Here is a 55123-nt window from a genome sequence, read left to right on the forward strand (position 1 = left end):
CCGGACGGGATCGCCGGGGTCTTGGCGAGGATTTCCGAGACCGGGTAGCGGGATTCCCGCCGTACCGCCATGAAGATCCGCGGCATGACCGGGAAATGGAACGCCATGTGGCACTCGTCGCCTCCCGACGGGAAGTCGCCGAAGTAGTCGACGACGTCCTCCGGCCACTGGTTCGCCTCGGCGAGCAGCACCGTGTCGGGATACAGGACGTCGATCTCGGTCCGGACCCGCTTCAGGAACTCATGGGTGGCGGGGAGGTTCTCGCAGTTCGTGCCCTCGACCTGGTAGAGGTACGGCACGGCGTCGAGGCGGAACCCGTCGATGCCCAGATCGAGCCAGAAGCGGAGTGCCGCCAGGATCTCCTCCTGGACCCGTGGGTTCTCGTAGTTGAGGTCCGGCTGGTGGGAGAAGAAGCGGTGCCAGTAGTACTGCTTGCGGACCGGGTCGAAGGTCCAGTTGGAGGCCTCGGTGTCGACGAAGATGATCCGGGCGTCCGGGAACTGCTTGTCGTCGTCGGCCCAGACGTAGTAGTCGCCGTAGGGTCCTTCGGGGTTGGCGCGCGACTCCTGGAACCACGGGTGCTGGTCGCTGGTGTGGTTCATGACGAAGTCGATGATCATGCGCATGCCGCGATGGTGGGCGGCGTCCACGAACTCGACGAAGTCGGCGAGGTCACCGAACTCCGGCAGTACGGCGGTGTAGTCGGACACGTCGTACCCGCCGTCCCGCAGCGGGGACTTGAAGAACGGGGGCAGCCACAGGCAGTCGACGCCCAGCCATTGCAGGTAGTCCAGCCGCGCGGTCAGACCCTTGAGGTCGCCGACACCGTCGCCGTCACTGTCCTGGAAGGAGCGGACCAGGACCTCGTAGAAGACGGCGCGTTTGAACCATTCCGGATCGCGGTCCTTGGCCGGGGTGTCCTCGAACGTGTCCGGGACGGGCTCGTTGACCATCATGCGGGTGACCCTCCGATCCGCGGTGAGGGACCGACGGCGAGCACATGCGCACCGCCCGGCCCCAGGCGCACAAAGTTGGTCCCGCCCCAGTTGTAGGTCTCGCCGGTGAGCTCGTCGCGCACCGGCACGCGTCCGTCCCGGTCCAGGCCGAGTCGCGGCATGTCCAACGAGACCGTGGCCTCCTGGGTGTGGTGGGGGTCGAGGTTCGCCACCACCACGACCGTGTCGTCGCCCGTGCGCTTGCTGTACACGATCAGGGCGTCGTTGTCGGCCTGGTGGAAGTGGAGGTTTCTGAGCTCGTGCAGGGCCTTGTGGCGCCGCCTGATCCGGTTCAGCTCCGTGACCAGCGGTGCGATCGTCGCGCCCGCATGCTCGGCGGATTCCCAGTCTCGCGGCCGCACTTGGTACTTCTCGGAGTCCAGATACTCCTCGCTGCCCTCCTTGGCCGGAAGGTTTTCGCACAGCTCGTATCCGGCGTACATCCCCCACGCAGGTGAGAGGGTCGCGGCGAGCACGGCCCGCACTTCGAAGGCAGGCCGGCCGCCCTGCTGGAGGTAGCCGGGCAGGATGTCGGGGGTGTTGACGAAGAAGTTGGGGCGCATGAACGCGGCTGTCTCACCGGAGAGTTCGGTGAGGTACTCGGTCAGCTCCTCCTTGGTGTTGCGCCAGGTGAAATAGGTGTACGACTGCTGGAAGCCGACCGTGGCGAGCCGGCGCATGATCGCGGGCCGGGTGAACGCCTCCGCCAGGAAGATCACGTCGGGGTCGGTGCGGTTGACGTCCGCGATGACCCGCTCCCAGAAGATCACCGGCTTGGTGTGCGGGTTGTCGACGCGGAAGATCCGTACGCCATGGTCCATCCAGAAACGCAGCAGCCGTACGGTCTCGGCGATCAGCCCCGGCATGTCCTCGTCGAAGGCGATCGGGTAGATGTCCTGGTACTTCTTCGGCGGGTTCTCGGCGTACGCGATCGAGCCGTCGAGCCGGTGGTGGAACCACTCGGGGTGCTTCTGCACCCACGGGTGGTCGGGGGAGCACTGGAGCGCGAAGTCGAGGGCGACTTCGAGGCCCAGGTCCGCCGCCCGGCGTACGAACGCGTCGAAGTCGTCGATCGTGCCCAGGTCCGGGTGGACCGCGTCGTGGCCGCCCTCGGGGGAGCCGATCGCCCAGGGCACACCGACGTCCAGACGGCTGGCCGAAAGGCTGTTGTTGGGGCCCTTGCGGAACGTCGTGCCGATGGGGTGGATCGGGGGCAGATAGACGACGTCGAAGCCCATCTCCGCGATGGCGGGCAGGCGTTCGGCGGCCGTGCGGAAGGTGCCGTGCGGCCGCTCGGGCGTGCCCTCGGAGCGCGGGAAGAACTCGTACCAGGCGCCGTACAGCGCCCGTTCCCGTTCCACGAGGAGCGGCAACGGCAGGGAGCGGGTGACCCGTTCACGCAGCGGGTGCTCCGCGAGAACGGCCTCCACCTCCGGGGTCAGGGCGCCCGCGAGACGGGCGGCCGGTGGCCGGGACTCGTCGCGCAGGCCGCTCGCGGCGGCCACCAGCGTGTCCTGGCCCGCCACCTCCGGAACGCCGGCGGCGGCCCGCTCGTACAGCGCGGCGCCCTCCTCCAGGATCAGACCGAGGTCGATACCGGCCGGGACCTTGATCTCGGCGGAGCGGCGCCACGCGGTCAGGGGGTCGCTCCATGCCTCCACCAGGTACGTCCAGTGGCCCACTTCTTCCGGAGTGACGTCAGCGCCCCATCGGTCGCTGCCGGGGGCGAGTTCGCGCATCGGGGTCCACGGGCCGGTGCGGCCGCCGGGGTCACGCAGGACGACATGGGCGGCGACGGCGTCCTGGCCCTCGCCGAAGACGGTGGCGGTGACCTGGAAGGTCTCCCCGCGTACCGCCTTCGCCGGGCGCCTGCCGCACTCGACGACCGGGCCGACATCCACGATCGGGATGCGGCCGGTGTCCGGGTTTGCGGTGTCCAAGTGTGCGTCCATGCGTTTCGCCTCCGCCGTCCTCGAGCCCAACCTGCGGTTCAGATTCGCGTCGCAACGTCCCGACGCGCGGGGGGACTCAGGGACACCTGCCTATCGTGCGGCCCGGTCCGCGGCCCCGGGCCGCTTGTGCCCTGGCGACCGGCGGGGTGGCGCGCAGATAGTGCTCGGCGGCGTCGGCGGCCTCCCGCGCGCAGCGCTTCCCCATCAGGACGCACAGGGTGTACCCCGTGTTCTCGAAGTTGCCCCGCACTACGTGATCGGCGGGGGCCGCGAGCAGCAGGCGTTCCCAGGCTCGGAAGCGCTCCAGATGCCTGGCGACCTCGGCTTTGGCAGGCAGCAGCATCACGCTGGTCACCTTCCCACTCTCTCGACCGCGCACGGCTCGCCTGGATGGCGAGTGAAGACCGTGCACGCAGGGGAACCGATCCGTTACGGAGATCGGAGCCCTCACCCATGGTGCCCGTACCGACACCGAGCGTCTTGTTGGGTCTTCAACCACGTTTGGTGGCGCTCTCGTGTTGCACGAATGGAGTAGCGCCGTCACGCTTGCACTGACTCAGAAGCGATCAGCGCTCACGCTTCGTGTTCGGGGCTCGGCCCATTGGGGCGAGGAGAAGCAGGAGCTTCGCCGGTGAGGAGCCAACGACGATGAAAGCTGCAGTGCCCTGCTACTACCACCTCGACGTCGAGGTCAGCCCGGTACGGGTCGGACAGGTCAGGCGCATTCTGGCCGCGCACCTCCGGTACTGGAACCTGGAGATTCTCGTCGAGTCCGTCTGTCACTGCGCCGAAGCGCTGCTCCATACGATCGAGGAGCACGCTGCGGACAAGAACACGACCATCGAGATGTGGTGGAACGGTCAACACCTCATCACCGCCATCTCGGACAACAACCAGGACATCCGCCCGCACAACGCGCCGCAGGGCTGCCTCGCGCAGATCGCCGCGCTGAGTGACGGCTGGGGCTGCTGCGCCACAGGCGCCGGCGGCAAGATCATCTGGTTCTCGTGGCGGGCCCGCGCCGCCGAACGTGCCCCGCTGGTCCCGGCCACGCCCATGCCCAGCCTGCGGGAGGCGCGCCGGATGCCCCGCCCGCTGCCGCTGCCGCTGCCGGAGCCGGCGGTTGCCGGATCCCGTGACGGCATCCTGTCTGTGATCGGCGCGGGGTGAGCTCGTGACGACATCGCGTCCGTGATCACCGCGGGGTGAGCTCGTGACGACACCAGGGCCGTGATCGCCATACGGTGATCACGTGCGTACCTGGACCGGGCGCCCCTCTCCACTGGGCGCGGCATTCGACGGCGAAGGGGCCAACTTCGCCCCGTTCTCCGAAGTCGCCGAACGCGTCGATCTCGTTCTGATCGACGCGTTCGGCGACTCTCGTACGGTCACGCTCACCGAGGTCGACGGCTTCGTGTGGCACTGCTGTCTCCACGAACTGGGCCGCACCCAGCGGGGCAACAACAACGCCTACTGCCAGGACAACGAAGTCTCCTGGACCGACTGGCAGTTGAGCGACGAACAGCGCGAGCTCGCGGAGTTCACCCGGCGTGCCATCGCGCTGCATGCCGCCCACCCCGTCCTGCGCCGTCGCCGCTTCTTCCTCGGCGGCACCCCGACGCCCGAACACCAGCCACGGCCCGACCTGATGTGGCTGCTGCCGGACGCCGCCTACGGCGAGCGGTGGACGGCGCGGATCGACACCGCGGATCCCCGGGGCCTCCCCGGCGAGTCGGAACGCAAGGCCGACACCGACGTCCGTGTCGAGGCACGCAGCCTCGTCCTGCTGTCCCGGCCCCATCGGCCCGCCGCGCAACGGTGAGTTCGCGCGCCCCGCCGGGCGGCGCGGTGCGTGCCACAATGGCGCCGTGGATCGGGGGATCCTCGAACGCGACCACGAGCTCGCTCAACTGGCTGCCGCCGCGCGGGAAGCGGTCGACGGCGCCGGATCCGTGGTGCTCGTCCTGGGAGAGGCCGGTATCGGCAAGTCCAGCCTGGTGAAGGCGCTGCCGAAGGTGCTGCCTGCCGGGGCGCGCGTGCTGCTGGGGGAGTGCGACGACCTGGCGACACGACGGCCGCTCGGGCCCTTTCGCGACCTCGTCGGCAGCGTCGGACCGGAACTGGCACGGGCGCTCACCGAGGGTGGTGACCGCCATCGGGTGTACGACGCCCTGCGGGCCGAGCTGAGAAGGCCGCCGCACCCTGTGGTACTCGTCGTCGAGGACGTGCACTGGGCGGACGAGGCATCGCTCGACGCCCTGCGCTTTCTCGTCCGCAGGGTGGAGCGGCTCCCGGCCGTGCTGGTCCTGACGTACCGGGACGACGAGTTGGGCCGCGAGCATCCGCTGCGCCATCTGCTCGGCCAGGTGTCCCGTGCGGAGCGCGTCCACCGCCTGCCGCTGTCGCGGCTCTCCCCGGAGGCCGTACGCCGGCTGAGCGCGGCCAGCCGACTCGATCCGGCGCAGGTGTACGAGGTGACGTCGGGCAATCCGTTCTTCGTCGCCGAAGTGGTGGCGGCCGGGGGCACCGGTGGTGTGCCGCCGACGGTCGTGGACGCCGTACTGGCGCGTCTGCGAGGGCTCGACGACGGCACCCGTGATGCGTTGGAGCAGCTGGCCGTGGTGCCGTCCGCGGTGGAACGCCCGCTGGTCAACGCGCTGTTGAGGCAAGGGATGGCCGCGTTGACGGCCGCCGAGCAGCGCGGACTGCTGGTCGTCACCCCCGAACGGGCCGGTTTCCGGCACGAGTTGATCCGCCGCGCCATCGCCGACTCGCTGCCCGCCGCCCGGCGGATCGAACTGAACCGGGACGTGCTCGCCGCGCTCGTCGCGACGCCTGGGGCGGACGCCTCCCGGATCGTCCATCACGCGGCCGAGGCGGGCGACCATGCGGCGATCGCGCGCTACGGCCCGGACGCCGCCCGCGACGCCTCTCGCGCGGGCGCCCACCGCGAAGCCGCCGCCCACCTGCGGCTCGTGCTACGGGAGCGGCAGCGCCTTGAGCCGACCGCGCTGGCCGACCTCCTTGAGCGGTACGCGGTGGAGAGCTACACCATCGCGGACTCCGGGGCGGCCGTCGACGCCGAGCGGGAGGCGGTCGCGCTGCGCCGGTCCCTCGGGGACGCGCGGGCGCTCGGCGCCGATCTGCGCTGGCTGTCCCGCATCCACTGGTGGGCCGGTGACGCCGAGGAGGCACGGAAAGCCGCGCGCGAGGCCATCGCCGTACTGGAGAAGGCGGGCGACGACCGGCTGCTCGCGCTCGCCCTGAGCAACACCTCCCAGCTGCACATGCTCTCCGACCGCAACGCGCAGGCGATCACCCTCGGCGAGCGCGCCATCGGCCTGGCCCGCCGGGCGGGCGACATGGAGATCCTCGCCCACGCCCTGAACAACGTCGGCTCCGCCCGCTGGCGGTCCGGGGACCCGCTGGGCCGGGCCCAGGTGGAGGAGAGCCTCAAGGTCGCCCTGGGGGCGGGCGAGGTCGAGCACGCCTGCCGGGCCTACGCCAACATCATCTGGGCCCTGCTCGAAAACCTCGAGTACGCCGAGGCCGACCGCTTCCTGGCACCCGCCATGGAACTGGCGGACCGGGCGGAGCACCTCGGCTTCCTCAGCTACCTCAACGTCGAGATGGCGCTGCGCCAACTGGCCGCCGGGGCCTGGGACGACGCCGAGAAGTACGCCGAGCTCGGCGCGCACGACTTCGTGCCCGCGTGCTGCCCCGCGCTGACCGTGCTGGCCCGGGTCCGGGTGCGCCGCGGCAGCGGCGGCGGGGACGAACTGCTCGCACAAGCCTGGGAGATCGCGGAGCGCAGCAGCGAACTCCAGCGCACCGGGCCGGTCGCGGCCGCCCGGGCCGAGGCGGCCTGGCTGCGAGGTGATCACTCCGCGGTGGCCGCGGCCGCGGGGCCGGTGTTCGCCGAGGCCGTCCGGCTGGCCGCCGTGCCGCACCGGGCGGAGCTCGGCTACTGGCTCGGCAAGGCCGGACATCCGGTTTTGGCGCCGGACGGTTCGCCGCACCCGTACGCCCTCCAGACCGCGGGGCACTGGCGCGAGGCGGCACAGGTCTGGCAGGCGGCCGGGTGTCCGTACGAGCATGCCGCCGCCCTCGCCGAGAGCCCGCACCCCGACGACAAGCTCACCGCGCTCACCGCTCTGGACACGCTCGGCGCGGAGCCGCTCGCCCGCCTGGTCCGCGGGGAGCTGCGCGCGCTCGGGATACGCCGGATCCCGCGGGGCCCGCTCGCGGCGACACGGGAGAATCCCGCCGGCCTCACCGAGCGTCAGCTGCAGGTCATGCGGCTGCTCGCGGAGGGGCTCACCAACCCCGAGATCGCCGACAAGCTGGTGGTGTCGGTGCGCACGGTCGACAACCACGTCGCCGCCGTACTGGACAAGCTCGGCGTCCGCAGCCGACGCCAGGCCGCCGCCCGGGCCGTGGAACTGGGCATGCTGCCCGCCGGTGAAAGCTAGGTAGCCGCCGGGAGCGAGCTGGGTGGCGGGCACGGATGTCTGCGTACCGGGAACCGGACTAGAACGGGCACATCGGACCCATCAGAGGGAGACTGGAGCAGGGGACCCGGACAGGGGACCCCGGAACCGGTCCCCGGACACGGGGGATGCACACACATGCCCATCACACCGGCACAGGCGGCACGCCAGGAACTGGCGGGATTCAAGGGCCAGTTGATCGGCCCGGACGACTCCCGGTACGACGAGGCCCGTACCGTGTACAACGCGATGATCGACCGGCGGCCCGCCCTGGTGGCGCGCTGCACCGGCACCGAGGACGTCTCCCAGGTCGTCGGCTTCGCCCGTGACCACGGCCTCCCGCTCGCGGTGCGCGGCGGCGGCCATCACGGAGCGGGCCTGGGGACCTGCGACGACGGCGTCGTTCTCGACCTCTCCCCGCTGAAGGACATCGAGGTCGACCCGAAGGCCCGCACGGTGCGCGTCGGCGGAGGCTGCGTCTGGGGCGAGGTCGACCGGGCCACCAACGTGCACGGTCTGGCCACACCCAGCGGCATCATCTCCACGACGGGCGTCGGAGGGATCACGCTCGGTGGCGGCCTGGGCCACCTCAGCCGCAAGTGCGGGCTGACCATCGACAATCTCCTGGAGGCCGACCTCGTTCTGGCGAGCGGCGAGCACGTGCGCGCGAGCGCCGACGAGAACTCCGACCTGTACTGGGCGATCCGCGGGGGCGGCGGCAACTTCGGAGTCGTCACCTCGTTCCTCTTCCGGCTGCACGAGGTGAGCACGGTCGTCGCGGGCCCCACCTTCTGGCCCGTCGAGCTCGGCGCCGAAGTCCTCACCGCCTACCGCGACTTCATCCCCCACGCGCCCCGCGAGCTGGGCGCCTTCTTCCTGTTCGGCTCCGTCCCGCCAGGGCCGCCGTTCCCGGAGGAGATCCATCTGCGCAAGGTCTGCGGCATCGTGTGGTGCCGCGTCGGGGACGACACGGACGCGGCGGCCAGGGAGATGGCGCCTCTCCTCGACGCCGTGCCCGCGCCACTGCTGCACGGTCCCGCGCCGATGCCGCACCCCGCGATCCAGTCCGCGTTCGACGGGATCTACCCGCCCGGCGAACAGTGGTACTGGCGCGCGGACTTCGTCAACGAGATCCCCGGCGACGCCGTCGAGCAGCACGCCAAGTTCGGTGCCGAACTGCCGACCTGGAAGTCGACGATGCACCTGTACCCCATCGACGGCGCCGTCCACGACCACGCCCCGACGGACACCGCGTGGAGCTACCGCGACGCCCGCTGGGCCTCCGTCTTCGCGGGTGTGGACGCCGACCCGGCCAACGCCGATCTCATCAAGCGGTGGAGCGTCGACTACTCCGACGCACTGCACCCGTTCTCCGCGGGCGGGGCCTACGTCAACATGATGATGGACGAGGGCCAGGAGCGCGTACGGGCCAGCTATCGCGACAACTACGCGCGCCTGGCCCGTATCAAGGCCGACCGCGACCCGGGCAACCTGTTCCGCCTCAACCAGAACATCGAACCGGCGCTACAGGTCTGATCACGGTCCGATGGCGGTCCTGATCGCGCTTCTGATCACGGCTTGAGGGCCACGCCCCCGTGGACGTCCGTGGGTTCGGGCGAGGTACCGGGCTCCGGGCGCCACAGCGGGCAGGACACGATGCCGGGTTCGACCAGTTGGAGGCCCTCGTAGTAAGCGGTGATCTGGGCAGGGCTGCGCAGCACGTAAGGGATCGCGCCCGTGTCGTCGTAGCCCTGCTGGGCCTCCTTGAGCGCGGCGTCGGTGTCCATGCTGTCGTAGTGCACGAAGTAGCTGCCGGAGGGGAGGGCGGCCTGGAGGCGGCTGACGATCGACTTGGCCTCCTCGTAGTCCTGGATGTGACCGAGGATGCCCATGAGCATCAGGGCGACGGGCCGGTCGAAGTCCAGGATGCGGCTCGCCGCCTCGATGATCTTCTCGGGCTCGTGCAGGTCCGCGTCGATGTAGTCGGTGACGCCCTCGGGAGTGCTGGTCAGCAGCGCCTGGGCGTGGCGTAGCACCAGGGGGTCGTTGTCGACGTAGACGATGCGCGACTCGGGTGCCACGCGCTGGGCGACCTGGTGGGTGTTGTCGTACGTGGGCAGGCCGGTGCCGATGTCGAGGAACTGGCGGATGCCGAGTTCGCCGGCCACGAAGGTCACGGTGCGGATCAGATAGCCACGGGAGGCGCGGGCCATGGTCTCGATGTTCGGGGCGACTTCGCGGTAGGCGTCGCCCGCCTCCCGGTCGACCTCGTAGTTGTCCTTCCCGCCCATCCAGTAGTTCCAGATGCGAGCCGAGTGCGGCACCGTGGTGTCGATCTTGGACAACGCCTCTTGGTCGGGGGTCGGCCGGTCGTCTGCCATGGGATGTCTCCTGCCGTACGTGCCGCGGTCTGTCACTAACCTATCGACAACTTCTGTGGGTGGAGCCTGAGTTGAGGTGAGAGGAGGCGGGCCCACGGATCGGATGGCCCAGTTCTCCGGCGTCGAAGGTCACGAGGGGGACGTGCTGGGCCAGGGTGCGCAGCGCCCGCTCGTACGCACCGACCGCCTCGGTGTCGTCCGTCTCGCCCGTCACGTGCACGAGGGCGCCGTCGCGTTCGGCGACCGCCTCGGCGAAGTCGGGCGCCTGGATCCAGGTCACCCGGGAGCGCCCGCGGCGCGGTGGCCCGTAGACGAGCTCGTGGAGGACGCTGCCGTCGACGGCCAATCGCCCCGGTGCGGCGAGGAGTTCGCGGTAGGGACGGATCGGGTCCACGTGGTGAAGCTGCCCGGGTGAGCGCCGAATCATGAATCCGTGGTGGGTCAGCTCGGAGATCAGGCCGCTCCGGCTGATGCCGTCGGGGCCCTCGACGACCAGCGTCCGGCACTGTGCGAGCGCGTGGTGGAGGAACATCCCCGCACCTCGGGGCGAGGGCGACCAGTGCGCATACCGCTCCCTCCGGGACGACCGACTCCTGCAGTGTGAGCGGACAACCCGCACGGCGGGAGTGGGCGTGCGGGTTGTCCGGTTGTGCGGGCGTAGTGGTGGGGCCTCAGGCGATCAGGAAGTCGGCCTGCCCGGACTTGGCGCCCTCGAGGAACGAGACGATCTCGTCCCGGGAGTAGACCAGTGCGGGCCCCTCGGGATCCCTGGACTGACGGAAGGCGACGCTTCCGTCGGGCAGTCGCTTGGCCTCGACACAGCTGCGGACGACGGTCCCCGCTCACCCGTCGCGCGCGGGTGGCGTACGGGCCATGGTCGCCGAGCACCTCACCGACCTGCGGCTGCCGCCCGAGCACCTCGACATCGCGGTCCTCGCGACGGGCGAGCTGTTCGCCAACGCGGTCAAGCACGGCAGCCCCGACCCCGGTGACCCGATCACGGTCACCGTCGAGTGCACCGGGTGCGCCCTGCGCGTGACGGTCGCCGACCACTCGCCCGCCCTGCCGCGGTTGCGTACGGCGGACGGAGCCGAGGAGTCGGGACGCGGACTGGCCATCGTCGCCGCGCTGACCGACGACTGGGGCAGCGCACCGGCCGACCCGGGCACCACGGGCAAGCGGGTGTGGTTCACGCTTTCGGTTCAGGGGATGCCGTGAAGGGATCTTCAAGGCACCACTCGGTCGGCGGCGAGGCACGGCCCGAGGCCCCGGCCGCGCGGCGGGTGATCCCGGCGCTCGCGGCCGCGCTCGCCGGGGAGCTGGTGCGCAGAGCGGACGAGGAGCGGCGCCTGATGCGGCAGGCGCACGGGAACCCCACCCCGCAGTGGCGAGGCGCGATCGCCGAGTGCCGCGGAGCCAACGCGGAAGCCCTCGGGGCGATCGTGCGCCGGCACGGCTGGCCGACCGCCGAGCTCGTCGGGGCACCCGCCTCGACGGCCGCCCTGATGATCCTTCTGCACGCCTCGGACCTCGGCTTCCAGCTCACCTGCCGCGACCTGATCGCCCAGGCCGCGGCGGACGGGCGCTGCCCCGCCCTCCACCACGCCTATATCGCCGACCACTGCGCCGTCGAGCAGGGGCGGCCGCAGTTCTACGGCACCCGCGTCAATCCCGTGACCCTCCGCCCGTACCCGATCCGCTGTCCCCGCACTCTCGACGAACGCCGCCGCGACGTCGGCCTGGGCCCGCTCGACGAGCAGATGCGGGCACTGCGCGACGGCCTGTGAGGCGTGGCGGAACGTGATGTGCAGCACGCGCGGAAATGCCGTCGCGACCCCCGGGGAAAGGTTCTGGCTGGGCACGGCTTGATCGCCGATCAAGCAAAGGGAAATCCCTGGCCACGGTGCGTTCCGCTCATTTGACACTTCGTTGAGGGCACAGATAGGAAACAGCTCTCTGAGGTGGAGAGGTGGACTGTGCGCGAGCCGAACGTGGTCGGGGACTGGCAGGAGTACGACGAGCATGCCGGCCTGCGTGTCCGCGTCCAGGGTGTGGAAAAGGCGGAGCCGCCGCGCGGGCGCGACGACGCCGCCGAGGGACTCACCTACTTCAGATTTCGGGTGACCGTCGAAAACCGCTCGAGTGACAGCTTCGGTATCCATCTCGAAGACGGCCACATCGATATCCGCATCGGTGCCGACGGCGAGAGCGCGTTCCTCGACTGGCGGAACTCACAGTTCATCGAGGGCTACGACGTCTACCCCCTGCGCCGGGCCACAGCCGTCCTGTACGCCGCGGGCTCCGACGCCTGTCTGCCCCGGGTGGACATCCAGATCCAGCTGAAGGTCGACGACGAGTGGACCGAGCGGTATCTCTGGGCGGGCGGCGTCGACCTGGACGAGGCATCCGTCGACGCGGGCACCCGTGGCGGCACGGCCAGGGACAGCCTCGCCTGCCAGGTGAGCAACTTCCTCAGGAAGGAAACGGGGTCCTGAGCCGCGCCGGGGCCGCTGTGCTGATCCTCCGCAGGGCGTCGGTCGAGGCGTTGGGTGCGGTCGTCGCGGTCGTTCGCTAGCGTTCGCCGGCCGGGTTTCCCTCGACCCACTGGATGAGGAGATGGCGCACATACGGGTTGCCCTCCTGTGCGGCATGCGCCAGGCGCTCCGCACTCGCGCGCGCCGCCCGCCAGCCCGCCGGGGTGTCCTCGGCGTACGCCTGGTCGGCGGCGGCGAGCGCGTCGGCCGCAAGGCCCCGGAGGTCCTCGGACAGATCGTCGTCCGCCGCGGCCCGGTACGCCTCAAGGCGCAGGGCCGCCATGTCCCTGGAGGAAGCGGCGGGCAGTCCCAAGGGCTGGGCGTAGCCGCTGACGGCGATGACCACGCAGAAGGTCGCCACGTCCCGGCGGCTCTCCCGCTGGCCCTTCGCGATCGCGGGCCCGAGCCACGAAGGGGCCCGCCAGTGCGAGATCGACGTAGCCGCGACGAGGGCAACGACCAGGAGCGCGACAGGAATCCAGCCACCCAGGAAATAGCCGATCGGCCCGAGCACGAGGAGGCAGACTCCGCTGCTCATCCATATGCGACGGCGACCGGCTCTCAGGTGTAGAGGATCCATGCGGTTCAGTGTCGCAGGGGCGCGGAGGGCGCGATGAGGCGGCGGGCGATTCGCGGGGTCACCCTGCTTCTCGCGCCGCCACCGTATGGCCGGATCGCGACCGTTTGCGGCCCACCCCGCCGTAGGCGTCGACGGAGGTGCCCGATGAACGGCCGGGTTCCGGACGCCACTCCGTGACCTGGACGATGCCGGGCTCCGCCAGCTCGAGACCGTCGAAGAAGCCACCGATCTCCTCGACGCTGCGCACGTAATACGGCACGGCCCCGCTGGAGTTGTAGGCATCCGACGCCGCGACCACGCTCTCGCTGGTGGCGGTGCCGTCGCTGATGACGAGGTGGCTGCCCGGCGCGAGCGCGTCCAGGAGCCGGGACACCAGGGCACGCGCCTGGTCGTATTCGGCGACATGGCCGAGCGTGTGGAGGATCATCAGCGCGACCGGCCGGGAGAAGTCGAGCGTGTCCTCGGCGGCCTTGAGGATGGCGTCGGGGTCATACAGGTTTGCGTCGAGATGCGCGGTCTCGCCCTCGGGCGTGCTCGTGAGTAGGGCGCGGGCGTGCGCGAGCACCAGGGGGTCGTTGTCGACGTACACGATCCGGGCGTCCGGTGCCAGGCGCTGGGCGACCTCGTAGTTGTCCTTGTCGCCGACGAAGGAGTTCCAAAAGCGCGCGGAGTGGGGCTTGCTGGTGTCGATCCGGGCACGTATCTCGGCGGCGGCAACGAGTTGGGCGTCGGGGTCCGACACGAGAGCGCCTCCTGCGCAGCGTTGTTCGACGGGCGAACATCAACTTGGACGAGGCCGCTCAGGTCATGCCCGGCTCGGTCACCTCAACTCCCTGTCGAGGTAGGAGGTTTGGCCACACGCCAAGCGTCGGATACCGACGGTGAATGGCCGGAGATCGCCCTGGCTGCTGTCGGCGGGCGTACATACGATGCGCTCACTCCCGGTCTTCACAGTTCCTTCATAGTCATCTCACAGGCCGGGCTGTGCGCAGGCGATTGTCATGCGCATGATCCAACGATCCATGCTTGATCCAACGCACTGGTCTGCGACGGCCCTCGCGTACGCGGGAGCCGCACCCCCCATTTCACGGCGGCGCGCCTCCCGTGCCGCCGGAACACCAACGCAACAGATTGGAGCACCATGGCTGGTGGGCTGCTTCTGGGTGGCGCGATCGCCGCCCTGTTCGCCTCAGCGTTCCCGGCGCAGGACCCGTCCTCCGGGTTCGTCGACCCGCCCCCGGACAAGATCATCATCAAGGTCGCCACGGTGAACGGCTCCGGCTGTCCCCAGGGGACAGCCGCGGTCGCCGTCTCACCGGACAACACGGCCTTCACGGTGACCTACAGCGACTACCTCGCCCAGGTCGGAGGCAACTCCGACCCCACCGCGTTCCGCAAGAACTGCCAGCTCAACCTGATCGTCCACGTCCCCCAGGGCTTCACCTACGCCATCGCCAGCGCGGACTACCGCGGCTTCGCCGCACTCCAGTCGGGGGCGAGCAGCACGGAGAAGGCCTCGTACTACTTCCAGGGCTCCCCGAACACGGCCGCCATCACCCACCCCTTCCGCGGCCCCTACAACGACAACTGGCAGGCCACGGACAGCACGGACTGGGCCCAACTGGTCTGGGCCCCCTGCGGCGTCGAACGCAACTTCAACATCAACACCGAACTGCGCGTCAGTGCCGGCACCTCCGCTCCCGGCAGCACGAGCTTCATGACCATGGACTCGACGGACGGTGACATCAGTACCGTCTACCACCTGGCCTGGAAGGAGTGCCCCAGCTCCTGACCCGCACCGCGGGAGCTGAGCTCGCCCTGACCGGCTCTGCCGCACCGGAGCCGGTCGGGGACGGGGCCATACGGAAGGGAACGGCGCTACGGAAGCAGCTTGTCGAGTGCGGCGGGCCCCTCTTCGGCCAGCTTGCGCTCGGCCCAGGCCAGGCTCCGGGGAGTGATGTCACGACCCGTGACGAGCACCAGATCCTCGGCGGTCACCGCGCCGCCGGCGCCGGTGTGCAGCAGGGCGTCGGGGGTTGTCGTGTCATCGGACGGAGAGGGTGAATCGGGCTGACTTATTGGCATGGTCTCTCCTTGCTCCAGACGCACGTCCGTGGACGGACCTCGTACCGTCCACGCTACGGGCATTCCCCACAGCCCGCGCGACGCATACGCCACAGACTTGCAGCTCAGCGATGCGCCGCTCGGCGAAGGGCCCCGTTCGGGCGCACAGAAATGTCGGCCTTCGGCCACGGAGGCGATGGTGGAGGCACTCGCAACCGTGCGAATGATGGGAGCTTGCTATGCGTATCCGCCTGATGGTCGCCGCCGGACTGGCGAGCGTGGCCGTTGTGGCCGGCGCGGGGGTCGCCGCCGCCGCGGACCCCGAACCGATCGGCGTCGCCGAGAACAGTCCCGGCGTCCTGTCCGGCAATGTCATCCAGATCCCCGTCGACGTCGGTCTCAACCTCTGCGGCAATTCCATCGACCTGGTGGGCCTGCTGAACCCGGCCGTCGGCAACATGTGCGTGAGCGATTGACCGGTCGGCGATTCGCTCGTCGTACCCGGTGAGCGGTTCGTCCGAGGGCACGGCTGATCCGGGCCGTGAGGTCCGGATCAGCCGTCTCCGGCTCGAGAACGCCACCACGAGAACGTCCAGGTCGGCCCGCGCGGGCCGACCTGGACGCCATGATCAGACGAGTCGGACGAGAAGGATCTCGACTCAGACGAGGTCGAACCGGTCGAGGTTCGACACCTTGACCCACGCCGCGACGAAGTCGTTCACGAACTTCTCCTTCGCGTCATCGCTCGCGTAGACCTCCGCGAGCGCGCGCAGCTCGGAGTTCGAGCCGAAGACGAGGTCGGCACGGGTGCCGGTCCACTTGACCTTGCCCGTGGCGTCGTCGCGACCCTCGAACGTGTTCTGGTCCTCGGACGTCGCCGACCACGTCGTGCCCAGGTCGAGCAGGTTGGCGAAGAAGTCGTTGGTCAGCGACCCGGGGGTCGTGGTGAGGACGCCGAGCGACGACTGCTGGTAGTTCGCGCCCAGGACGCGGAGGCCACCGACGAGGACCGTCAGCTCGGGGGCGCTCAGGTTCAGCAGGTTCGCCTTGTCGAGCAGCAGGTACTCGGCCGGCAGCCGGTTGCCCTTCCCGAGGTAGTTGCGGAACCCGTCGGCGGTCGGCTCGAGCGCGGCGAACGACTCCACGTCGGTCTGCTCCTGCGAGGCGTCCACGCGGCCCGGCGTGAAGGGGACCTCGACGGCGAAACCGGCGTCCTTGGCGGCCTGCTCGACGGCGGCAGCACCGGCGAGCACGATCAGGTCGGCGAGCGAGACCTGCTTGCCGCCGGTCTGGGCGGCGTTGAAGGACTCCTGGATGCCCTCCAGGGTGCGCAGCACCGTGGCCAGCCGGTCGGGCTCGTTGACCTCCCAGCCGCTCTGCGGCTGGAGGCGGATGCGCGCACCGTTGGCGCCGCCGCGCTTGTCGCTGCCGCGGAAGGACGAGGCCGACGCCCACGCGACGGACACCAGCTGGGACACCGACAGGTCCGAGGCGAGGACCTGGCTCTTGAGAGAGGCGATGTCCTCGGCCGAGATGAGCTCGTGCGTCACCGCGGGGAGCGGGTCCTGCCACAGCAGCGTCTCGGACGGGACCTCGGGGCCGAGGTAGCGCACGACCGGGCCCATGTCGCGGTGGGTCAGCTTGAACCACGCGCGGGCGAAGGCGTCGGCGAACTGGTCGGGGTTCTCGAAGAAGCGGCGCGAGATCTGCTCGTAGGCCGGGTCGAACCGGAGCGAGAGGTCGGTCGTCAGCATCGTCGGGGCCTTGCTCTTCGACGCGTCGTGGGCGTCGGGGATGGTGCCCGCACCGGCACCGTCCTTCGCCACCCACTGGTGTGCGCCGGCGGGGCTCGACGTCAGCTCCCACTCGTAACCGAACAGGTTCTGGAAGAAGCCGTTGCTCCACTGGGTCGGCGTGCTGGTCCACGTGACCTCGAGGCCACTGGTGATCGCGTCGCCACCCTTGCCGGTGCCGTAGGTGCTCTTCCAGCCGAGGCCCTGCTGCTCGATCGAAGCGGCCTCGGGCTCGGCGCCGACGTGGTCCGCCGGGCCCGCGCCGTGGGTCTTGCCGAAGGTGTGGCCGCCCGCGATGAGGGCGACGGTCTCCTCGTCGTTCATCGCCATCCGGCGGAACGTCTCACGGATGTCGCGGGCCGCGGCGAGCGGGTCCGGGTTGCCGTTCGGGCCCTCCGGGTTGACGTAGATGAGGCCCATCTGGACCGCGCCGAGAGGGTTCTCCAGCTCACGGTCGCCGGTGTAGCGCTCGTCGTCGAGCCAGACCTTCTCGGGACCCCAGTAGACGTCCTCGTCGGGCTCCCAGACGTCCGGGCGCCCGCCGCCGAAGCCGAAGGTCTCGAAGCCCATCGACTCCAGGGCGACGTTGCCGGCGAGGATCATGAGGTCGGCCCAGGAGAGGCTCTGGCCGTACTTCTTCTTGACCGGCCACAGCAGACGGCGGGCCTTGTCGAGGTTGCCGTTGTCCGGCCAGCTGTTGAGGGGGGCGAAGCGCTGCTGACCGGCGCCGCCACCGCCGCGGCCGTCGCTGATGCGGTAGGTGCCCGCGCTGTGCCAGGCCATCCGGATCATGAACGGGCCGTAGTGGCCGAAGTCGGCGGGCCACCAGTCCTGCGAGGTCGTGAGCACCTCGGCGATGTCCTGCTTGACGGCCGGGAGGTCGAGGGTCTTGAACGCCGCGGCGTAGTCGAAGTCCTCACCGAGGGGGTTGGCCACGGCGGGGTTCTTGGCGAGGATCTTCAGGTTCAGCCGCTCCGGCCACCACTGGCGGTTTCCGCCGCCCTGCGTCGGGTGCGCGGCGCGCCCGTGCGCGACGGGGCAGCCACCTCCGCCCTCCGCTTTCGCGTCTACGACGTTTGCATCTTGGTTGTCAGACATGGGAATCCTTCCGGACGGGGCGGATCATGGTGCTCAGGAACTGCGGGCGGTGGCGGTGGAACAGTCGGGGCTGTCGGTGCTCAAGAACTGCGGGCGGTGGAACGGTCGGGGCACAGGCCCCGGTGGAGGACCTCGGCCTCGTCGGTCGAGAAGCCGTGGTCGTCGGACACGGTCGGGCAGGGGGCCGGTTCGATACGGCGTACGAGTCCCGTCGCGGTGGCCGCGTGGATGGCCTCACGCACGACTCGAGGAGCGCGACGCGGGTGGCCGTCACCCACAGGCCGGCACCGCGCAGCGTCTCGGCGGTGGTCCCGTCACGTCTCTGTCTCCTGCCGTACTGGAGTCTTCTTGTCTCTTGGCTATCGCCAGAACTGATCCTACGATGGACAGAGTCCAAGTCAAGAAGCGCGCCAAGCCCGCATCCAATCGGAACCCGGACATCCACCGGTAAACTCCGGGTATCCCACCGAACGTGAATAGGTGAACCGATATGAGTGACCTGCTGGAGCGACTGCGAGGGCGCGGCTGGCGCATGACCTCCCAGCGGCGTGTCGTTGCGGAGGTCCTCGACGGCGAGCACGTGCATCTCACAGCCGACGAGGTGCACGCCCGCGCGGCACAGCGGCTGCCCGAGATCTCCCGGGCGACCGTCTACAACGCCCTGGGCGAGCTGGTCTCCCTCGGTGAGGTCATAGAGGTCTCCACCGACGGCCGCGCCAAGCGCTACGACCCCAACGCACACCACCCGCACCAGCACCTGGTGTGCTCCAACTGCGGCACCATCCGGGATGTCCACCCGACCGGCAATCCGCTGGCCGACCTCCCGGCGGAGGAGCGGTTCGGCTTCGCGGTGTCCGAGGCCGAGGTCACCTACCGCGGGCTGTGCCCATCCTGCGCCTAGGCTCATCTCCGCTTCGCCAGCCCGCCAGGTTGTCCCACGATGTCGCACCCGCACAGCCTGACGGCCGCGTGCTGCCCGGGACAGGATCCGGGCGGCGCGTCATGTCACGACAGGGCAAACGTTGCCTGACGCGGCGCTAGGCGCGGTCACAGGGGTGCGGGGGGCCGCAGGGGCAACTGGTGTTTTCTGGACGGCGAGTTGACGGCCGACGTCCATTCATTGGTCTGTACATGACCATCGGTAGGGGTCAGACTGTGCGCCGAACGCGCCACCGCACCCCCCACCGAGGAGTCCACTCTCATGCGCATCCCCGCCTGGCAACGTTGTCATGCGCTCCTGGCCGGTCTCGTCACGCTCGCCACGGCCGCGGTCCTGTCCGTCTCCGCCACCGCGCCCGCCGCGGCCGCCGACACCTGGAACGAGGTGGGCTCCGACCGCGCCGATCCGCTCACCGAGAGCCAGGGCCTGACCTCGGTCGAGGTCCCGGCCGGAAGTCCGAACCGCTACACCGGGATCGGCACGATCCCCTCCGGCGTCAGCGGCCGCGGCTGGAACCACGTCGGCGACCCGGACGCCTCCTACGACGGCTATTACATCGAGCCATACCAGAGCGACTCGGGCAGCTCCAAGATGTTCCGCGTACAGGCGCCGGGCGGCGGCTGGTCGGAGTACGTCCACGCGCTGAGCGCCGGAGAAGCGCTGAACAACTCCTTCGTCACGATCACTCCGGGCCGTACGTGGATGGTGTCGGGCGAGTACGGCACGATGAACCGGCTGCTGGTCTTCCCGACCCCCGGGGTGAACACCAGCACCTCGCCGTCGGCGAACCTCCCGCAGGCGTCCACCATCAACCTCGACCACGCCGTACGCGACGTACAGGGCTGCGACTTCGTCACCGCGACACAGCTGCTGTGCTCGTCCGACGACCCGGCCGGCACGCTCTTCGGCATCACCAAGCCGCTGCTCCAGATCGACCTGTCCGGAGAGCCGAACGGCACGGCGGACGTGTCCGGCCACGTCACGGCCTTGCGCCAGCTCCCGCTGCGCAGCTCCTGCTCCGGCACCTTCGAGGCCGAGGGCATCGACTACGACCGGCGCACCGGAACCCTGCGTGTGATCGTCGTGTCGCCGGGCTTCTGTGTCCTGACCGACAGCAAGACCTACCGGTTGACCAGGAGCTGAGCGTGCGCACCCCCGGCACGGCACGGGGGATCGACAGAGGCGTAGGCGCCTGACGTGGGTGGGTCTAAGGTCGTAAGGAGAACCACAACGATTGGGGGCGGCCGACAGTGGTGCAGGACGAGGCCGTGATCGGCTGCACGGGGGAGCTGCTTGTCGGCACGCGCGGAGCAGCCGGTCCCGGCGAGATCCTCGTGCGGGTAAGAGGCGGATCCGAGACGTTCCTCGCCTGGTCGCAGGAGCCCCTGCCGATAGGGGCCACTGTGCTTGTGATCGAATCCCGGGGATGTCGCGAGGTCGACGTCATCGAGTGGACCGATCCGTTGGACGCGTTGGGCGGGATTACCGCCGACGCCGGTTAAGGAGTACAAGGATGTTCGGTTACCGCGTTCCCGCTCCCGATGAGGCGATGTTGATCTCGGGTGGCAGGCGGGGACTGGGGGGCGCGCCGTTCCGAGTGGTGACGGGGCACGGCAAGTTCGTGCTCCCCGTCTTCCGCAAGACCCGCTTCCTCACGCTGTCGATGTGCGAGGCCGAGGTCACCGAGACCTGTGTGACCAAGCAGGGCATCGCGCTGCACGTCCGCGCAGTCATCGCGTTCAAGGTCGGCAACGACACCGAGAGCATCATCAACGCGGGGCAGCGGTTCCTTTCCGACCAGGATCAGATGTCGGTGCTGACCGGGCGGATCTTCGCCGGTCATCTGCGCGCCATCATCGGCTCGATGACGGTCGAGGAGATCGTCACCGAGCGGCAGAAGCTCGCCGCGGAGGTCCTGGACACCTCGAAGACCGAGATGGCGAAGATCGGCCTGATCGTGGACTCGCTGCAGATCCAGTCGATCGACGACGGCGACGTCGGCTACATCGACGCCATGTCGGCCCCGCACAAGGCGGCCATCCAGCGGCAGGCCCAGATCGCGCAGGCCCAGGCCACCCAGGCCTCGGTCGAGGCGGAGCAGGTGGCCGCGCGCAACCAGGCCGAGTACGCCCGGCAGACCGCGATCGTGAAGGCGGAGTACTCGGCCGAGGTGGACCGCGCGCAGGCGCAGGCCGCCCAGGCCGGACCGCTGGCGCAGGCCCACGCGCAGCAGGAGGTGCTCGCCGCGCAGACTGAACTGGCCCAGCGTGCGGCCAAGTTGCGCCAGCAGCAGCTGGTCGCCGAGATCGTGAAGCCCGCCGAGGCGGAGGCCGAGCGGATCAAGGTGCTCGCCGTCGCCGAGGCGGATCGCATGAGGATCCAGGCGGCGGCCGCGGCCTCGCACGACCGGGTCGCACTCGACCGGATGCTGATCGACCAGCTCCCGCTGATCGTGAAGGAGGCCGCGGGTGGCCTCGCCGGCGCCAATGTCAACGTCCTGAACGGCGCGGACGGCCTGGGCGAGATCGCCGCCGGTCTGGTCGCCCAGGGTCTGACGATCCTGGATTCGGTCCGGCAGAACCTGAACGGGCAGAACTCGGACGGCAGCCCCGAGAAGAAGGGCGGCCTGCTGGAGTTGCAGGGGTACGTGCGTACGCCGGAAAAGGAGACCAAGGAGACCGACGAGGACGAGCCGAAGGCCGGCCGCGTCGACCTCGACTGAACATCGGGCAGGCCGTCCAGCCGCCCGCGCTGGACGGCCTGCCCTGACGTCCGCGTCCTGCAACATGTGTCACCGCGGCGTGAGGTCGGCCGCCGTCCCTGCCCGGACGGCGGCAATCGCCCCGCCGTACAGCCCAACGAGCCTGGAATCGGCGGCAGTTGATTCCGGTGCCGCGACAGGGCATCGTCTGACGGCACCCTGGCCGTCGTTCACCAGCGCTGCGGTTCGCTGCCCACGATCGGCACCGACGGCTTGCCGTCCACTCCTTCCGGGACGTCTCCGGCGAGCATCACGCGGTGCATGACCCGGGGGTGGTCGACGTGGGCCGTGTCGCTGGGCGCCAGATGGATCGTCGCCCGGTTGTCCCAGAAGGCCACGCTGCCCGGTTCCCACCGGAACCGGACCGTGTACTCGGGCCGGGTCGCCTGTCCCAGCAGCATCTCCAACAGCGGCCCGCTCTCCATACGGGACAGCCCCAGGATCTGCTCGACGTAGTAGCCGTTGACGAACAGCACACGCTCACCCGTCTCCGGGTGCACCCGTACCAGCGGATGCTCGGAGGCCGTCTGATGGTCCAGCAGATGGCGTACGTACGCGTCGTCGCCGGGCCGTGCCTGGTACCCGACACCCAGCCGGTGCTCCGCACGCAGACCGTCGACGAAGTCCCGTACGGGCTGCGAAAGCCCCGCGTAGGCCGCCGCCAGGTTGGACCAGGTCGTGTCACCACCGTACGGCGGCACGGTCTCCGCACGCAGGATCGTCGCGGCCGGCGGATCGACCCGGGCGCCGTGGTCGCAGTGCCACCCCCGCAGCAGCGAATGACGACGCCGTCGCAGCCACTCGCCGTGGTCCATGCCGTAACGGCCGCCGAGTTCCAGCCGGTCGGCCGTCGTCTCGACCTCGGGGAAGTCCCGGGGCGACGCGCTGCCGCGCGACGGGAGGCGGACCGGTTCGCCGAACCGCCGGGCGAACGCGACATGGGAGGAGTGATCCAGCCGCTGTTCCCGGAAGAACACCACCTTCCAGCGCAACACCGCCGCCCGGATCTTGGCGACGACCGCGTCCGCCAGGTGCTCGGCCAGGTCGACTCCCGTGATCTCGGCGCCGATATGACCGGCGACCGGCTTCACTTCGACACCTGTGACCTGGTCGTCCGTCGTCATGAGTGCTCCGTTGATCGATCTTTCGGCTCGTCGGGTCCAGCATGAACGTTCTGCCCGGCGCGCGACAGAGCGCCACCGCCGTCCGGGCCGTGGGTGACACGGATCTTGGACTGACCGTGTGGCAGCTCCTCCCAGTCGGTCATGAAGCGGGCTGTCAGACCGTGCTTCTCGGCCAGGGCGACGAGGGTCTCGGTGCGGTAGTAGAAGTCCTCCCGCAGGACTTGGTGCTCCTTGCCCTCGGTGCGGTCGAAGGTGAAGTCGAACCAGCCGCCGGGCGCCAGTACCCGGCCGACGTTGGCCAGGCACTCCTCGATGACGGGGAGCGGGGAGTGGGAGAAGACGCTGTGCGCGTGCACCACGTCGAAGTGGGCCTCGGGCAGGAAGCGCAGCGTCAGGTCGCGGACCGGGGTGAGCGTGGGGAGCCGCTTCTGCAAGCCCATGCGCACCATCGTGTCCTGCGCGGCGGCGAGAATGTCGGGTGAGATGTCGATGCCGTAGTAGTGCCCCGGTTCCAGGTGCCGGATGAACCGCCAGCCCGCCCGCAGATTGCCGCACCCGATCTCCAGCATCCGGTGCTCGGGGCGCAGGCCGTGCCCGAGCAGGTAGTCGAACTGCAGGGCTCCCAGCGCCAGCCACCGCTCGTGGTCGCGGCTGCCGACCGCCGCGTCCGGATCGGCGCGGGTGTCGGACCGCATCACCGCGCGGTAGTACGCGATGTGGTCCGGCCAGTGGTGGCGCAGCCACGCGTCCCGGGTGGCACGGACCAGATGGCGCGGCACCCGCTCGGGATGGCGCAGCGCGTAGGCGACGCGGTGCCCGAGGGCGGCCCGGTTGACGGTGACGTTCTTGGCAGGCACGCGGTTTCGTCCTCCTCGTTCGGTGCGGACACGGCGGTCGGGCCGCCGCGCCTCGCGGGTCTCGATCTCAGCCTCGGTGCGTGAACGGGAGCCCGAGGTGGCTGACCGGCCCTGATGCGGGGGAAGTTCGGGGGATGCCGGTATCAACCGATCGGATGTTGCGCTGCCGCGTCGGGCACGTTGGACTGGCGTCGAGGAGAGGCCGGGTGGGGCGATGAGGAGGCGATCGGTGCGGCAGGGAGAACGGTCGGATGGGGCGTGCGTCCTGTGATGGCGGTGATCGGGCGTCGGTACCCGGTGGAGGGTGAGCGTGACGATCCGGACGGGCGCTGGCTGGCGGCGGTCATGCACGGCGCGTTCTTCGTGCTGCTGGGTTCCTCGCTCGCCCGCTTCCTGACACGTGACCAGGGCGACCTGCGCACCGCCTGGGTCCTCGCGCTGTTCGCCCTCTTCTGGCTGCTCTACGTCCTCGGACGGCTGCTGGCCCCCGCGCCGCGACCGGGCGGCAGCCCGACCGCCCGGCACCTGGCCTGGCTGGGCTCGGTGTCGGCCGTCTGGATCGTCCTGCTCGCCCTGGCGCCGAGCGCCACCTGGTGCGCCATGCCGCTGCTGTTCGCCGGACTGCACGCGCTGCCCGCGCGGATCGCGGTGCCGGTGGTGGCAGCGCTCACCGCGCTGGTCGTCGCCTCCGAGGTGCGGGTGTCACACGGCATGCTCAACCCCAACATGGTGGTCGCCCCACCGGCCATCGCCGCGGTCGCCACCGCGGTGCTGGTCCATCTCCAGCGCCAGGCGGCCCGGCAGCGCGTCCTCATCGACGACCTGGTCCGCACCCGACGCGATCTGGCCGCGACCGAGCGGCGGGCGGGCATCCTCGCGGAGCGACAGAGACTGTCCACGGAGATCCACGACACCCTCGCCCAAAGCCTGTCCAGCCAGCAGATGCTGCTGCAGGCCGCCGGCCGCGTCTGGCAGACGGACCCGGAGGCGGCCCGCGCGCACCTGCGGGACGCGGCCGAAATTACCTCCCGCAGTCTCGTCGAGGCCCGCCGCTTCGTGCACGACCTGGCCCCGGCCGACCTCGCCGAGCGCACCCTGGCCGAGGCGCTGCGCGCGCTCGCCGACCGTGAGAGCGGTGCCGGGCTCACGGTGGCCTTCCGGCTCGACGGCACCCCGGGGCCGCTGCCGGAGCGGGCGGAGGCGGCGCTGCTGCGCATCGCGCAGGGCGCGCTGGCCAACGTACGCGAGCACGCCGCGGCGACGCGGGCCGCGCTGACTTTGACCTGCCTGGACGATCAGATCTCCCTGGACATCGCCGACAACGGCCGCGGGTTCGACCCGACCGGCCTGCCCGCCCCCGCAGCGGGCCGGTCGCGCGGGCACGGGCTCCCGGCCATGCGGATCCGGGCACGCCAGTCCGGCGGCGCCCTCACCGTGGAATCCACACCGGGCGAGGGCACCGTCGTATCGGCGGCCCTACCCCTCGCCCCGCTCCTCCCCAACATCCCGACGGAGACCACCCCGTGAGCTCACTGGAGCACCCCTCGCCGATCCGGCTGCTGCTCTGCGACGACCACGCCATGGTGCGGGCCGGACTGCGCGCGCTGCTGTCCAGCACCGACGGCATCGAGGTGGTAGGCGAGGCGGGCAGCGGCGAGGAGGCCCTCGCCGTGGCCGCCCGCGTGCGGCCCGACGTCGTGTTGATGGACCTTCAGCTCGGCGAGGGCATGGACGGCGTGACGGCCACCCGGCAGCTGTCGTCAAGTGGTGGGGAAGGGACGGGCGCGGCCGGACCGCGTGTCCTGGTGCTCACCATGTTCGACACGGACGCCGACATCTCCCGCGCCATCGAGGCCGGGGCCACCGGCTACCTGCTCAAGGCGGAACGGCCGGAGGAGCTGTTCGCGGCGATCCGCCAAGCCGCATCCGGCCGCACCGCGCTGTCGGCCCCGGTCGCCGACCGGGTGTTGGCCCAGATGCGCAGCCCGCGCCCCGCCCTGTCCGAGCGCGAGCGTGACATCCTCGAGCAGTTGGCGCGCGGCCTGGGCAACCGGGAGATCGCCCGGACCCTGTTCATCAGCGAGGCCACGGTCAAAACCCACCTGGGACGGATCTACGCCAAGCTGGGGGTGGACACCCGAGCGGGCGCGGTGGCGGTCGCCAAGGAGCAGCGGCTGCTGCCGTGACCCAGGGTCCCCGCCCGCGGTATGTTCCGGTGGCCGGCGGCCGCGCCGTCAGTCGTTGCCGCTGGACGGTCCGAAGAACTCGATCTCGGCGATGGAGACCTGCCCCGCAGGAGGCCCTCGCCCTGGCCCGCGAAGAACTGCGCGTCGCGCAGGTGTGGAACACACCGCGACTCGTGGGCCGGGCCATGCGGGCGCTCGCCACGGCGACCGGAGGGCGACGCGGCCTCGAACTGGCCGACACGGCCGTACACATGCTGCGGGACGCGGCGGCGGACACGGAGCTGATCCCGGCCCTCATCGCGCAGGGGCGGCAACTGGCCGCGGCGGGGGACCGGGCGCAGGCCCGCGACGCACTGAGGGAGGCGGCCGAGCGCGCCGAACGGCTCGGCGCGGTGTGCGTCCTCGCGGAGCTCCACGACGTTGACGTCGTATCCCACGTTCCGCAGCGCGATGGCGGTGGACAGTCCACCGATCCCGCCGCCCACGATGAGAACACTGCCTCGGCTCATTTCCACCACCCGGGTTCGTCCGCTTGGGCCCGGTGCAGGAGTGCATGAGGCCGATGGGTGGCGAACGTAATGTCCGCCCCGGCAGATGGGAAGCAGGCGGAAACGCACGGTTGGCTTGCGCCTCCATCACCTTGCCCAATCGGCTGGAATGCTCTCTCGAAAACAGCGGCTGCATGCGTGAGTTCTTCATTTCAGGAGCTTTCGGAAGGTCGGATTTCGTCACTTGCCGTACAAGCTGTGAGCTGTGGTTTTGCAGGGGGCGGGTGGCCGCCCTGGTGAAGTGCGCGACGGAAATCCCGTATCCCCCGGGAGTTGATGTCGGGTTTCCCTGGTGCACTGGCTACCCGCTGGCTCGCGGGCGCTGACACGGCTCACAATAGGGCGATGCAATCATCCGAAGTGCGCCGCACCGCACAGGAGAACACCGTGGCGCCCTCAACTCTCGACATGCTCGACCTGAAAATGCTGCAGGCACTGGAACTCGACGGGCGGGCACCGTTCAGCCGGATCGCCCAGGTCCTGGGAGTCTCCGACCAGACCGTCGCCCGCCGGTTCAGGCGACTGCGCACCACCGCGCACCTGCGGGTGACCGGCATGATCGATGACAGGCGTCTGGGCCGCACCAGTTGGATCGTGCGGCTCGGCTGCAGCCACAACGCCGCAGCCCAACTGGCCGCCACCCTCGCCGCGCGGTCCGACACCCACTACGTCGACCTGGCCGAGGGCGGCACCGAGGTGGTGTGCGCCATCAAGCCGCGAAGCCGGCAGGAACGCGACGACCTGCTCCTCGACCGACTCCAGCGCAGCCCGCACGTCACCTCGGTCAGTGCCCACTGCATCCTGCACGCCTACTACGGCAACTCCCTGAGATGGCTGCGGAAGATCAGCGCCCTAGAGCCGGACGAGGAAGCCGCACTGCGCACCCCGGCGCCCGCACCCACGACGGCGCCGGTCACTGTGGACGCCGCCGACCAGAGCATGCTGGAGGTGCTGCGGCGAGACGGCCGGGCCACGCTCACGGAACTTCAGGCGGCCACCGGCCTGTCCGAGACCGCCGTCAAAAGACGTCTGGAGCGGCTGCGCTCAACGGGCGTGCTGTACCTCGCGGTCGAATACGATCACGAGCCGCTCGGGCAGGGTGTGGAAACGCTGTGCTGGCTGACCGTCGCTCCGCACGCCCTGGCCGGGGCCGGACGCGCCGTCGCGGCCCACCCGGAGGTGCGGTTCGCCGCCGCCGTCACCGGGCGGACCAACCTGGTCGTCTCGGCGCTCTGCCGCACCACCGACGACCTCTACACCTTCGTGAGCGAGAAGCTCGGCGCCCTGCCCGACGTCCACACCGCGGAAACCGTCCTGACGCTGCGACGAGTCAAGACCCTCACCCACGAACCCCAGCCCCATACGTGGTGAGCCGCCCGTCCGGGTCGTGGAACCTCGACGGGTTGGCCGGGTCCCGCAGCATGCCCCGCGCCACGGGCTGCGCGCCCACCAGCCGCAGCACCTTCTCATCTGCGGGCGTGACGTCCTTCAGCCGGGTACGGATCGACACCCCCGAAGGACCGGGCGCGACAAACGGCGCCGCAAACGTCCGCAGCCCACCCATCCCCACACCCCCCTCACGCGGCCCTCGAAAACCCGGTCATCACACCCACGAGCGCCATCCGAAAAGGTCATGCATTCGACAAGCGAACTCCTCTTCCCACGCTGGAAGGGCAGCGCCCAGCCCCCGACCGGGAGCGTCAGCGCTCACTCATACACGCCAGAACACACTCGTACTCAGTCAAGCCCCAGCAGTTCCCAACCCTTCGCACGGGAGACGCGGCATCCACACGGGGTGTGCTCCGCCGCACCCACGCGGCCGGCCCCACTCCCTGCCGGAAGCCGCGCGCGACGCCGAAAATGAGGCGGGTGAGCGGGTCCCGCCCGCCATCCGCAGAGGGGTGGGACCCGTTCACTCAGGTATGACTCAACTCTGGTGGTCACGCAGGGCGGTGAGAGCCCGGTCGGCGTGTGTGCTCATCCGCAGTTCGCTGCGGACCACCTCCAAGACGGTGTGGTCCTGCGCTATGACGAAAGTGACGCGCTTCGTGGGCGCCAAGGAGAAACCGCGCTTCACGCCGAACCGCTCACGGACGGTTCCGTCGGCATCGGACAGCAGCGGGAATCCGAGCGTGTGGCGCCCGGCGAACTCCTGCTGCCGGTCGACCGCATCACCACTGATCCCCACCGGCCGCGCACCGGCCGCGGCGAACTCGGCGGCCAGATCACGGAAGTGGCAGGCCTCGGCCGTGCAGCCGGGGCTCAGGGCGGCGGGATAGAAGAACAGCACCACCGGCCCGTCACCGAGCAGTTCGGACAAGCGCCGACTCACCCCGGTCTCGTCCGGCAGCGCGAAGTCCTCGACCTTGTCGCCCACCTCGACCCGCCCCGTCATGACCGGCCCTCCCCGTCCCGGGCGTCACCGCTCGCGCGTGGCGTGACGAAGTGATGGGTGTCCGCAGTGGCCGGCAGGCCTGCGAGCAACAGGGGCGAACGTTCCGACCGCGGCACGGTTCCTCCTCTGGGGGGTCTGTCGCGCGATATTACTGGACGTACAGCTCGACTCGTCTGCCATCAGGTCTCTGACCAGGTGCCCTGGTGGTGGCGGGAGTTACGGCGTACGCCCCATACGGGTTCTGCCTCGGTATCTACGACCGGTGAGCGAGGCCCACCGGGCCCGGCTGGGTCGAGCGGTTGTGTCGCACGTCCGCCTTTTCCGAGCCGACTCCCGGCTGGTCAACTCCCGCGCCTGGCAATTGAGTGGGACGAGTCGAAACAGATGAGAGAACTCGTCCCACGGTGTCCGCGAGGGCCTCGGTCAGGTGCCGACGTAGGCCGCGAGGTGCTCGCCGGTGAGGGTGGTGCGGGCGGCGACGAGGTCGGCGGGTGTGCCCTCGAAGACGATCTTGCCGCCGTCGTGGCCGGCGCCGGGGCCGAGGTCGATGATCCAGTCGGCGTGCGCCATGACCGCCTGGTGGTGCTCGACGACGATGACCGACTTGCCGGCGTCGACGAGCCGGTCGAGCAGGCCGAGCAGCTGCTCGACGTCGGCGAGATGCAGGCCGGCGGTCGGCTCGTCGAGGACGTAGACGCCGCCCTTCTCGGCCATGTGGGTGGCCAGCTTGAGCCGCTGCCGCTCGCCGCCGGACAGCGTGGTGAGCGGCTGGCCGAGGCTGACGTAGCCGAGCCCGACGTCGGCGAGCCGGTCGAGGATGCGGTGGGCGGCCGGCGTGTGCGCCTCGCCGGCGCCGAAGAACTCCTCGGCCTCGGTCACCGACATCGCGAGCACCTCGCTGATGTCGCGCCCGCCGAGGTGGTACTCCAGCACGGAGGCCTGGAACCGCTTCCCCTCGCACTCCTCGCAGGTGCTGGCGACGCCGGCCATCATCGCCAGGTCGGTGTAGATGACGCCCGCGCCGTTGCAAGTGGGGCAGGCGCCCTCGGAGTTGGCGCTGAACAGCGCCGGCTTCACGTCGTTGGCCTTCGCGAACGCCTTGCGGATCGGGTCGAGCAGTCCGGTGTACGTCGCCGGATTGCTCCGCCGCGAGCCGCGGATCGCGCCCTGGTCGACCGACACCACACCCTCGCCGGCGGGGATCGACCCGTGTACGAGCGAGCTCTTGCCGGAGCCGGCGACGCCGGTGACGACGGCGAGCACCCCGAGCGGGATGTCGACGTCGACGCCCTGCAGGTTGTGCGTCGTCGCGCCGCGGATCTCCAGCGTGCCGGTGGGCTTGCGCACCGTCTCCTTGAGGGAGGCCCGGTCGTCGAAATGGCGGCCGGTGATGGTGCCGCCTGCCCGCAGCCCCTCGACGGTGCCCTCGAAGCAGACGGTGCCGCCCGCCGTACCGGCGCCGGGGCCGAGGTCGACGACGTGGTCGGCGATCGCGATCGTCTCCGGCTTGTGCTCCACGACGAGCACCGTGTTGCCCTTGTCCCGCAGCCGCAGCAGCAGGTCGTTCATCCGCTGGATGTCATGGGGGTGCAGGCCGATGGTGGGCTCGTCGAAGACGTAGGTGACGTCGGTGAGCGAGGAGCCGAGGTGGCGGATCATCTTGACGCGCTGTGCCTCGCCGCCCGACAGCGTGCCCGACGGCCGGTCGAGCGAGAGGTAGCCAAGACCGATGTTCCCGAACGACTCGAGGGTCTGCTGCAGCGTGGAGAGCAGCGGCGCCACCGACGGCTCGTCGAGACCGCGGACCCATTCGGCCAGGTCGCTGATCTGCATCGCGCAGGCGTCGGCGATGCTGATCCGCTTGATCTTGGACGACCGGGCCCCCTCGCTGAGCCGGGTGCCGTCGCACTCGGGGCAGGTGGTGAAGGTGACCGCCCGCTCCACGAACGCGCGGATGTGCGGCTGCAGCGCCTCCTTGTCCTTGGAGAGCATCGACTTCTGGATCTTGGGGATCAGCCCCTCGTAGGTGAGGTTCACGCCCTCGACCTTCACCTTGGTCGGCTCCCGGTAGAGGAAGTCCTGCATCTCCTTCTTGGTGAACTTGCGGATCGGCTTGTTCGGGTCGAGGAGGCCCGACTCGGCGTAGACCCGCACGGTCCAGAAGCTGTCGGACTTCCAGCCGGGGATGGTGAACGCGCCCTCGGCGATCGACTTGGAGTCGTCGTAGAGCTGGGCGAGGTCGATGTCGGAGACGGTGCCCCGGCCTTCGCAGCGCGTACACATGCCGCCGGTGCGGGTGAAGGTCGCTTTCACCGCCTTCTTGGTACCGCGCTCGACGGTGATCGCACCGCTCGCCCGGACCGAGGGGACGTTGAAGGCGTACGCGCTGGGCGGGCCGATGTGCGGTGTGCCGAGCCGGCTGAAGAGGATGCGCAGCATCGCGTTGGCGTCGGTGGCGGTGCCGACCGTGGAGCGGGGGTCGGCACCCAGCCGCTGCTGGTCGACGGCGATCGCGGTCGTCAGCCCGTCGAGTACGTCGACCTCGGGCCGCGCCAGCGTCGGCATGAAGCCCTGCACGAAGGCGCTGTACGTCTCGTTGATCAGCCGCTGCGACTCCGCGGCGATCGTGTCGAACACCAGCGAGCTCTTCCCCGAGCCGGAGACACCGGTGAACACCGTCAGCCGCCGCTTCGGGATCTCGATGCTGACGTCCTTGAGGTTGTTCACGCGCGCGCCGTGCACGCGGATCAGATCGTGGCTGTCGGCAGCGTGCAGCGCAGGCGACTGCTGGTCCGTCCTCGTGGCCTTGCTCATCGTGTCTCCATCTGTGGGGCGGGGCCGCCTTCGCGGTCTCCGTCGGCGTCGCCTGGCTCGATCTGCCCAGCTGCGGGCAGTACGTCTGGTTCTACTTCGTCGGCGCGGTCGCGGCAGCGTCCGCTGTCTACCTGATCGGCGGTGTCGGCCAAGGTGGCGCGACGCCCGTCCGGCTGACACCGGCCGGGGTCGCGCTGGGCATCTCTTTCACCTCGCGCCAAGCCTGGATGCGGCGAGGGGAGATGCGGAACCAGCGGGACGGCGTGACCGGCGCACGCGGGTCGAAGCCGGTGTGCGCGACGAAACGGTCCCCCCGCTCCTGCGGCAGTGCGTCGATCTCGAGGACTGAATGGTGATGCCCATGGCGGTCAGGCTAGTTGCGGCTTCGTGATCCGCGCTTCTCGAATCCTGATCTGTCTGGTCACCTGTTTCGCCCCGCGCGACGGTATCTCCGCCGTCACGCGCTCGGTGCGCCGCGTCATGAGGTAGCCGTACGGCGACTCACCGTGGGCGAGCGGAACTCGCGGCGGAGTGCCCGGCCGACCGGCACCGGCCGCATCCTGTTCGACGGTCGAACCTTGATCGGCTCATGCGGCGCTGACCGTTGGAACCGAGCGAGGATGAGACTCCGCCCCGGGCGCCATCACGATGGGCGCTGCTTCTAAGGTGCGGGCATGATCTCGCAGACGTACCTCTCCGAATTGTTCTCGCTGGATGGCCAGGTCGCCGTGGTGACCGGCGGCAGTTCCGGTATCGGCCGGGCCATCGCCGGGGCCCTCTCGGGTGCGGGGGCGAGCGTCGTGATCGTGGCGCGCAAGGAGGCGGAACTGGCCGCCACGGTCGATGAGCTGACCGCCGACGGCTGCCGGGCGGCCTGGGTGAGCGGCGACCTGAGCACGCGCGACGGCGTGCGCGCGGCGGCACAGGAGGCGGTCGAGGCGTTCGGGGAGCCCGACATCCTCGTGAACTGCGCCGGGGTCAACCTGCGGCCGCCGATCAGCGAGCTGAGCGAGGAGGTGTGGGACACCACGATGGCGCTGAACCTGGAGGCACCCCACTTGCTGGGACAGCGGTTCGGCCCCGGCATGGCCGAACGAGGCTTCGGGCGGATCATCCACATCACCTCCCAGCAGGCGCATCGGGCGTTCGTCCAGAGCGGCGCCTACGGGGTGTCCAAAGGGGCGTTGGAGTCTCTGGCTCGTTCACAGGCCGAGGCATGGTCGCCGTACGGCGTCACCTGCAACACCCTTGTCCCGGGTTTCGTGATGACGCCGCTCAACGCGCGGCTGTCGTCCGACCCCGAGAAGGTGGCGGCGCTGGCCGCGCGCACCATGGTCGGACGCAACGGTCTGGCCGAGGACTTCGCGGGCGCAGCGGTGTTCCTGGCGAGCCGCGCCTCCGCCTACGTCACCGGGCAGTCCATCTTCGTCGACGGTGGGTTCTCCGTGCACTGAGTCGGCGGCAACACAGGCCGGTAAGGTCGGCCGCCGTTCTGTTTCACTTTGAGCGGCGGCACCCGGGGCACGCCCGCGCCGGGTGCCGCTGTCCCCTCGGTGGGACGGCCGCGGCTGCTGGTCCCCCTCACCACCCGGTCCGCTCTCGCCGCGAATGGGCCCGCGTGAACGGGGCGCGGGGGCGCACAACCGCAATCCACCTGCGCCGCACCAGGGTCGACTGGCTCACGATCGGCCGCAGAATCGCCGTTGGCTCCTCGATCGACTACAACGGTCCGGATCAGTGAACGGTTCGGTTGTCTCCCTCACCGAGCGGCTGCCCGAGTCGTAGGTTCCAGCGTCCGGACCGTCCGCTGAACTGCGTGACAGTGAGGGGCGGTACGTCGATTCGCCAGAAGCCCAACTCGGGGGCGCCCAGTGTCCGTATCACCGCGGCTCGGACGATCTCCGGCTCCACGACGGCGATCGTCCGGCCGGAGGTCTGCCCGGCCGTCTCCAGCCAGAGCGCGACGCGGGCGCAGAGCTGGCTCACTGACTCGCCGCCGTGCGGGGCAGCCGTCGGGTCCGTCAGCCAGGTGGCGAGTTCGTCCGGCTCCTTGGCGCCAACCTCGTCGAGGGTCCGGCCCTGCCAGCGCCCCATGGCGAGTCCGGACAGTTCGGGCACGGGCAGGGCATCGAGGCCGAGTGCGTCGGAGGTCTCCCGGCAGCGCGCGGTGGGCGACGCCAACGCACGGTCGGCCGCTGGAAGCGTTCCCGCAGCCGACCGGGCACGCGCGGCCCCCAGGGCATCGAGAGCGCACCCGTCGTCGAAGCGGGCCTCCCGCAGCGCCGCACTGATCGCGGCTGAGATCAAGATCACTCGGCTCGTCATACGTCCACTCTCGTGCTCAAAACTCTTGTCAGGTCTGGAAACTGAGGCGCGGGTCGGCGCACGGTGCGCCCCCCCCAGCGCACCGTGCGCCCTTGGCGGCATTCCCGCTTCGCGGTACGGTCTCGACGATATTGACGACGGTTCGGCGGAAGTCCGGTGGGAATCCGGCACGGTCGCGCCACTGTAAGCCCAGCAAGAACCGCTCCCGCCAGGGGTGGTGAAGGTCGAGCAAGTCAGACCCGCGGCCGTCGTCCTGTGCACCACCGAGATGGGACGCGAGTTCCCCAGGAGGTTCTGCCCCATGGCGCAGTCCGTCGCTCAGCCGACCGTTACACCCACTGCCGTTCCCGCCAAGCTGCCGATCGGCGCGATCGTCCCTTGGGCGGTCTTCTTCGGCATTCTGATGCTGGTTCTGCTCTATTTCGTCGGCGCCGAACAGGGCGCCACCTCACTCGTGTCCGGCGAGAACGTCCACGAGTGGGTCCACGACGGCCGCCACCTGCTCGGCTTCCCCTGCCACTGACGGCGACAAGGAAGCGTACGAGCTCATGAATTCCGCAATTGTCAGAAATCTCCTGGTGCGTGGCATGCTCGCGGGTCTCGCCGCGGGCCTGCTCGCCCTGGTCGTCGCCTACTTCCTGGGTGAGCCGCGCGTGGACTCGGCGATCGCCTATGAGGAGGCGCACTCGCACGAGCACGGCGTGGAAGCCGTCACCCGCACGATGCAGTCCACGGGCGGCCTGGCCACCGGTGTCCTCGTCTACGGGGTCGCTTTCGGAGGAATCACCGCCCTCGCGTACTGCTTCGCGCTCGGAAGGATCGGCCGCTTCGGACCGCGCGCGAGCGCGCTGCTCCTGTCGGCCGCGGGCCTGGTCGCCGTCTATGTCGTGCCGTTCCTGAAGTACCCGGCCAATCCGCCGTCCGTCGGCGACCCCGACACCATCGGCAAGCGCACCACCTTGTACTTCCTGATGATGGTGCTCAGCGTGCTGCTCGCCGTCGCGACCGTCATCCTGGGCAAGCGCCTCGCGCCGCGCCTGGGCAACTGGAACGCGACGCCGGCCGCGGGCGCGTTCTTCGTCCTCGCCATCGGTCTGGCTTACGCGTTCCTGCCGGCCGTCAATGAGGTCCCGAAGGACTTCTCCGCCACTCTGCTCTGGCAGTTCCGCCTTGCGGCCCTCGCCATACAGCTGACCCTGTGGACTGCCTTCGGTCTTGTCTTCGGCTTCCTGGCGGAGCGGGTGCTGTCCCCTCGGACGGACGCTGCCGAGGAGCGCGGAGCCGGTACGCGGGCAACGCCTGTACCGCGCTGAGAACGTCACCCCGGCAGTTCATCCGAAGGCCCCGATTCTCGTCGGGGCCTTCGGATCGCCGCACCCCTGAGCGCGGCTGCCGACCGCGGCTGTCCGCACCGACCGCGGCACACAGCACGCGGGGCGAGCAGGACACGGTACGCCGTGTCCGCGACGGTGTACCGGACGGCAATGGGGAAGTCGCTGGCGCCCATCAGGAACGCCGAAGGGCCGCCGCTCCCGACCGTCACCTGGTAGGCGAGCGTGTCGCCCTCCGGCAGGTCGGAGATGGGACGGAGCCTTGGGTCCGCTGCGCGCGGGCGTGCCGCCCGACACCACGGCCGCCGTACTGTCCGCGCTGCTGGCCGCCTGCGCGGAGCGCTCCCCGGGCCTCTCCGTCGACCTGCACGAGGTCACCGCCGAGGAACAGCTGCGGCTGCTCGCCTCCGGCGGACTCGACGTCGGGCTCGTCCACCAGCCCGTGGACGCCACCGGACTCCGGCTCGGTCCGGAGGTCTCGGTGGATCTCGGAGTCGTCCTGCCCCGCACCTCGCCCCTGGCCCGCATGCCCGAGGTCGCGCTCGGCGAGCTGTCCGGCCACGATCGGGTGCCTTCCGCGGGCCCACGCCCCGGGCTGGTACGACCGGATCCTCGACGCCTGCCGTGCCGAGGGCTTGGGGGAGGAGCAGCCGGCGTCGGGGGATCGCCCGGCCTTCTGCTTGCATCCTCTTGACTCTGCCTTTCCCGAAATACCTCTGATACAGAGCTATTCTGGAGGTGTGGAGTCAGAGAGCTTTCCCGAGGCCTTGGCCGACACCTTGGCCGGAGTGCAGCGGCTGATCCGGCGGCGGCTGCGCAGCGGCATGACCGCCCCGCGGCTGCGCGGCGCCGAGGTCGACCTGCTGCGCCTGGTCGTGGCCCGCCCGGGCATCGGTGTGTCGGAGGCCGCCAAGGAGCTCTATCTGGCGGGCAATTCGGTCTCGACGCTGGTCAACCAGCTGGTGCGAGACGGCTATCTGATCCGCGAGACGGACCCGGCCGACCGGCGGGCCGCGCGACTGCTGCCGACACCGGCGGCCGAGGCACGGCTGCGGGACTGGCAGCAGCGGCGCGCGGCCCTGGTACGCGGCCAGCTGACCCGTCTCGACGAGGCCGACCGAGCGGCACTGGAGGCGGCCCTTCCGGCCCTGCGCAAGCTGGCGGCGAACCTGCACGAGGAGGCCGAGGAGACATGATGCGGTACACGACCGGCGGGGGAGACCCCGCCGATCCGGGAAGCGTGAACACCGAGGGACCGAGCACGAACACCGGTACCGGGAGGGACGACCCGGAAGGCGGGGCTTCGGCGACGAGCGCCGCCGATGGACAGCGCGCCGTGACCGGTACCGCGGTGGCTGTCTCCGATGGAGAGTCCGAATCGACCCGTACCGGAACGGACGCCGTCACCTGCGCCGGCCTCGCCTACGCCTTCGGTGAGACGACCGCGGTCGACGGGCTCGATCTCTCCGTCCGTGACGGCGAGGTGTTCGGACTGCTCGGGCCCAACGGCGCGGGCAAGACCACGGCGATCCGCTGCATCACCACGCTCCTGCCGGTCCCGGCCGGCATGGTCCGCGTGTTCGGGCACGACGCCACGCGCGAACGCATGGCGGTACGCCGCCTGTTGGGCTACGTGCCGCAGCAGCTCTCCGCCGACTCCGGACTCACCGGCCGGGAGAACGTGGCCCTGTTCGCCCGCGTCTTCGACGTCTCCCGCCGGGAGCGCGCGGCGCGTGTCGGCCAGGCGCTGGCGGCGGTCGACCTCACCGACGCGGCCGACCGCCTCGCCAAGACGTACTCCGGAGGCATGGTCCGCCGCCTCGAACTCGCCCAGGCACTGGTGAGCGCTCCCCGGCTGCTGATCCTCGACGAGCCGACCATCGGCCTCGACCCGATCGCCCGGACGAGCGTGTGGGAGCACATCAACGCCGTACGCGCGGCCACCGGGATGACCGTCCTGGTGACGACCCACTACATGGACGAGGCCGATCAGTACTGCGACCGGGTCGCGCTGATGCACCGGGGCCGCGTCCGCGCCCTCGGTACCCCCGACGAGCTGAGGGCCGGCCTCGGCGAGCGGCGCGGCACCGCGAAGAACGGTGAACTGCCCACGCTGGAAGACGTCTTCCGCGACATCGCCGGCAGCGGCCTCGACGACAAGTCAGGAGACTTCAGCGATGTCCGAAGCACCCGCCGTACCGCGTCCCGTGTCGGCTGACCGCGTCCACCCGGCCGGCCTCGACCTGCTCCTCGTGCCGCCCCGGGCCCGCAGCGGCTGGAAGGTGCTGCCCGCCCGGGTCGGCGCGATGTGTGCGGTCGAGCTGCAGAAGCTGCGCCACGACCGCACCGAGCTGTACACCCGGGCCGTCCAGCCCGCGCTCTGGCTGCTGATCTTCGGCGAGACCTTCACCCGGATCAAGGCGATACCCACCGGCGGCATCCCCTACCTCGACTATCTGGCGCCCGGCATCATCGCCCAGTCCGCGATGTTCATCGCCATCTTCTACGGCATCCAGATCATCTGGGAGCGGGACGCCGGGATCCTCACCAAGCTCCTCGTCACTCCGACTCCGCGCTCGGCGCTCATCACCGGCAAGGCGTTCGCCGCCGGAGTGAAGGCGGTCATCCAGGCGGTCGTGGTCGTCGTCATCGCAGCGCTGCTCGGGGTGGCGATGACCTGGAATCCACTCCGCCTCCTCGGAGTCGCGGTGGCCGTCGTCCTCGGCTCGGCCTTCTTCTCCTGCCTGTCCATGACCATCGCGGGCATCGTCCTCACCCGGGACCGGTTGATGGGCATCGGCCAGGCCATCACCATGCCGCTGTTCTTCGGCTCCAACGCCCTCTACCCGGTGGCCGTCATGCCCGGCTGGCTGCAGGCCATCAGCAAGATCAATCCCCTCAGCTACCAGGTGGACGCGCTGCGCGGCCTGCTGCTCGGCACGCCCGCCCATCTGGCCCTCGACTACGGGGTCCTCGTCCTGGCCGCGGTCCTCGGCATCCTGTCCGCCTCGTCCCTGCTGGGCCGCCTGGCCCGCTGAGCCCGGCCCACCTCAGTGCCTCTCCGCCCGGCCCACTGATCGATTGGTGGGGCCGGGCGCTCTGGTCTGACGTCGGTGCAGTGAACGCCTGCATTCACTGCCGACCTGAGACGCAGGGCCATCCCATGACGGCCGCTCACGCGACGCCTCGGAGCCTGCCGAATCCCCGGAGCGGGGCCGAGGCAGAGCAATTGCCAAGACCTGCGGATGGCTGCTCACCGGGTCCAGTGATCAAAATTGTGTCGCCTGTGGGTGGTGAGTGACCGTAGCGTCCGCCTATGGATTGGAGTGCCTGGCACGACCAGTACGACGTGGCCGACTCGTGGATGGCGCGGCGACTGCGGACAGTTCAAGCACAGGTCCGCGCTGCCTTGTCTGATGCCCCGGCTGGTGGGTTGAAGGTGATCAGCCTCTGCGCTGGGGAAGGCCGCGATCTTCTGGACGTTCTGGCCGAGCATCCCCGCCGCGACGATGTGCGGGCGAGGCTTGTCGAGCTGGACCCGCGCAACACCGCGGTCGCTCTGGAAAGGGCCGGCCGGGCAGGCTTGCACCAGGTTGAGGTCGTGACCGGCGACGCCTCCCTCATCGACCATTACGAGGACATGGCCCCTGCAGATCTTGTCCTGGTCTGTGGCGTTTTTGGCAACGTCGCCGACGTCGATATCGAGCACACCATCGCGGCCTGCAATCAGCTGTGCAAGACCGGCGGCACCGTCATCTGGACCCGACATCGCGCCGTGCCTGACCGGGTACCGCTGATCTGCGAATGGTTCGAAGCGCAAGGCTTCGAACTGCGGTGGCTGTCAGCACCGGACGCAGGCTTCGGGGTCGGCGTGCACCGGTTCGTCGGCGCACCTGAACCCCTACGCCGCAGCACTCGCCTGTTCGAGTTCGTGGGCTACGACGTGCTCCGTCAGGCCGTGGCAGCGGAATCCCTCGGCCGTAACGGCCCCACGCCGCACGACCAACGCGGGTTGTCATCAGGTGGGGGATGCTCCGGCGGCGTGGGCCTCGGGCCGTTCGACCAGGACGCCGTTCTCGAACCTCGCGCCGGCGCGGACAAGGGGCACCAGGCGGGCTCCGGTGATCGCCCGCCAGCGGGCCTGGGCGGACTCGACAAGCCTGAACACCATCGCGAGCGCGGCGGCGGGGCGTAGCAGTACGCCACCTCAGAGCAGGGGCTGTGCGGCCCAGATCACTTTGCCGGCGGGGGTGTAGCGGGTGCCCCAGCGTTCGGCGAGCTGGGCGACGAGGAACAGGCCGCGGCCGCCCTCGTCCGTGGAGGCCGCGTAGCGCAGGTGGGGTGAGGTACTGCTGCTGTCGAAGACCTCGCAGATCAGGCTGCGATCGCGCAGCATCCGGACCTGAATGGGGCCGCCGCCGTAACGGATCGCGTTGGTGACCAGCTCGCTGAGTATCAGCTCCGTGGCGAACACCATCTCGTCCAGACCCCAATCCGCCAGCTGCCGGGTGACGGCGGCGCGCACCTCGCCGACGGCCACCGGGTCGGACGGCACCTGCCACTCGGCGATCCGGTCGGCACCGAGGGCGTGGGTGCGGGCGACGATCAGGGCGATGTCGTCGCTCGGCCGGGCCGGGAGCAGGGTGTCCAGAACCACCCGGCAGGTGCCCTCCGGCGACCCGTCGGCCCTGGCCAGGGCGGTGCGCAGCAGGTCCAGCCCGGTGTCGATGTCCCGTTCCCGGTCCTCGACGAGCCCGTCCGTGTAGAGAATCAGCCGAGTGCCCTCTTCCAGCTTGAGCTCGGCCGTCTCGAACGGAAGGCCCCCCAGGCCGAGCGGCGGACCGGCGGGCACCTCGGGGAACTCGACGCTGCCGTCGGGACGGACCAGCGCCGGCGGCGGGTGGCCGGCACGGGCGACGGTGCAGAACCGGGAGATCGGGTCGTAGATGGCGTACAGGCAGGTGGCGCCCGTGATGGTGGCGCCGTTGTCCCCATCGGCCTCGTCCTGGTCGATGCGGGCGACCAGCTCGTCGAGGAGCCCGAGAAGTTCATCGGGCGGCAGGTCCAGAGCGGAGAAGTTGTGGACCGCCGTACGCAGCCGTCCCATCGTGGCCGCGGCGTGCAGCCCGTGCCCGACGACGTCGCCCACCACGACGGCGACCCGGGCGCCGGGCAGCGGCAGCACGTCGAACCAGTCGCCGCCCACGCCCGCCTGCGCGGGAAGGTAACGGTAGGCGACGTCCAGGGCGCTCTGCTCGGGCAGATTGCGTGGCAGCAGGCTGCGCTGCAGCGTCACGGCCATGCTGTGCTCGCGGGTGTAGCGGCGCGCGTTGTCGATGGAGACCGCGGCGCGTGCGACCAGTTCCTCGGCGAGGGCCAGGTCCTCCACATCGAAGGGCTCGGGCTTCTCGGAGCGCCAAAAGTTGACCACGCCCATCACCAGGGGGCCCACCCGCAGCGGGACGATGATCAGCGAGTGGATTCCGTAGTCCACGACCCGTGCGGTGCGCTCGGGATCCTGGGCGAGCCACCCGGGAGCCGCTCTGAGGTCGGGCTCGACGACGGCCTGGCCGGTACTGATGCTGCGGGCCTGCGGTGAGGAGGCGACGAAAGTGATGTGCTCGCCCACCGGGTAGAGCGGAACGTCCTTGCGAATTCCGCTGCACGCCGTGCGGCGCAGCTCGGTGACCGCTTCCGGCTCCTGCCCGTTCAGCACGGTCTCGGCCAGATCCACGGTGGCGAAGTCCGCGAACCGGGGGACCGCCACCTCCGCCAGTGCCTCGGCGGTGCGGGTGACGTCCAGGCTCGTGCCGATGCCCACGCCGGCGTCGTACAGCAGTTTGAGCCGCTCCCGTGCCACCTCGGCCCTGCCGGACAGCGCACGCAGTTCGGTGGAGTCGCGGAGCGTCGCGACGCTGCCGGGCGGGCCGCCCTGAAGGTCCGTGGGCCGTTGGTTGATGGCCAGCAGCCGGTCTCCGACCAGGTGCACCTCGTCGGTGGCGACGCGTCCCGAGGCCAGCAGGTCGGCGGTGTCCGAGTCGAGGCCGAGGTCGAGGACGTGCCGCCCCTCGGCGTCCTGGGGCAGGTCGAGCAGTCGGTTCGCCTCGTCGTTGGCGAGCAGCAGCCGTCCGTCGCCGCTGACGATGATCACTCCCTCCCGGACGGCGTGCAGCACCGCGTCATGGTGCTCGTACATCCTGGTCATCTCGTACGGGCCCAGGCCACGCGTCTGGCGCAGCAGGCGTCTGCTCACGAGCGCCGTGCCCCCCGTGGCCAGGGCGAGCGCGAGACCCGCGGAAGCCAGCAGCAGCGGCAGCTGCCGGTCCGCGACACCGCCCACGTTCGCGGTGGTGATACCGGCCGACACCATGCCCACGACCTTGCCGCCGGGTGCCTTGATGGGAACCGTGGCCTGCACCAGCGGCCCGATGGTTCCCGTGATCTCCTCGGTGATGCTGTGACCCGCCAGCACGGGTGCGACGGTCCCGACGAACTTCTTTCCGATCCGGTCCGGCTTGGGGTGGGTATAGCGGATCCCGTCGGTGTTCATCACGACGATGAAGTCCACCCCCGACGCCTTGCGGGCGGCCTCGGCCCTCGGCTGGAGCACAGCCGTCGGGTCGGGGGCACTGAGCGCCGCCCGGGTGCCCGGTGCGTTGGCGAAGGTCTCGGCTACGGCGATCGAACGGTTGCGGGCCTCCTGAGTGCTGTCGTGTCGTACCTGGAGGACCAGCGCCGCCACCGCGGACACGACCAGGAGCAGCACGATCACCACTTGCAGGAGGAACACCTGTCCGGCGACGCTGCGCCCGCTCAGCGCCGAGCGGGTACCTGTGGACGACCCGCGTCGGTGCCTGCCTTCGTGTGCCCCCTGCCGGCCGAGCGTTCTGTGCGCCGACTGCCGCGCTGACTGCTGCGACGGCTGCCCCGGCGCGCGGCGAGCGCGGTCACGCCCGCGCTGTGCGCGCAGACCGTTGAGGCAGCGGGTCGACTGGGCCCAGGATCGACCCAAAAGTCGGACCATGTGCCCATGTCTACACTGCCCCGGGCCGGGAGGCGAGGGGCGTCACACAGTGTGAGCGGCGGTGGTCTCCGTCGCATATCGGGCCGGGGCCGTTCGCCGCACACGGCGGGTGCTGCTGTCGAGATGATCCGGCCGCATCATGGAGGAGGGGCTATTTGCCTGCATTCGTGTCTAAAGCGCGGGAGGTCGTCATGCAAACCCCGGACCACTACCGGCTGACTTTCACCCACCAGGGATCGGGCACCAGCGTCGTGACCGACGAGGTGGTCGTCGAACGCACCGACGCCCTTGGACCGGGCGGCAACCCGGTGTACTGCGACCCCACCGGCATTCTCCGCGCCGAGATCAGCCCGACGGGGGAGGTACGGATGCTGGCCAGCGGCGCATATCAGGCGCCCATCCTGCCCTCCGCCGAACCGATTCCCTGAGTGCGCAGTGGCGATCGGGCCCGGGATGCAGGCTGACTGGCCCGGGACGACGAGGTCGCTCACTGGTCCTCGTACGCCGGCGGCAGGCGTGACGTCTCAGCCTGCCGCCTCCTCTCCTACTGGACAGTCCACAGCACCCGATGGAGATGCGGCCACGGCATCAGCCGGCGCCTGGGCAGCGGCGCGCGGGGTGCGTACTTGGCCGCCGCCTCGTCGGGACGGGCCGCAGGCCCGGGGATCAGCCGGGAGGTGGACGGGGCGAAGTCACCGGCCACCCGCATGGCCAGACGCCGACCGGCGCGCTCCTCAACCGCCTCGGCCTGTGCCATCCCGACCCGGTTGAGGACGACCAGGGCCAGCGGGACACCGAAAGCCGCGGCCGTCACGGACGAGAACACGTTGGTGACGAATGCCTGGTCCGCCCAGAAGCCCTCGCCATCTCCTCGCCAGCCCAGCCCTAGCAGCACCACCACCGGTCGCCCACAGCAGCGCGCATCCAGCACGCAACCCGCGCTGGGACTCCTCCCGGATCGCCCGCACCCGCCTCACCAACGCCACGCCTTCTCCCCGAACGGCTTGATCACCCAGCCCTCGACGCTACACCGCAGACACAAGCGCCAAGATCCCGCGAAACGGGGCCAGTTGGAGACGCCTTGGTGCAGCTGCAACTCGGCGGCCGTACGCACCCGACCGCATCGACGGCTGCCTCGCCGGAACAGGGCTCGCCCTCACACCGAGGACAACCCGAGTTCAACCTCAGTAACTGGAATGCCGGAACCGGCTGCGGTACTCCGTCGGCGTCGTGTTGAGCTTCCGGCGAAACGCGCGGATCAGGGTGTCGATCGTGTTGAAACCGCAGGCGGACGCCACACGTTCGAGAATGTCATCCGTGGATTCGAGTCGGTTCCGTGCCGCTTCGACGCGGGCTGACTCGATGTAGGCAGCCGGGGTCATACCAAGTTCCGTCTTGAAGATCCGGGTCAGTTGTCGTTCGCTCACGTGGGCGTGCTGGGCGAGAGCGGGCACGGTGAGGTGATCGGCGAGGTGCTGCGCGATGTAGTGCCGGAGATCGTCCATGCGCCTGGTTGTCGAGACAGGTTCGATGGGGACGCTGAACTGGCTCTGCCCGCTGGGCCGTTTCAGGTACATCACGAGCTGCCGGGCGACGCGCAGCGCGACGGCCTCGCCGAAGTCCTCGGCAACGAGAGCGAGGGACAGATCAAGGCAGGCGGTGATGCCCGCGCCGGTCCAGACTTGGCCGTCGCGGATGAAGATGGGGTCGGCGTCGACCTCGACCGAGGGGTGGTCGGCAGCGAGTTGCTGCGCGGTCGACCAGTGGGTGGTGGCGCGTTTGCCGTCGAGCAGTCCGGCGGCCGCGAGGATGTGCGCTCCCACACAGACGGATGCGATGCGCTGTGTCCGGCCGGCGAGTGTTTTCACCCAGTGGACCACGGTGGGATCGGTGAGGGCGTGGACGCCGCGTTGGTCGTCGACTTCCACCGAGCCGGGAACCATGAGGGTGTCGATGCTTCTCGCGGCGGCTTCCTCGAAGGTGATGTCGGGGAGGACGCGAACCCCGGCCGAGGTGGTGACGGGGTCCATGGTCTCGGCGGCCAGGGCCACCTGGTAGCCGGTGGTGTCGCCGGTTTCGCGCTGGAGCAGGGCGAACACCTCCGGTGGTCCGGTGACGTCGAGGAGGTCGACGCCGTCGAAGAGGAGAACGACGACGAACCGGCTGATGCTGGCCGTGGGCATGGGCGCTCCGTCCAGGGAGGCAGGCAGGGGTGCCGAGTGGTGGGCGGGTACCGACACCCCATCAGGTGTCGGTATCTGCAAGTTACGTGACATTGCCGCCATGCGGAGCGGGTTCGTAGCGTGGGTTGTGTCACCGCTCGGTGACCGTCTTCCATCCACCCAGGACGAGGTGCAGCCATGCCTACGACGACTCTGCGGGAACTCAACGGCTTCGACCAGACGCCGGCGTCGCTCGCGTCCGCGACGCTGATCCTGATCGACTACCAGAACACCTACACCCGGGGAGTGATGGAGCTGGACGGGTGGCAGGGCGCGCTCGACGCGGGCGCGGCGCTGCTGGCCGGGGCCAGGGAAGCGGGCGCGCGGATCATCCACGTCATCAACGACGGTGGCGAGGGTACCCCGTACGACATCCGGGCCGAGATCGGCCAGATCCACCCGAAGATCGCCCCTGTCGAGGGCGAGGCTGTCGTCGTCAAGAAGGTGCCCAACGCCTTCCTCGACACCGACCTGGCCGACCACGTGGCCGCCGCCGGGAACAAGGACGTCGTGATCGCCGGCTTCATGACGCACATGTGTGTGGCGTTCACCGCCCAGGGCGCGTTCCTGCGCGGCAACCGGCCCACCGTCGTCGCCGACGCCTGCGCAACTCGGCCCCTGCAGACGGCGGTTGCCGAGGTGTCCGCCGAACAGGTCCACCACAGTGCGCTGGCGACGATCGACGACCTGTACGGCGTCGTCGTCCCGTCCGCTGCGTCGCTGAACTGACCGCTCTACCGATGAACCCCGCTGCGGGGGCGCGCTGCGTTCCCGCGTACAAGGCGTCCCCGCAGCGGCTCGGCGAGAAGGCCGACGCGCAGGCGGTCTGCCCGGTCAAGCACACGTAGTCGGCGGTACTGCAGGCCGTCCACCAAGCGCGAATTAAGCACGATCTGACTGCCCCGCCATGGCGGCCGGGGTAAGACGACGGCTTCCCCCCCCACGAGAAATGGCGTAGACCGCGCCACCTTTTCGGGGGGAGCCGTCGTTGTTTTCTACGGGGGAAGTTCATGATTCTCTTCAGGCGCGCCCCGAGCTGTCCGGGTGTGGAATTTCATCGGCCTGATACTTCTCACGCTTAATCTACGCGCGGCGATCACCGGTCATGCCGAGCCCGAGACCCGCTCACTTCACCGCGCGTATGCGCAGTTCGGCCAGGAAGGACCTTACTTCTGCCGCCGTTTGACCCGGCGTCGGGCGGGGCCCGGAGGTGACGACCGGCTGGGCTGTCACGGTGGCCGCGTCGTTACCCCAGACGCACCGTGAGCTGGTCGTGTGGGCGACCTCGTACTCCACGCAGCGCAGTTTGCCTCCGACGGGTCCCGGATCGTAGCTTTTCGCCTCGTCCGACTGGACGGAGGTGCCAAGGATCACGGAGACGGTGTCGTCGTCCTCGCCCGGGTCGGAGACGTCGATGACCGGGTCGAGGTCCAGGGTGATCGCGAAGGACTTCCTGCCGTCGGCGCGCAGATAGGTGGCATGCGCCGTCCCTGCCGTCGGGTCGAGGTTGTCATCCTGCCCGAACTGCGCCCACAGGGATTCCCCTGCACCGGCGAGTCGATAGTCACCGAACCCGGTCGGCATTTCGGCCGTGTGCTTGGTCGGCTGCTTCTCTTTGTCTCCGGCGGTGAGCCAGGTGCCGATGGTCACGGCGGCGATCAGAGTGCCGCCGACTACTCCACCGATTACTCTGCGCCGTGTGCGAAGGCGGCCCGCTCGTTCCCTGACGGCCGCCCAGTCGATGGGCGGCAGAGGCTGCTCGTCGGACTCCGCTGACGCGCTCGCCTGCGGCGTCCCGTCGGCGGGTGGCACATCGTTCGGCATTCGGTTCCCCCAGTGGTGTTCAGCGGCGATGGGGCGGAACGCTCTTGGCCGCCCGTATCGCCGGTGATGCGTGTGACAGCGGAAGACCATCATCGCCCTCACCACCGCGGCTGCGGTGATCAACCGCGCACAGTGGCCGACTGAAGACCCGGCCCGAGGTCAAGAGACAGTCCGAGCGTCGGTCCCGCTCCGGCGCGAGCGGACCAAGTCGCCCTCCTGCACGCGGTGTTCGTGCACGAGCCGGACGGCGATGGCGCTCTCGCCCACGGCGGAGGCCACCCGCTCGACCGACCCGCTTCTGACGTTTCCCGCGGCCAAGGCACCTGGCAGTGTGGACTCGAGCATCAGCGGGCCGCGGCCGAGCGAGGCCCAGCTGTCCAGGTCCGACGCGGCCCGGGGCGTCCGCGCCGGTGAGGACGAAGCCCCGCGCGTCGAGGGCGATCACGTCCCTGAGTCACTCGGTGTGCGGGCGGCCCCGATGAACACGAAGAGGGCGCGTGCCTCCAGCTCGTGCGTGTCCCCGGTGACGTTGTTCCGCACGACCGGCGAGACAGCGGCGCCCGTGGTCCACGGCTGGTGCGTCGAGCCTCTCCGGCCGGACATTCGGGAACCCCCATGCGCTGAGGGCCGACGACCTCGTGCATGACCGGCAGTAGAGGGATAACCCTTGAATGCCCCCAGAAACCTGACATGTCGCGGTCAATGGTGCGATGGTTCCTCCACCCGTCGCGCCGGTCGTCGTGCACGGCCTGCCCACGGTCGGGTTCCCGCACCGCACCACACTGCTCAGCTCGTCCCGGACAGCACACCCCGTCTGCCCGGTCTGTCACCGGCCGTCGATGCGCGGCCGTCGCAGAAGGAGTACGAGTGAGACGAATCCCCCGTCAGGCAACCGCGGCCGGAGCCCTGGTGGCCACCGCCGCGTTCCTGGCCGTCGGCATACAGACGGTCCCGGCGGCTGCCAAGCCCGCCCCCCACCCCAGTCCCCTCCGCAGCGGGGGCCTGGAGGCCGAGCTCACCCCGGCCCAGCACACGGCTCTGCTGAAGAAGGCATCGAAGCAGACCACGACGACCGCCGCCTCCCTCGGCCTGGACTCGAAGGAGAAACTGGTCGTCAAGGACGTCGTCAAGGACCAGGACGGCACGCTCCACACCCGCTACGAGCGCACCTACGTCGGCCTGCCGGTACTGGGCGGCGACGTGGTCGTCCACACCCCGCCGGCCTCCCTGGCCTCCGGCACGGTGAGCACCACCTTCAACAACAAGCACACCATCAAGGTCCCCTCCACCACCGCGACCTTCACCAAGTCGGACGCCGCGAGCAAGGCGTTGAAGGCCGCCAAGGCACTCGACGCGGCGAAGCCCTCCACCGACAGTGCCCGCAAGGTGATCTGGGCCGGCAGCGGCACCCCCAAGCTCGCCTGGGAGACCGTGATCGGCGGCGTCCAGGACGACGGCACGCCGAGCCAGTTGCACGTCATCACCGACGCCACCACGGGGGAGAAACTCCACCAGTTCCAGGGCATCGAGACCGGCACCGGCAACACGCAGTACAGCGGCACGGTGACCCTCAACACCACCCTGTCCGGTTCGACGTACCAGCTGTACGACACCACGCGCGGCGGCCACAAGACGTACAGCCTCAACAACGGCACGTCGGGCACGGGCACGCTGATGACCGACGCCGACGACACCTGGGGCACCGGAGCCGGGTCCAACACCCAGACCGCCGGCGCGGACGCCGCCTACGGCGCGCAGACGACCTGGGACTTCTACAAGAACACCTTCGGCCGCAGCGGCATCAAGAACGACGGCGTCGCCGCCTACTCGCGCGTCCACTACAGCTCGGCGTACGTCAACGCCTTCTGGGACGACGACTGCTTCTGCATGACCTACGGCGACGGCTCCGGCGGCACCCACGCCCTCACCTCGCTCGACGTCGCGGGCCACGAGATGAGCCACGGTGTCACCTCCAACACCGCGGGCCTGGACTACAGCGGTGAGTCCGGCGGCCTCAATGAGGCGACCTCCGACATCTTCGGTACCGGCGTGGAGTTCTACGCGGGCAACAGCAGCGACCTCGGCGACTACCTCATCGGCGAGAAGATCGACATCAACGGCGACGGCACGCCGCTGCGCTACATGGATGAGCCCGACAAGGACGGCGGCTCCGCGGACAGTTGGTACTCGGGCGTCGGCAACCTCGATGTCCACTACTCCTCGGGCCCGGCGAACCACATGTTCTACCTGCTCTCCGAGGGCAGCGGCTCCAAGACCATCAACGGGGTCACGTACAACTCGCCGACCTCCGACGGAGTCGCCGTCGCGGGCATCGGCCGGGCCGCCGCCCTGCAGATCTGGTACAAGGCGCTGACGACGTACATGACGTCCAGCACCAACTACGCGGGCGCCCGCACCGCCGCCCTGAACGCCGCGACGGCGCTGTACGGCTCCAGCTCCACCCAGTACGCGGGTGTGGCGAACGCCTTCGCCGGCATCAACGTCGGCAGCCACGTCACCCCGCCGACGAGCGGCGTGACCGTCACCAACCCGGGCAGCCAGTCCTCCACCGTCGGCACCGCGGTGAGCCTGCAGATCTCGGCCAGCAGCACCAACAGCGGCTCGCTCAGCTATGCCGCCACCGGGCTGCCCACCGGTCTGTCGATCAGCAGCTCCACCGGCGCGATCACCGGCACCCCGACGACCGCGGGCACGTACAGCACCACGGTCACCGTCACCGACAGCACCGGCGCGACCGGCACCGCGGCCTTCACCTGGACCGTCAGCTCCTCCGGAGGCGGCGGCACCTGCACCTCGACCCAGCTGCTCGGCAACCCGGGCTTCGAGTCGGGCAACACGACGTGGACCGCCACCAGCGGGGTCATCACCAACTCCAGCAGCCAGGCGGCGCACGCCGGCTCGTACAAGGCCTGGCTGGACGGCTACGGCTCCACCCACACCGACACGCTGTCCCAGTCGGTGGCCATCCCGTCCGGCTGCAAGGCGACGCTGACCTTCTACCTGCACATCGACACGGCGGAGACGACGACCAGCACTCAGTACGACAAGCTGACGGTCACCGCCGGATCGACCACCCTGGCGACCTACTCCAACCTCAACAAGGCGACGGGCTACACCCAGAAGACCTTCGACCTGTCCTCCCTCGCCGGTACCACCGTCGCCCTCAAGTTCAGCGGCGTCGAGGACTCCTCCCTCCAGACCAGCTTCGTCGTCGACGACACCGCCCTGACGACCAGCTGACCGGCAGCACCTGACACCACACGCCCTTCAGGAGGGCACGAGGGGGTGTGGCTCCGGTTCCGTCAGGACCGTGGTCACACCCCGCTCGGGCCACCCGCGGCCGGGCTACTCGAACCGGTCGGGATCCCCCGCTCCTCGGCGTACGATCTCGGGTTCCCTGCCGGAGAAGTCGATGACGGTCGTCGGCTCGACGCCGCAGTCACCGGAGTCGAGGACCGCGTCCACCACGTGATCGAGTTGTTCCTTGATCTCCCAGCCCTGGGTCAGGGGCTTGTCCTCATCGGGCAGGAGCAGGGTGCTCGACAGCAGCGGCTCGCCGAGTTCGGCGAGCAGAGCCTGGGCCACGACATGGTCGGGAATCCTGACGCCGACGGTCTTCTTTTTCGGGTGCAGCAGCCTGCGCGGTGCCTCCTTCGTGGCCGGGAGGATGAAGGTGTAGCTGCCGGGAGTCGACGCCTTGATCGTGCGGAACGCCGTGTTGTCGACGCGTACGAAGTGGCCCAGCTGGGCGAAGTCCTGGCACATCAGGGTGAAGTGGTGCCGGTCGTCGAGATGGCGGATCGAGCGGATGCGATCGATCCCCTCACGGTTGCCGAGCTGGCACCCGAGGGCGAAGCAGGAGTCCGTCGGGTAGACGATGAGACCTCCGGAGCGGACGATGTCTGCCACTTGGCTGATGATGCGTCGCTGCGGGTTCTCCGGGTGCACGTCGAAGTACTTGGCCATACGCCGAGCTTAGGTCCGAGACGGTGGTGTTACCGGACTCGGCGTGCGGACGGCGGAACTTCGCAGCCAACTCCCGCGGTACGCAACCCGGAAGACGACTGGCCCCTCATACCAGTCGAACAGACCCGGTGTGCTCAGGTCGTCCACGGTTGACCCGATCCGCGATCAGGGCAGGGTGCGGCGCCGACGGAGAGGATTGTCAGTTGGACGGCTTCGAATCATCCGGCCCTGACCCGGACGTGCCCCAGCACGGGGAGCGACGGCCGAAGCTGTCCCGCCGACGGTTCATGGTCTACTCGCTGGCGGCGTCCACCCTGACCGTCGCGGCGCCGATCGGCTGCGACGGGCCGTCGGCGGAAGGCGCCGAACCCGGTGCGGACGGCGTCCGCAGGCCGTCCGACGTCGTGGTGACCGGAACCGACGAGGAGATGCTGGTTCTGGAAGTCACGACCGCCAACAAGGTGGTCGTACGGCTGCCGCGCGTCGAGGTCGGCCAGGGCATCACGACCGCGGTCGCCATGATGATCGCCGAGGAGCTGGACGCCCGGCTCGAGGATGTCGACATCCCGCTCGCCGAAGCCCGCTCCCGGGGGAACCAGTACACCGGCGGCTCGAGCTCGGTCAGTTCACTGTACGGACCGGCCCGTGAGCTGGCCGCCACGGCACGCGCCAGACTGATAACGGCGGCCGCCAGGCGGTGGCACCTCCCGGCGAGGACGCTGCGCACCCACCACACGATGGTGGTCGCACCGGACGGGCGTACGGCCACGTTCGGGTCGCTGACCGCGAGCGCCGCACGGATCCGCCGGCCGGCCGTGTCGAGCCGACCCAAGCCGGCGTCCCGGCACCGGGTGATCGGGCGCCCGACCACCCGGATCGACGCGCGGGACATCGTCACCGGCAAGGCGAAGTACGCGGGAGACCTGTCGGTGGCCGGAGCAAAGCCGACGGTGGTGGCCCGGCCCCCGACGATCATGGGCAAGGTCGTCTCGGTCGACGACAGGGCGGCCCGCGCGCTGCCCGGCGTCCTCGCGGTCGTCCGGATCGCCGGGGGCGTCGCCGTGGTGGCGGATTCGTTCCACCACGCCTTCAAGGCCAGGGACGCACTGCGGATCACCTGGGCCCCGGGCCCGCTCGCGCCCGTGTCCGACGCCGCCATCCGGTCCCGGCTGCGCGCCGCGGTCCCACCCCTCGGTGCCGCACCGCGCGGATCGACGCAGGTGGCGGGCGAGTTCGAGTTCGCGTTCGTCAGCCATGCCCCGATGGAGGTGCTGACCGCGGTCGCGGACGTACGCGCCCACCGCGCCGAGATCTGGTTCTCCTCCCAGACGCCGATGGACGCGCGGGACAGCATCGCCTCGGCGATCGGGCTGCCGGCGTCATCGGTGCGCGTCCATGTCACCCGGGGCGGCGGCTCGTTCGGGCGGCGGCTGAACTACGACGCCGCGATCGAGGCGGCCCTGATCTCCAAAGCGGCACACCGGCCGGTGAAGCTGATGTGGAGCCGTGGCGACGACATACGGCACGGCCGGATGCGCCCGGCCAGCCACCACAGGATCCGGGCCAGCCACGCGCGGGGCAGGGTGGTGGCCTTCACCCACGCGATGGCCTCGGTGAGCGAGTCCTACGAACAGGAAGGCCTGGCCGCCCAGGGGGGTGTGAGCACCACCGCACTCACCGGGCGCGCCGCGGCGGCGGGCCCGCTGCCCAGCGACAGCGGCTTGTACAACTTCGGACGCGTCTCCGGGGACTCTGGCTCGGTCGAACTGGCGATGCCCCTCGGCGCCTGGCGCTCGGTGGATTCCGGGACGATGCGGACCGCGGAGGAGATCGTCGTCGACGAGGTCGCGGGGAGCCTGGGCAAGGACCCGGTCGCGTTCCGGCGCACCACGCTCAGGAGCAAGACCGTCAAGGCCGTACTCGACAAGGTCGCCACCGCCGGGAGCTGGGGCCGGACCATGCCGACGGGCCAGGCCCAGGGCGTGGCCGTCCACGAGGAGTACGGCTCCTGTGTGGCCTGTCTGGTCGAGATCGACGCCACCGACCCGAAGAACCCCCGGGTGACGAAGGTGGTGATGGCGGCCGATGTCGGAACGGCCGTCAACCCGCGCGGACTTGAGGCCCAGCTCATGGGCACCGCGGTCGACGGCATCTCCACGGTGCTGCAGGCCGGTCTGCACATCGACCGGGGCGCCGTGCGCGAGGGCAGCTTCGCCGACTTCCACTACGCCCGTCAGCGGCACGCCCCGCCGCACTTCGAAGCGCACATCATGCCCTCCCGGCGGGACCCCGGCGGGGCAGGCGAACTCGGCGTCCCGGCCGCGGCGGGCGCCGTCGCCAACGCCTATGCCCGCGCCACGGGTACCCGTCCCCGCCGCTTCCCGATCAACTTCTGAGAAGGTACCGATGCCCTCGTACTCGTTCGTCGTCAACGGGAAGCCGGTCACCGTCGAGGCACCGGCCGACATGCCGCTGCTGTGGGTGCTGCGCGACATCCTGGAGGTCACCGGCCCCAAGTACGGCTGCGGCGTCGGGGTCTGCCGCGCCTGCACCAGCCACCTCGACGGCGCCGAGATCCAGCCCTGTGTCGTCCCGGTCGCCGACTGCGCGGACCGCGAAGTCACCACCATCGAAGGCCTGGCCGACGGCGACACATTGCACCCCGTGCAGCAGGCCTGGCTCGACTGCGATGTCGCGCAGTGCGGCTTCTGCCAGCCGGGCCAGATCATGGCCGCGGCGGCCCTGCTCAAGAAGAAGACGAAGCCGACGGACGCCGACATCGACCGGATCGAGAACGTCTGCCGCTGCGGCACGTACTCGCGTATCCGCGAAGCCATAAAGAAGGCCTCCGCTGACAGCTGACAGCTGACAGCTGACAGCTGACAGCTCACAGCTCACAGCGGAAGGCGGAAAGCGGAAGGCGGAAGGCGGAAAGCGGAAAGCCGAAATCGACCGCCCGGCGGTGGAGTGCCCGCCCCCGGACATCTTCACCAGTCACGGCCCTATGAACCTTCAGGACCTCTCGCTACCCTCCGCCGCATGATTTCGACAGTGGTCTGGGGTACCGGCAACGTCGGCCGCGCGGCGATCCGCGCCGTCGAGGCCCACCCGGCGCTGAGTCTCGCGGCCGTCCTCGTCCACAACCCCGACAAGGTCGGCCGCGACGCGGGCGAACTCGGCGGACTGGAGCACGGATTGGGGGTCGCGGCGACCGACGACATCGACGCCGTACTGGCCGCGGCTCCCCGGGCCGTGGTGTACGCGGCGTCCGGCGACATCCGGCCCGACGAGGCCCTCGCCGACATCTGCAGGGCGATCCGGGCCGGAGCGGTGGTCGTCACCCCCGCGCTGTACCCGCTCTACGATCAGCGCAACGCCCCGTCGGACTTCCGGGATCCGGTGCTCGCCGCCATCGCGGACGGCGGCGGTTCGCTGTTCGTCTCCGGTGTCGATCCCGGCTGGGGCAATGACGTACTGCCCTTGCTGATCAGCGGACTTGGCACCACGATCGACGCCATCCGCTGCCAGGAGATCTTCGACTACTCGACGTACGAGCAGGAGGAATCCGTTCGCTACCTGGTCGGCATGGGCCAGCCGATGGACTACGAGCCGCTGATGCTCGCGCCGTCGATCCCGACGATGGTGTGGGGAGGGCAGATCCGGCTGATGGCCAGAGCGCTCGGCGTCGAACTCGACGAGATCCGCGAGACGTTGGACCGCCGACCGCTAGAGGCCACGGTGAGTACCCGCACCATGGGCGAGTTCGCGGCCGGTACCCAGGGTGCGGTGCGCTTCGAGGTGCAGGGGATCGTCGACGGCGAACCCCGCATCGTCATCGAGCACGTCACCCGCATCCACCCGACCTGCGCACCGGACTGGCCGACGCCGCCCGACGGCGACGGAGCACATCGCGTGATCATCGAGGGCCGCCCGCGCATCCAGGTCACCGTCGAGGCCACCGACGAAGGCGAGAACCGGTCCGCCGGCGGGAACGCCACCGCGGTCGGTCGGCTGGTCAGCGCGATCGACTGGCTCGTGGACGCGGAACCCGGACTCCATGACGCGCTCGACGTCCCGCTGCGTCCCGCAGTCGGCAGACTCGGAAGGAAATGATCCATGACCCTGCAGATCGACATTCCCGAGGGCCAGGAGCCGATCGGGTACGTATGGGGCGAGATGGTCCCCGGCATAGGCATGGCCGCCGCGAACTTCTCCCTGTCGGTGTACGAGCACACGACCCTGGGACTGCGCGAGTTCGAGGCCGCGCGACTGCGCATCGCACAGATCAACGGGTGCCTGTTCTGCCTCGACTGGCGCACCGAGCGGGAGGGGCAGAAGGTCGAGGAGGAGTTCGCGGACGCAGTGACCCAGTGGCGTACCACCGACGCCTTCGACGACCGCACCCGGCTGGCCGCGGAGTACGCCGAGCGGTACGCCCTGGATCACCACGGCCTCGACGACGAGTTCTGGACCCGGATGACCGTGCACTACAGCCAGCACGAGATCGTGGAGCTGAGCATGTGCATCGGCTCCTGGCTGGCGTTCGGCCGGCTCAACCACGTGCTGGGTCTCGACGCCGTGTGTGTGCTGCCCACGCACTGAGCGGGACCGGGCCGTGCGCTCGGCCCGGCTGCCGCTAGAGGTCGGCGGCGATGATGTTCTCGATGTTCCGTTCGGCGAGCGCCGTGATGGTGACGAACGGGTTGACGCTGGTGTTGCCGGGAATCAGCGAGCCGTCGATGACGTACAGGCCCGAATAGCCCTGGAGACGGCCGTAGTTGTCGGTGGCCTTGTTGAGGACCGCGCCGCCGAGCGGGTGGTACGTGAGATGGTCGCCCCAGATCTTGTAGGTGCCGAAGAGGTCGGTCCGGTAGATCGTCCCCTCCGTCGAGTTGATC

Annotated in this window: 52 protein-coding genes, 7 pseudogenes and 1 riboswitch (1 of these 60 cut by a window edge); of the genes and pseudogenes, 33 read left to right on the forward strand and 26 right to left on the reverse strand. The window is 69.9% G+C overall.

Going from position 1 to position 55123, the window contains the following annotated elements; translation table 11 throughout:
• From ACZ4WS_RS26445 to ACZ4WS_RS26455, 3 genes are all read right to left on the reverse strand, one after another.
• The coding region (locus ACZ4WS_RS26445) for an alpha-amylase family glycosyl hydrolase (protein WP_467984046.1) at positions 1-956 on the reverse strand (956 nt) is incomplete at its 3' end.
• Positions 953-2947: an alpha-1,4-glucan--maltose-1-phosphate maltosyltransferase gene (locus tag ACZ4WS_RS26450; RefSeq protein WP_467984048.1), complete on the reverse strand. Its 1995-nt coding sequence runs from the start codon at positions 2945-2947 to the stop codon at positions 953-955. The genes ACZ4WS_RS26445 and ACZ4WS_RS26450, both read right to left, overlap by 4 nt.
• 76 nt (positions 2948-3023) lie before the next feature.
• Positions 3024-3290 (reverse strand): DUF5133 domain-containing protein, encoded by a 267-nt coding sequence (locus ACZ4WS_RS26455; protein WP_467984494.1) that lies wholly within the window; start codon positions 3288-3290, stop codon positions 3024-3026.
• Positions 3291-3595: 305 nt separating this feature from the next.
• On the opposite strand from ACZ4WS_RS26455, the gene ACZ4WS_RS26460 reads away from it, so the two are divergent.
• The 4 genes from ACZ4WS_RS26460 to ACZ4WS_RS26475 all read left to right on the forward strand — a co-directional run bounded on the left by ACZ4WS_RS26460 (position 3596) and on the right by ACZ4WS_RS26475 (position 8973).
• Complete coding sequence (locus tag ACZ4WS_RS26460) at positions 3596-4117, forward strand: pep a2 (protein ID WP_467984050.1); 522 nt, start codon at positions 3596-3598, stop codon at positions 4115-4117.
• A gap of 82 nt (positions 4118-4199) precedes the next feature.
• The gene (locus tag ACZ4WS_RS26465) at positions 4200-4769 is read left to right on the forward strand and encodes a hypothetical protein (protein WP_467984052.1); all 570 of its coding nucleotides are present in this window, start codon (positions 4200-4202) and stop codon (positions 4767-4769) included.
• 46 nt (positions 4770-4815) lie between these two features.
• Complete coding sequence (locus ACZ4WS_RS26470; protein WP_467984054.1) at positions 4816-7419, forward strand: helix-turn-helix transcriptional regulator; 2604 nt, start codon at positions 4816-4818, stop codon at positions 7417-7419.
• Between the two features lie 156 nt (positions 7420-7575).
• Complete coding sequence (locus ACZ4WS_RS26475) at positions 7576-8973, forward strand: FAD-binding oxidoreductase (protein WP_467984056.1); 1398 nt, start codon at positions 7576-7578, stop codon at positions 8971-8973.
• 35 nt (positions 8974-9008) lie between these two features.
• Here the strand turns inward: ACZ4WS_RS26475 and ACZ4WS_RS26480 are convergent, their stop codons facing one another.
• The 3 genes and pseudogenes from ACZ4WS_RS26480 to ACZ4WS_RS26490 form a co-directional block, all read right to left on the reverse strand.
• The gene (locus ACZ4WS_RS26480; protein ID WP_467984057.1) at positions 9009-9818 is read right to left on the reverse strand and encodes an SAM-dependent methyltransferase; all 810 of its coding nucleotides are present in this window, start codon (positions 9816-9818) and stop codon (positions 9009-9011) included.
• A gap of 40 nt (positions 9819-9858) precedes the next feature.
• Complete coding sequence (locus ACZ4WS_RS26485; RefSeq protein ID WP_467984059.1) at positions 9859-10350, reverse strand: hypothetical protein; 492 nt, start codon at positions 10348-10350, stop codon at positions 9859-9861.
• 139 nt (positions 10351-10489) lie between these two features.
• Positions 10490-10660: pseudogene (locus ACZ4WS_RS26490) on the reverse strand (DUF397 domain-containing protein); the annotation flags it as partial.
• Between ACZ4WS_RS26490 and ACZ4WS_RS26495 the strand changes: the two are divergent.
• From ACZ4WS_RS26495 to ACZ4WS_RS26505, 3 genes are all read left to right on the forward strand, one after another.
• Positions 10626-11036: an ATP-binding protein gene (locus ACZ4WS_RS26495; RefSeq protein WP_467984061.1), complete on the forward strand. Its 411-nt coding sequence runs from the start codon at positions 10626-10628 to the stop codon at positions 11034-11036. The pseudogene ACZ4WS_RS26490 and the gene ACZ4WS_RS26495 sit on opposite strands and share 35 nt — an antisense overlap.
• 134 nt (positions 11037-11170) lie before the next feature.
• On the forward strand, positions 11171-11605 hold the full coding sequence (locus tag ACZ4WS_RS26500; RefSeq protein WP_467984496.1) for a DUF6624 domain-containing protein: 435 nt from the start codon (positions 11171-11173) through the stop codon (positions 11603-11605).
• A 189-nt stretch (positions 11606-11794) separates the two neighbouring features.
• On the forward strand, positions 11795-12313 hold the full coding sequence (locus ACZ4WS_RS26505) for a hypothetical protein (RefSeq protein WP_467984063.1): 519 nt from the start codon (positions 11795-11797) through the stop codon (positions 12311-12313).
• Positions 12314-12389: 76 nt separating this feature from the next.
• On the opposite strand, the gene ACZ4WS_RS26510 is transcribed toward ACZ4WS_RS26505, so the two are convergent.
• Both ACZ4WS_RS26510 and ACZ4WS_RS26515 read right to left on the reverse strand, forming a co-directional pair.
• Positions 12390-12890: a hypothetical protein gene (locus ACZ4WS_RS26510; protein ID WP_467984065.1), complete on the reverse strand. Its 501-nt coding sequence runs from the start codon at positions 12888-12890 to the stop codon at positions 12390-12392.
• Between the two features lie 100 nt (positions 12891-12990).
• Positions 12991-13674 (reverse strand): SAM-dependent methyltransferase, encoded by a 684-nt coding sequence (locus tag ACZ4WS_RS26515; protein ID WP_467984066.1) that lies wholly within the window; start codon positions 13672-13674, stop codon positions 12991-12993.
• Between the two features lie 399 nt (positions 13675-14073).
• Here ACZ4WS_RS26515 and ACZ4WS_RS26520 point away from each other — a divergent pair, with 399 nt between their 5' ends.
• Positions 14074-14724 (forward strand): DUF4360 domain-containing protein, encoded by a 651-nt coding sequence (locus ACZ4WS_RS26520; RefSeq protein WP_467984068.1) that lies wholly within the window; start codon positions 14074-14076, stop codon positions 14722-14724.
• An 86-nt stretch (positions 14725-14810) separates the two neighbouring features.
• Here ACZ4WS_RS26520 and ACZ4WS_RS26525 read toward each other — a convergent pair whose 3' ends face one another.
• Positions 14811-15017, reverse strand: a complete 207-nt coding sequence (locus ACZ4WS_RS26525) for a hypothetical protein (protein WP_467984070.1) — start codon at positions 15015-15017, stop codon at positions 14811-14813.
• Between the two features lie 218 nt (positions 15018-15235).
• Between ACZ4WS_RS26525 and ACZ4WS_RS26530 the strand changes: the two genes are divergently transcribed.
• Positions 15236-15472, forward strand: coding sequence for a chaplin (locus ACZ4WS_RS26530; RefSeq protein ID WP_467984072.1), 237 nt, complete (start codon positions 15236-15238; stop codon positions 15470-15472).
• A gap of 183 nt (positions 15473-15655) precedes the next feature.
• Here the strand turns inward: ACZ4WS_RS26530 and katG are convergent, their stop codons facing one another.
• Together katG and ACZ4WS_RS26540 are read right to left on the reverse strand one after the other, a co-directional pair.
• Positions 15656-17887, reverse strand: a complete 2232-nt coding sequence (gene katG, locus ACZ4WS_RS26535; RefSeq protein ID WP_467984074.1) for a catalase/peroxidase HPI — start codon at positions 17885-17887, stop codon at positions 15656-15658.
• Positions 17888-17967: 80 nt separating this feature from the next.
• A pseudogene (locus ACZ4WS_RS26540) lies at positions 17968-18182 on the reverse strand (hypothetical protein).
• A gap of 195 nt (positions 18183-18377) precedes the next feature.
• On the opposite strand from ACZ4WS_RS26540, the gene ACZ4WS_RS26545 reads away from it, so the two are divergent.
• The 4 genes from ACZ4WS_RS26545 (at position 18378) to ACZ4WS_RS26560 (ending at position 21549) form a co-directional block, all read left to right on the forward strand.
• The gene (locus ACZ4WS_RS26545; protein ID WP_467984075.1) at positions 18378-18788 is read left to right on the forward strand and encodes a Fur family transcriptional regulator; all 411 of its coding nucleotides are present in this window, start codon (positions 18378-18380) and stop codon (positions 18786-18788) included.
• 300 nt (positions 18789-19088) lie between these two features.
• Entirely contained in the window at positions 19089-19970 is an 882-nt protein-coding gene (locus tag ACZ4WS_RS26550; protein ID WP_467984077.1) for a hypothetical protein, read from the forward strand.
• Between the two features lie 107 nt (positions 19971-20077).
• Positions 20078-20329 (forward strand): hypothetical protein, encoded by a 252-nt coding sequence (locus ACZ4WS_RS26555; RefSeq protein ID WP_467984079.1) that lies wholly within the window; start codon positions 20078-20080, stop codon positions 20327-20329.
• An 11-nt stretch (positions 20330-20340) separates the two neighbouring features.
• Entirely contained in the window at positions 20341-21549 is a 1209-nt protein-coding gene (locus tag ACZ4WS_RS26560) for an SPFH domain-containing protein (RefSeq protein ID WP_467984081.1), read from the forward strand.
• A gap of 209 nt (positions 21550-21758) precedes the next feature.
• On the opposite strand, the gene ACZ4WS_RS26565 is transcribed toward ACZ4WS_RS26560, so the two are convergent.
• Together ACZ4WS_RS26565 and ACZ4WS_RS26570 are read right to left on the reverse strand one after the other, a co-directional pair.
• Positions 21759-22712, reverse strand: coding sequence for a TauD/TfdA dioxygenase family protein (locus ACZ4WS_RS26565; RefSeq protein WP_467984083.1), 954 nt, complete (start codon positions 22710-22712; stop codon positions 21759-21761).
• Positions 22709-23569: a class I SAM-dependent methyltransferase gene (locus ACZ4WS_RS26570; protein WP_467984084.1), complete on the reverse strand. Its 861-nt coding sequence runs from the start codon at positions 23567-23569 to the stop codon at positions 22709-22711. The genes ACZ4WS_RS26565 and ACZ4WS_RS26570 overlap by 4 nt, the downstream gene beginning before the upstream one ends.
• A gap of 270 nt (positions 23570-23839) precedes the next feature.
• Between ACZ4WS_RS26570 and ACZ4WS_RS26575 the strand changes: the two genes are divergently transcribed.
• The 3 genes and pseudogenes from ACZ4WS_RS26575 to ACZ4WS_RS26585 form a co-directional block, all read left to right on the forward strand.
• Positions 23840-25096: a sensor histidine kinase gene (locus ACZ4WS_RS26575; RefSeq protein WP_467984498.1), complete on the forward strand. Its 1257-nt coding sequence runs from the start codon at positions 23840-23842 to the stop codon at positions 25094-25096.
• Positions 25097-25149: 53 nt separating this feature from the next.
• Positions 25150-25755 carry a response regulator gene (locus ACZ4WS_RS26580; protein ID WP_467984500.1) on the forward strand — a complete coding sequence of 202 codons (606 nt, stop codon included), beginning with the start codon at positions 25150-25152 and terminating at the stop codon, positions 25753-25755.
• 104 nt (positions 25756-25859) lie between these two features.
• A pseudogene (locus ACZ4WS_RS26585) lies at positions 25860-26150 on the forward strand (helix-turn-helix transcriptional regulator); the annotation flags it as partial.
• 45 nt (positions 26151-26195) lie between these two features.
• Here ACZ4WS_RS26585 and ACZ4WS_RS26590 read toward each other — a convergent pair.
• Positions 26196-26264: pseudogene (locus tag ACZ4WS_RS26590) on the reverse strand (hypothetical protein); the annotation flags it as partial.
• Between the two features lie 384 nt (positions 26265-26648).
• Here ACZ4WS_RS26590 and ACZ4WS_RS26595 point away from each other — a divergent pair.
• On the forward strand, positions 26649-27674 hold the full coding sequence (locus ACZ4WS_RS26595) for an Lrp/AsnC family transcriptional regulator (protein ID WP_467984085.1): 1026 nt from the start codon (positions 26649-26651) through the stop codon (positions 27672-27674).
• A 556-nt stretch (positions 27675-28230) separates the two neighbouring features.
• On the opposite strand, the gene ACZ4WS_RS26600 is transcribed toward ACZ4WS_RS26595, so the two are convergent.
• Positions 28231-28698, reverse strand: coding sequence for a peroxiredoxin (locus tag ACZ4WS_RS26600; protein WP_467984087.1), 468 nt, complete (start codon positions 28696-28698; stop codon positions 28231-28233).
• 423 nt (positions 28699-29121) lie between these two features.
• On the reverse strand, positions 29122-31512 hold the full coding sequence (locus ACZ4WS_RS26605; protein ID WP_467984089.1) for an ATP-binding cassette domain-containing protein: 2391 nt from the start codon (positions 31510-31512) through the stop codon (positions 29122-29124).
• 62 nt (positions 31513-31574) lie between these two features.
• Between ACZ4WS_RS26605 and ACZ4WS_RS26610 the strand changes: the two genes are divergently transcribed.
• Positions 31575-31868, forward strand: coding sequence for a hypothetical protein (locus ACZ4WS_RS26610; RefSeq protein WP_467984501.1), 294 nt, complete (start codon positions 31575-31577; stop codon positions 31866-31868).
• 318 nt (positions 31869-32186) lie between these two features.
• Entirely contained in the window at positions 32187-32966 is a 780-nt protein-coding gene (locus tag ACZ4WS_RS26615; protein WP_467984090.1) for an SDR family NAD(P)-dependent oxidoreductase, read from the forward strand.
• Positions 32967-33246: 280 nt separating this feature from the next.
• Here ACZ4WS_RS26615 and ACZ4WS_RS26620 read toward each other — a convergent pair whose 3' ends face one another.
• Positions 33247-33837, reverse strand: a complete 591-nt coding sequence (locus ACZ4WS_RS26620; protein WP_467984092.1) for a histidine phosphatase family protein — start codon at positions 33835-33837, stop codon at positions 33247-33249.
• 100 nt (positions 33838-33937) lie between these two features.
• Positions 33938-34101: riboswitch (cobalamin riboswitch) on the forward strand.
• A 37-nt stretch (positions 34102-34138) separates the two neighbouring features.
• Between ACZ4WS_RS26620 and ACZ4WS_RS26625 the strand changes: the two genes are divergently transcribed.
• Positions 34139-34360, forward strand: a complete 222-nt coding sequence (locus tag ACZ4WS_RS26625) for a CbtB domain-containing protein (RefSeq protein WP_467984094.1) — start codon at positions 34139-34141, stop codon at positions 34358-34360.
• Positions 34361-34385: 25 nt separating this feature from the next.
• Complete coding sequence (locus tag ACZ4WS_RS26630) at positions 34386-35150, forward strand: CbtA family protein (RefSeq protein ID WP_467984095.1); 765 nt, start codon at positions 34386-34388, stop codon at positions 35148-35150.
• Positions 35151-35326: 176 nt separating this feature from the next.
• On the opposite strand, the pseudogene ACZ4WS_RS26635 reads toward ACZ4WS_RS26630, so the two are convergent.
• Positions 35327-35434 (reverse strand): annotated as a pseudogene (locus ACZ4WS_RS26635) (MBL fold metallo-hydrolase); the annotation flags it as partial.
• 5 nt (positions 35435-35439) lie between these two features.
• On the opposite strand from ACZ4WS_RS26635, the gene ACZ4WS_RS26640 reads away from it, so the two are divergent.
• The 5 genes and pseudogenes from ACZ4WS_RS26640 to ACZ4WS_RS26660 form a co-directional block, all read left to right on the forward strand.
• Positions 35440-35862 (forward strand): LysR substrate-binding domain-containing protein, encoded by a 423-nt coding sequence (locus tag ACZ4WS_RS26640; protein ID WP_467984503.1) that lies wholly within the window; start codon positions 35440-35442, stop codon positions 35860-35862.
• Positions 35863-35908: 46 nt separating this feature from the next.
• Positions 35909-36364: a MarR family winged helix-turn-helix transcriptional regulator gene (locus ACZ4WS_RS26645; RefSeq protein WP_467984097.1), complete on the forward strand. Its 456-nt coding sequence runs from the start codon at positions 35909-35911 to the stop codon at positions 36362-36364.
• Positions 36361-37386 carry an ABC transporter ATP-binding protein gene (locus tag ACZ4WS_RS26650; RefSeq protein WP_467984099.1) on the forward strand — a complete coding sequence of 342 codons (1026 nt, stop codon included), beginning with the start codon at positions 36361-36363 and terminating at the stop codon, positions 37384-37386. Before ACZ4WS_RS26645 ends, ACZ4WS_RS26650 begins: the two co-directional genes overlap by 4 nt.
• Complete coding sequence (locus tag ACZ4WS_RS26655) at positions 37346-38206, forward strand: ABC transporter permease (protein ID WP_467984101.1); 861 nt, start codon at positions 37346-37348, stop codon at positions 38204-38206. Before ACZ4WS_RS26650 ends, ACZ4WS_RS26655 begins: the two co-directional genes overlap by 41 nt.
• A gap of 326 nt (positions 38207-38532) precedes the next feature.
• Positions 38533-38913 (forward strand): annotated as a pseudogene (locus tag ACZ4WS_RS26660) (class I SAM-dependent methyltransferase); the annotation flags it as partial.
• A gap of 273 nt (positions 38914-39186) precedes the next feature.
• On the opposite strand, the pseudogene ACZ4WS_RS26665 reads toward ACZ4WS_RS26660, so the two are convergent.
• Together ACZ4WS_RS26665 and ACZ4WS_RS26670 are read right to left on the reverse strand one after the other, a co-directional pair.
• Positions 39187-39357: pseudogene (locus tag ACZ4WS_RS26665) on the reverse strand (IS256 family transposase); the annotation flags it as partial.
• A gap of 18 nt (positions 39358-39375) precedes the next feature.
• Positions 39376-42192, reverse strand: coding sequence for a SpoIIE family protein phosphatase (locus tag ACZ4WS_RS26670; protein WP_467984103.1), 2817 nt, complete (start codon positions 42190-42192; stop codon positions 39376-39378).
• Positions 42193-42383: 191 nt separating this feature from the next.
• Here ACZ4WS_RS26670 and ACZ4WS_RS26675 point away from each other — a divergent pair, with 191 nt between their 5' ends.
• Positions 42384-42620 carry a DUF6296 family protein gene (locus ACZ4WS_RS26675; RefSeq protein ID WP_467984105.1) on the forward strand — a complete coding sequence of 79 codons (237 nt, stop codon included), beginning with the start codon at positions 42384-42386 and terminating at the stop codon, positions 42618-42620.
• 116 nt (positions 42621-42736) lie between these two features.
• On the opposite strand, the gene ACZ4WS_RS26680 is transcribed toward ACZ4WS_RS26675, so the two are convergent.
• Both ACZ4WS_RS26680 and ACZ4WS_RS26685 read right to left on the reverse strand, forming a co-directional pair.
• Positions 42737-43093 carry a hypothetical protein gene (locus ACZ4WS_RS26680; protein ID WP_467984107.1) on the reverse strand — a complete coding sequence of 119 codons (357 nt, stop codon included), beginning with the start codon at positions 43091-43093 and terminating at the stop codon, positions 42737-42739.
• Positions 43094-43376: 283 nt separating this feature from the next.
• The gene (locus tag ACZ4WS_RS26685) at positions 43377-44375 is read right to left on the reverse strand and encodes a GlxA family transcriptional regulator (protein WP_467984109.1); all 999 of its coding nucleotides are present in this window, start codon (positions 44373-44375) and stop codon (positions 43377-43379) included.
• Positions 44376-44552: 177 nt separating this feature from the next.
• Between ACZ4WS_RS26685 and ACZ4WS_RS26690 the strand changes: the two genes are divergently transcribed.
• The gene (locus tag ACZ4WS_RS26690) at positions 44553-45143 is read left to right on the forward strand and encodes a cysteine hydrolase family protein (protein WP_467984111.1); all 591 of its coding nucleotides are present in this window, start codon (positions 44553-44555) and stop codon (positions 45141-45143) included.
• Positions 45144-45539: 396 nt separating this feature from the next.
• Here ACZ4WS_RS26690 and ACZ4WS_RS26695 read toward each other — a convergent pair whose 3' ends face one another.
• Positions 45540-46064 carry a hypothetical protein gene (locus tag ACZ4WS_RS26695; protein WP_467984113.1) on the reverse strand — a complete coding sequence of 175 codons (525 nt, stop codon included), beginning with the start codon at positions 46062-46064 and terminating at the stop codon, positions 45540-45542.
• Between the two features lie 615 nt (positions 46065-46679).
• Positions 46680-46841, reverse strand: coding sequence for a hypothetical protein (locus tag ACZ4WS_RS26700; protein ID WP_467984115.1), 162 nt, complete (start codon positions 46839-46841; stop codon positions 46680-46682).
• 264 nt (positions 46842-47105) lie between these two features.
• Here ACZ4WS_RS26700 and ACZ4WS_RS26705 point away from each other — a divergent pair, with 264 nt between their 5' ends.
• Complete coding sequence (locus tag ACZ4WS_RS26705; RefSeq protein ID WP_467984116.1) at positions 47106-49499, forward strand: M4 family metallopeptidase; 2394 nt, start codon at positions 47106-47108, stop codon at positions 49497-49499.
• Between the two features lie 105 nt (positions 49500-49604).
• Here the strand turns inward: ACZ4WS_RS26705 and ACZ4WS_RS26710 are convergent, their stop codons facing one another.
• The gene (locus ACZ4WS_RS26710; RefSeq protein ID WP_467984118.1) at positions 49605-50225 is read right to left on the reverse strand and encodes an L-threonylcarbamoyladenylate synthase; all 621 of its coding nucleotides are present in this window, start codon (positions 50223-50225) and stop codon (positions 49605-49607) included.
• Between the two features lie 287 nt (positions 50226-50512).
• Here ACZ4WS_RS26710 and ACZ4WS_RS26715 point away from each other — a divergent pair, with 287 nt between their 5' ends.
• The 4 genes from ACZ4WS_RS26715 to ACZ4WS_RS26730 all read left to right on the forward strand — a co-directional run bounded on the left by ACZ4WS_RS26715 (position 50513) and on the right by ACZ4WS_RS26730 (position 54827).
• Positions 50513-52621 (forward strand): xanthine dehydrogenase family protein molybdopterin-binding subunit, encoded by a 2109-nt coding sequence (locus tag ACZ4WS_RS26715; RefSeq protein WP_467984505.1) that lies wholly within the window; start codon positions 50513-50515, stop codon positions 52619-52621.
• Between the two features lie 10 nt (positions 52622-52631).
• On the forward strand, positions 52632-53087 hold the full coding sequence (locus ACZ4WS_RS26720) for a (2Fe-2S)-binding protein (protein WP_467984121.1): 456 nt from the start codon (positions 52632-52634) through the stop codon (positions 53085-53087).
• Positions 53088-53264: 177 nt separating this feature from the next.
• Positions 53265-54338 carry an NAD(P)H-dependent amine dehydrogenase family protein gene (locus ACZ4WS_RS26725; protein ID WP_467984123.1) on the forward strand — a complete coding sequence of 358 codons (1074 nt, stop codon included), beginning with the start codon at positions 53265-53267 and terminating at the stop codon, positions 54336-54338.
• 9 nt (positions 54339-54347) lie between these two features.
• Positions 54348-54827 carry a carboxymuconolactone decarboxylase family protein gene (locus ACZ4WS_RS26730; protein WP_467984507.1) on the forward strand — a complete coding sequence of 160 codons (480 nt, stop codon included), beginning with the start codon at positions 54348-54350 and terminating at the stop codon, positions 54825-54827.
• Positions 54828-54861: 34 nt separating this feature from the next.
• Here ACZ4WS_RS26730 and ACZ4WS_RS26735 read toward each other — a convergent pair whose 3' ends face one another.
• Positions 54862-55123, reverse strand: partial view of a GMC oxidoreductase gene (locus ACZ4WS_RS26735; RefSeq protein WP_467984125.1) — the 3' end only. The gene runs 1382 nt beyond the window's last position; 262 of the gene's 1644 nt are visible here — the last part of the coding sequence; its start codon lies beyond the right edge, outside the window; its stop codon occupies positions 54862-54864.

The organism is Streptomyces sp. NPDC029292 (genome assembly GCF_055569295.1).

What these genes read in the sequence shown, in the direction of transcription:
- ACZ4WS_RS26450 (WP_467984048.1), bottom strand. Translation starts at nt 2,947, where the DNA reads ATGGACGCACACTTGGACACCGCAAACCCGGACACCGGCCGCATCCCG.
- ACZ4WS_RS26455 (WP_467984494.1), bottom strand. Translation starts at nt 3,290, where the DNA reads ATGCTGCTGCCTGCCAAAGCCGAGGTCGCCAGGCATCTGGAGCGCTTC.
- ACZ4WS_RS26460 (WP_467984050.1), top strand. Translation starts at nt 3,596, where the DNA reads ATGAAAGCTGCAGTGCCCTGCTACTACCACCTCGACGTCGAGGTCAGC.
- ACZ4WS_RS26475 (WP_467984056.1), top strand. Translation starts at nt 7,576, where the DNA reads ATGCCCATCACACCGGCACAGGCGGCACGCCAGGAACTGGCGGGATTC.
- ACZ4WS_RS26480 (WP_467984057.1), bottom strand. Translation starts at nt 9,818, where the DNA reads ATGGCAGACGACCGGCCGACCCCCGACCAAGAGGCGTTGTCCAAGATC.
- ACZ4WS_RS26485 (WP_467984059.1), bottom strand. Translation starts at nt 10,350, where the DNA reads ATGTTCCTCCACCACGCGCTCGCACAGTGCCGGACGCTGGTCGTCGAG.
- ACZ4WS_RS26500 (WP_467984496.1), top strand. Translation starts at nt 11,171, where the DNA reads ATGCGGCAGGCGCACGGGAACCCCACCCCGCAGTGGCGAGGCGCGATC.
- ACZ4WS_RS26510 (WP_467984065.1), bottom strand. Translation starts at nt 12,890, where the DNA reads ATGAGCAGCGGAGTCTGCCTCCTCGTGCTCGGGCCGATCGGCTATTTC.
- ACZ4WS_RS26520 (WP_467984068.1), top strand. Translation starts at nt 14,074, where the DNA reads ATGGCTGGTGGGCTGCTTCTGGGTGGCGCGATCGCCGCCCTGTTCGCC.
- ACZ4WS_RS26525 (WP_467984070.1), bottom strand. Translation starts at nt 15,017, where the DNA reads ATGCCAATAAGTCAGCCCGATTCACCCTCTCCGTCCGATGACACGACA.
- ACZ4WS_RS26530 (WP_467984072.1), top strand. Translation starts at nt 15,236, where the DNA reads ATGCGTATCCGCCTGATGGTCGCCGCCGGACTGGCGAGCGTGGCCGTT.
- katG (WP_467984074.1), bottom strand. Translation starts at nt 17,887, where the DNA reads ATGTCTGACAACCAAGATGCAAACGTCGTAGACGCGAAAGCGGAGGGC.
- ACZ4WS_RS26545 (WP_467984075.1), top strand. Translation starts at nt 18,378, where the DNA reads ATGAGTGACCTGCTGGAGCGACTGCGAGGGCGCGGCTGGCGCATGACC.
- ACZ4WS_RS26550 (WP_467984077.1), top strand. Translation starts at nt 19,089, where the DNA reads ATGCGCATCCCCGCCTGGCAACGTTGTCATGCGCTCCTGGCCGGTCTC.
- ACZ4WS_RS26560 (WP_467984081.1), top strand. Translation starts at nt 20,341, where the DNA reads ATGTTCGGTTACCGCGTTCCCGCTCCCGATGAGGCGATGTTGATCTCG.
- ACZ4WS_RS26565 (WP_467984083.1), bottom strand. Translation starts at nt 22,712, where the DNA reads ATGACGACGGACGACCAGGTCACAGGTGTCGAAGTGAAGCCGGTCGCC.
- ACZ4WS_RS26575 (WP_467984498.1), top strand. Translation starts at nt 23,840, where the DNA reads ATGGCGGTGATCGGGCGTCGGTACCCGGTGGAGGGTGAGCGTGACGAT.
- ACZ4WS_RS26580 (WP_467984500.1), top strand. Translation starts at nt 25,150, where the DNA reads ATGGTGCGGGCCGGACTGCGCGCGCTGCTGTCCAGCACCGACGGCATC.
- ACZ4WS_RS26595 (WP_467984085.1), top strand. Translation starts at nt 26,649, where the DNA reads ATGCAATCATCCGAAGTGCGCCGCACCGCACAGGAGAACACCGTGGCG.
- ACZ4WS_RS26600 (WP_467984087.1), bottom strand. Translation starts at nt 28,698, where the DNA reads ATGACGGGGCGGGTCGAGGTGGGCGACAAGGTCGAGGACTTCGCGCTG.
- ACZ4WS_RS26605 (WP_467984089.1), bottom strand. Translation starts at nt 31,512, where the DNA reads ATGAGCAAGGCCACGAGGACGGACCAGCAGTCGCCTGCGCTGCACGCT.
- ACZ4WS_RS26615 (WP_467984090.1), top strand. Translation starts at nt 32,187, where the DNA reads ATGATCTCGCAGACGTACCTCTCCGAATTGTTCTCGCTGGATGGCCAG.
- ACZ4WS_RS26620 (WP_467984092.1), bottom strand. Translation starts at nt 33,837, where the DNA reads ATGACGAGCCGAGTGATCTTGATCTCAGCCGCGATCAGTGCGGCGCTG.
- ACZ4WS_RS26625 (WP_467984094.1), top strand. Translation starts at nt 34,139, where the DNA reads ATGGCGCAGTCCGTCGCTCAGCCGACCGTTACACCCACTGCCGTTCCC.
- ACZ4WS_RS26630 (WP_467984095.1), top strand. Translation starts at nt 34,386, where the DNA reads ATGAATTCCGCAATTGTCAGAAATCTCCTGGTGCGTGGCATGCTCGCG.
- ACZ4WS_RS26650 (WP_467984099.1), top strand. Translation starts at nt 36,361, where the DNA reads ATGATGCGGTACACGACCGGCGGGGGAGACCCCGCCGATCCGGGAAGC.
- ACZ4WS_RS26655 (WP_467984101.1), top strand. Translation starts at nt 37,346, where the DNA reads ATGTCCGAAGCACCCGCCGTACCGCGTCCCGTGTCGGCTGACCGCGTC.
- ACZ4WS_RS26670 (WP_467984103.1), bottom strand. Translation starts at nt 42,192, where the DNA reads ATGGTCCGACTTTTGGGTCGATCCTGGGCCCAGTCGACCCGCTGCCTC.
- ACZ4WS_RS26675 (WP_467984105.1), top strand. Translation starts at nt 42,384, where the DNA reads ATGCAAACCCCGGACCACTACCGGCTGACTTTCACCCACCAGGGATCG.
- ACZ4WS_RS26685 (WP_467984109.1), bottom strand. Translation starts at nt 44,375, where the DNA reads ATGCCCACGGCCAGCATCAGCCGGTTCGTCGTCGTTCTCCTCTTCGAC.
- ACZ4WS_RS26690 (WP_467984111.1), top strand. Translation starts at nt 44,553, where the DNA reads ATGCCTACGACGACTCTGCGGGAACTCAACGGCTTCGACCAGACGCCG.
- ACZ4WS_RS26700 (WP_467984115.1), bottom strand. Translation starts at nt 46,841, where the DNA reads ATGTCCGGCCGGAGAGGCTCGACGCACCAGCCGTGGACCACGGGCGCC.
- ACZ4WS_RS26710 (WP_467984118.1), bottom strand. Translation starts at nt 50,225, where the DNA reads ATGGCCAAGTACTTCGACGTGCACCCGGAGAACCCGCAGCGACGCATC.
- ACZ4WS_RS26715 (WP_467984505.1), top strand. Translation starts at nt 50,513, where the DNA reads ATGGTCTACTCGCTGGCGGCGTCCACCCTGACCGTCGCGGCGCCGATC.
- ACZ4WS_RS26720 (WP_467984121.1), top strand. Translation starts at nt 52,632, where the DNA reads ATGCCCTCGTACTCGTTCGTCGTCAACGGGAAGCCGGTCACCGTCGAG.
- ACZ4WS_RS26725 (WP_467984123.1), top strand. Translation starts at nt 53,265, where the DNA reads ATGATTTCGACAGTGGTCTGGGGTACCGGCAACGTCGGCCGCGCGGCG.